The sequence below is a fragment of the Maritalea porphyrae genome (assembly GCF_027213965.1).
Classification (GTDB): Bacteria; Pseudomonadota; Alphaproteobacteria; order Rhizobiales; family Devosiaceae; genus Maritalea; species Maritalea porphyrae_A.
Map to the genome: position 1 here is coordinate 56,337 of NZ_JAPWGX010000004.1, position 55,962 is coordinate 112,298.

The window sequence follows — 55,962 nt, forward strand, 5'->3', positions numbered from 1 at the left end:
TTTGCTTCATGCAATGGAAAGGCATTTTCGATCAATGTTCGAATGGCCGGTTCGGGCGACCCTTCAACGTCGATAAATTCACCAATAGACTTTTCGGCCATGACAAGGGGCAAAACTTCAATTGGTTCTTCGCTGGGCTGGCGTTCCATTGCGGTTTGAATGTCGACGTCACTTAGAACGTTCGCAAACATGGCGAACAAGGCTTGGGTGCGGCCATCAAAGATGCCGGGTGGGATTAGGCGATCTTCAAAACGAAGGTCAGGCATTTGCCGCCTCCATGGTTAGATCAATGTCGATCAGCACTGGGAACTCTTGGCCTGCAAGTTGGCGATTGGCGGGGCCGACAATATCAAGATCAATGTCCTCAACGCCTTCAACCGCGCCGCCAACTTTGTCCAATGCCTTTTTGGCAAGGTAGGGCGCTAGGCGTTTTGCCCAACCGCTCGCGACCTTGTTCAATTCCGCTTCGATGTCGGCTTGGATAAGGGTTGGATTGCCGCGATACCGGACAGTGCCAGCAATTGTGTAAGTGACCGCTTCAGGTGGTTTACTCGTTAGAGTGTCGCCTTGTGGGCGTTTTTCTAACGGTGCCATCCATAGATCAATATCGTCCAAAATGGTTTGAGAAGGCGCGCCAGTCTCAAGCAATACGTATATCCAAATATGACCCTCTTGCGGTCGCACAACTTTTACGGCGGCAATGGCAGATGAATAGGCCAACACTTGTTCTTTGTAACTTGCCTCGCCACCTGCTTTGGAAATGCGGTCGTGGGCGTTAAGGGCACGAAGGCGAAGGCTTTGGTCTTCTTCTTCGTCTGCGCCGCCGTTTGAAATGTCGGTGTTTGAAACGCTTAGACCTTCGACCGGCTCAACCAAATAGACCAATCTGCCGATCGCAATGCCATTACCTACAAAACCAGCATGGTTCACTGTGGCCGTAACCGAACCGCTGGTTTGACCAGCAAGGATCAACACATCTTCATTCGTCTGAAAATGCAGTAACGTTGAGGTTAGTTTATCAATGGCAACCTTGGTGCCAGCGGCAATAAACAGGTCGGTGGCCAAGGCTTCAGCTAAGGTGAACTCAATGGTCGTGACCGCTGGTTGAGCTTTGAGGCGAAACGTTGAATTGTTGGCGGCGGCGATGTCTAAGAACTCGCCTTGCGCAAACAAAATCCAACGGCGTTCCCAAGCTTCTTGCGCCTCTTGGCAAATGATTGACAGGGCATAAGCGATCAGACGGATAAACACCATGTCGGATTGTGCAGGATAAAGCTTGCGCTGTGGCCCATCGGGGTGATTTTCAAACCAATCGACAAGCTTGGTGACCCAGCCTTTTGATGAGGTTGTAAAAACCTGTGGCGCGCCACGTTCGATCAGTTCTTGTGGGGTAAAAGCTTTGAGAAAATTGATCATGCGGCGAGCCTTTGCAAAGACACGTCGGTGAAATAAATCTCTTGCGCCACATCTTCGCGCAAACGCCAAGCAACATTGGCCTTATAGTGGTCGCGGCCAACTTGGCTGACATTGACCTTGTGCATGATCACGCGCGGTTCCCATTGCTCGATAGCGTCCCAGATTTCTTGGGTAATGGCGGGAATGGCGATTTCTGAAGGGCGATCGATATAGGTCAGCGCATCGCAAAACTGGTCAGGCGCTGTTGGGATCGAAAGCTTGGGCGAAAGAATGATAATGCGGATGGCTTGGTGAATGTCATCAATGCCGACGACGATTTGATCCCAAGGCAAATCATTGCCGGGCTGGACTTTTGCTTGCCAATGTAAATGATGGACTTCGCCCATGCCTATACCCATATAAGTGGTAATCAATTACAGGCATGATGGACTTATATATTAGGGAATGCGCCGGAACAGTTCCGGCAGGGGAATAGGTTGAACGTATTGTGAATTGGGATCAAGAATTCATAGACGATTTGAGGACGGCCATCGTCGAAATCGATAGTGTTGACTTAGATGGTCAAGACATACTTCTTGCTTTGGATGCATGCTTAGGCGTGTTGGAAATGGAACTCGACTATGAGCAAATGGTCTATCTCAATGGCGTGCCAATCAAACGCTTATTGAGAATATGCCTCAAGTTTCTCAAATGGAGCTCCGAAGACATTCTTTCACTGAAAAAATTCGAAAGAGAACAAATTGATGCCTTTGAGCGTTTTCTTTTCGACGAGCCAAGCTATATTGACACAGTCGATGAAACACTGACCTCCATTCATATGACAGACCAACGGTTTTCAAATGAAGTCAACAGCAACGCGAGCAGAAACCGAATTGGGCATTGGGATATTCTAGAGTTCGTACATTTGCTTAAGATCGCATTGGTTAGACGCATCAATGAAATAGGAAGCAAAGAGAACTTGACATCTATTGTTGGCAAGAAGTCCTCAGTGTCAAAATGGGTTTCCAATCCACTTCATGAGGGCAATGCTTTTGCTAAATACGAACAATTTGTAGATGGCTTTGAAAAGCTCGTTATTGAACTTGAAGACTGCAAGTCTTTTTCCAACTCGCCAAGTCTGCACGAGACTAGAAGGCAAAATTTGCTAGCGATGTCACAAACGATAATTAAACTCTTGGACGCGCCGCTCATCGACGTAGGGTTGGTGCATGATACAAAGTCAGAATTGGAGAAATTTGGTTTTGAGCTAAAGGACGAAGCAAAAACTGAGGCAAAGAAGTCGTTGGTAGAAGGTGGGAAGTTCATTATCACAGCGCTAATAAAATTACTCTCCGGGGGAGGTTAAACCGGTTCACCACTCAACCCACTGCCCGGCATCGTATCCTTATGCTTGTGATCAGACCCTATATTCACACCATTGTTGGTGATGGTGCCTATGGTCTCAATATCACCTTCAAGCTTGATGTTTGGCGCTTCAATCGAAACGTTGGTGGCCGTCACCACAACATTGTTAGCGCCAGACACTGTTACATCGCCTGACTTCTTACCAACAATAATCGACACCCCACTTTCTGGAAACGAGAAATGCATATTGTCCATGTCGTTTGTGGGTGTGGTGTCCTTCTCAGAATAGATCGTGCCAACGGTCATCCCGTCTTCGCCATCCCAATCCACAAGGCATCCGATTTGATCGCCAATGTCGGGCATGTTGAACATCTTGTTTTTTGCACTGCCAGATTGGCCGACGTTCAGCCAAAAACTTTGATCTTCATCTTCATCGTCAAATTGAACTTTGACCGCACCTGCTTTGCGATCGACAACAATGCCGCGCTTAAAAGGGCTGTTCTTTTCGTTCTCAATATATCTCGGATTAGACACCTTTAAGCTCCAATGCTGTTGTGTAATTGGCGCGCCGGATTGAGTGGGTAGCTGTGTGAACTAAGTATCGGCCCTGGTACTTTCCAAAAGTTGGTCCCAATTCAACAATCACACCTGCAATCAACATGACGTCGCCCACCAAAGTTAGGTTTGCGGTACGCTTGTCTTCATTGGCTTTTGCCAACCGGCCCTTGGCCAAACGTTCGGCTTGTGCTGGGCTTTCCACACGTTCATCAATCTTGAGGGTATTATTGCCTTTGACCGAACTGTCGCTGACTTCAGCCTTGATCAGTTCTTTTTTGTTGGGGTCAAGATATTGAACTTTTGCATTGGAAAATGTGCGGTTGGAATTGTCGCGCGCTGACCACTCGGTGCCTGTAGAAAGTTCGGCGATTTCAATGGTGCGCACGGCGGGGGCCGCTTCGAGTTTATCGCGCCGATGGAACACGATTTGGCGATCTTTAAGCCCGACAAAATGCCCATAGTCTTCGCCCAATCGGCGCACAAAACTTAAGTCATGTTCCCGCCGTTGCCGCTTATAGGCAAAATCCATATCGTCAATATCGCCGCTTAGTCCATAACCATGGCGACCGGCTATATCCGCGCTCATTTTCTTTAAGCTGGTTTCTTCATTGCCTTTGGATTTTTGCGATCGCTGATCGGTGCTTTCAAAAGCCGATGTGGCTTTAAATTGGAGCTGGTCGTTGCCGCGCGATCCAGATGCGTCGGGAATATCGATTTCAAAAATACCACATGGCATTTGGGCTTGGCCTTCATAGCCGATCGAAACGCGCACTAAATCGCCTTGTTCTGGTCGCCAAGGCCCGCGCCAAAGCCCGACCGGATCACAAAGGGTGGTTGCGATTTCATCAGCCTTGCCATGCAAGTTGTCGGTCCAAGTAAAGTCGACAATGGATTGCGATGTTTCTTGGCCAATACCAACGCCATTGATTTGCATGTCGACAATGGGAATTGCGCTTGTCATTGCAACTGATCTCGTTTCCAAGGGGGCAACATTGTTTGATCAAGTGGTGGCGTTTCAAGCACTGGAATGCGCAAGGTTAAACCCGCTGGCAGAATGGCTGGATAGGCGTCAAACAGATGCTTGTTCTTGGCCATCAGCAAGTTCATCAAATCAGGATCATTGTAATACTTGTCCGCCAATATATCCCAACGTTCGCCGGGGGTGGTGATGTGGTCCAAATATTGGCCGGTTTGTTTTGGCGCGGTCATGTTCAACCTCTTTTGAGCAATGGGTTGAAAATGGCGCGCGCAACATTGGCAATACCGGCACCGCGAATTTGGCCAGCGCCTTTTGGCACTTCAAGCAAACTGATTTGCGCTTCAAACCGAACAATGCGCCCACTTGGTGTGGTCTTTTGAATGCCGTTGGAAAGGGCCGTGATCCAAAAGTGTTTGCCATCATATCCGCCATCGCCCGTTACAAACGGTTTTGCAACGCCTGATCGGTGTTCACTTTTGAGGCGTTGGCGCTCAATTTCAGGATCGCAAAAGCTTTCATCAAAAAAGAAGGTGAAGGACAATTTGTCCAATTCTTCACCGGCGCGTTGGGGAATGGGTTTGCCGCGCAAGGTCTTGTGTTCGTGCACGCTATTGGACAGGCTTTCGCTCATTGAAGTTGGGCCGGTCATGTGGCTTTCGTAGCCCATTCGAATGTCGCCATAGGTCGCAAATTGCATGGGTTAAAACTCCAACCGTTCATCGTCTTTGAGTTCGCGCTTAATCTTTTCGATCAGGTCGGGCATGATTTCAGAAAGCTTGTCGACAATGTCTTCAGCCGATGCGTTAGAACCTTCGCCAACATGAATGACGGGGGCGAGGGTGAAACTGTAGTTTGCCCCTTTTGATGCTCCGTTGGCTTGTGCTTGACTTGAAGGACGGGCGGCAACGCTTTGGGGCGGGGAAACCAAGGTCGGTGTGCTGGCCAATGCCGGGGCAGAAATCGAAGCGGCTGCCAAGGTTGCGGCGGCGGCTTGGCGCATGGCCTTGACCATTGGGCCGGGCTTAATGGAACGTGCAATCGTTTCTGAGAATTTGAGGCGATGAATGTCAGACAGCGGCCCTGTTTTGGCCGGTGATGAAGGCAAGTGATCGCGCAATTGTTTGGTCACGTCGCGCATGGCAGATACCAACAAATGCGATTTAGCGCGCATGCCAGACGCAATGGTTTCCATCATACGTTCGCCATGATGTGCAAAGTTGATCCGACCTAGGACATTTCCAATGCGATCGACAACAATTTGCATGGTGTCGGGCAAGGCTTCACCGGCTGCTCTAACCTGATTTAGCCGATCAAGGGCAGGGCTAACATTGACCCCAGATACGCCATCCATTGCCGCCTTTAGTTTGTTGGCCGCCTGAGTGGCGCGTTCGATCGAAGCTGGATCAGTTGCCGCAATGGTCACTGCATCTTGGCCACCAAAGATGCCGGTTAGACCTTTCCATGCTTCACTGGTTTTTGCGGATAGATCAGAAATCATGCCGCCAATATCTGGCAGTTCTGGCATGGGGATTTCAGGCCATTCCCAATCGGGCAACCATTCAAGAGAAAAGAACCACTGGATGTTTGCAATCGCTTCATCAAATGACGGGATTTCTATATTGCCAATTAGTGCGGCCCAATCCACTTTCATGATTGATTTGATGCCTTCCCATGCGCTGGCAATTGCAGACTTTGCCGCATCAATTGGGCCGGACATGGCTTGGGCGATTGGTTCCCAGTTTTTGGTGATCTGACCAAGTGGGGTCCATTCAAACGCTTGTTTGAGCCAATCCCATGCCACTTGTGCGGCATGTAAAATACCGTTCCAAATGGCTTCGAAATAGGGTTTGATGGCGTCCCAGTTTGCATAGATGAGATAAACACCAAGTGCGATTGCCGCGATGGCCAACATGATTGGGTTGGCCATTAAAGCTGCACCCAAAGCAGCGAGACCGGTGGCGATTTGGATTAGGCCCGCGGCTGTGGCCACAAGGGCAGGGCCAAACACCATGCCACCCAAAACCATGGCAAGGTTTTCCCAACCACCGACAAATTCGGCGGCGCTGCCCAAATGATCTGATAGTTGAGAAATGATGTCGATCGCACGGTTGGCAAATTCCCATGCGCTTTCAAGACTGGTTTGAATGGCGCTGGCGATTTCAGTGGCCCAAACTTTAAGTGAACCATCACTTTCCATTTGAGTGATGGTATCCAAAACCAGTTTGAGCTTGCCTTTCATCCAATCGAACAAGCCAGCGTCCATGATCATTAATTGGAATTTCATCCAAAGATCGGCCAAGTTAGCCATCATGCCCGCCCAAGTAGCTGAAAGACGTTCCATTGACCCGGCATATTTCTCGTTGAATATATCCATCAAAGTCATTTGGATATTGGCACGATCACTAGCTTTTGCAGTTGCCTTCATCGCTTCGCCAGCCGCGTTGGTATAGGAGTAAGTGATGAGGTCACCGGACTTTTTTGCGGTGATGCCAAACGATTTAAGGCGTTCGTTCTCGCCTGTCACCGCATCGGCCAATGCTTCAACAGCGTCGCCTAGATTTTTCCCCATTGCGGCGGATGTATCGCCCAACGTGCGCAACGTTCCATCGGTTGGATCAATGCCGTAGTTTTTGAGTTGAACAAAAGCTTCGGTGACTTGGTCCAATTCATATGGAGTTGAAACTGCGAAGGTGGTAACCCACCCCATGGCTTTTTTTGCGCCTTCAGCCGATCCAGTTGAGCTAATCAAAACGGTTTCGAATTTTTCAAACTGAGAAGCCACATCAACCATGGACCCAGCCGCCAAGGCGGACCCAGCCCACATGGACGCCAACAGACCGCCAGCAATCATTGCGCCCTTGCCGACTTTGCCTAGACCGTTCTTGATGTTGCCAAGGCCATGCTTGGCTAAGTCTAGCGATTGTCGGTGAAGTTTTGCAATTGAGCGACCAGCGCTTTGAGCGCCTTTGACCACCGCCTGATAAGCTTGTTGTGCACTCGCTTTTACGCGCGATTGTGCCCGCGCTAGATTTTGAGTTTGTTGGGCGACTTTTGTGGTGGTTTTGTTCGATTTGGTTTGAGCAACAGATGAGGCTTTTTGTAGCTTGGCTTGCGTTTTATTGAGCCGCTCCATTTTCTCATTGAACTTGAGAAATCGACGCATGCGTTTGGTCGCACGGTCAGTAAATTCAGCTACGATGCCAAGCTTCATGCTCATCTGTTTGACCTTTTTGACGCCCGTTCCGCAGATTTGCGTTCCGCTTCTGCAACGTCTTCATCGAATTGAACTTGGCTTTGGAAAACGGCTGCGAATTCGATCTCGCTCATTTGATCAAGGCCATCGGAGTTCCAGCCCCGATTGACCATATATGTGTGCGCGTCGAGCGACGAAAGCGTTACGCCTTCGTCTTTGCTTCGTTTCCCACTTCTTCGTCCCAGCTATCGCTCTCATCATCGCCGACAAAGATTTTGGCCAGCAGTTCATTTGCTTCATTGATGGGTACATATTTACCCCAGTCAGCCACGGTGATTTTTTCACCGTCAAACGTAGCGATTTTGCAGACATAAAGAGCTTGTGCTGTGTGAATATCATTCTTGGACATTCTAAGGCTGCGTTGCCAGTCGCCGTGCTCTAGGAATTTTGGCCACTCAACTTTGACGCCCGAACTTGGCAGCGTAAAGTCGTCATTGCCAGAATTCTCTTGTTTGCTTTTTTTGAGTTTTTCGACGGCTTTGTTGCTCATGATTTTTCCTTCTATAAAAAACAAAAAACCCCCGCCGCGTTGCCGCAGACGGGGGTTTAGGGCGCGTAAGGCCTATATTGGTTTATTTACTTCCAAAGGTCGCCGGAACTGTTCCGTACAGTGTTGGTCATTACATCGACTTCGAACAGCACATCATCCGCATCGTGAACCCGTTGAACAAGGCGGCTCACTGTATATTCCAGTGGCACATTCACCAGATCACCAAGCTTGGTGCCTGACAGGCTCACGCTGTAGAATTGAACGTTTAAAACCGTCACCAATGTAAACGAGCGATCGGCATCAAAGCCATCTGGTCCAGTGACATCTGTTTTATGGTGCGCTTGAAGCACATGGGTTTTGGTCGGGTCGTAAAAGTCCAACGCCAAGTCAGGTTCAACATGGCTAAAGGTAATCGATCCTTCCATGGCTTCCATCACCCGCGAAGGCGTTTTAAAGACTGCCACTTGACCAAGGGTTTCGTGTTCGACCAAACGCCATTCGATTTTGGGCAAGTCGATTTCTTCAGCAATGCCGACAAGATTATTGTCTTTAAGATAAATCTCAGCATTGTTGATTTTAGCATTCCGGCGCAGATCGGCCATTTTGATAATCCTTTCAGATTGCAAAGTTAGGCGAACTGGTCGCTTAACAAATTGCTCAAGTTGTTAGGCGGCAAGCCCTAGCGGATCGCGTGCAAGATCAGTGTCGATTTCGCTTTCGACCGTGAGCCATTCCATCATGCCGACCGGCATATATTTCAGTTTGTAGAAATAGTGATGTTCGGCAACGGTCGCGGTCGTGGTTTTCTGGCGATCAAAACTAAACCGGAAACCAAGCAATGCTCGATCACGGCCAACCGTTTTGCCCAAACCCCATTTGTTGATGATGTCTTCAACAAGTTCGAGCTGTTCGGGCGATGAAAGTCGATCTTTCCATTCATCTAAAAAGTGCAAAATGGCTTCGTGCATCATGTCCTCGGTCAATTGCACATAAAGAGCGGTTTGCATTTTGGTTGATGTTGGATGGGCAGCGGAATGATTGCCTGATGTGTGTGGTCCTTTGCCGTGCCTCTCTTCAGCCGAAACGATCCCGTTGCTGCGCAAAGTCTGCACATCAGAGCTGGCATCGCCCGGCACATAAAGCACCTCTTGCGCCATGCCTTCGGTGCCAATGATTTCGCGGTTGGATGGGGAATGATGATAACCCCACTCCATAATCGACATCAGCCAAATGCCAGCCAAATGCGCGGAATATGGATCGGGGATTTTTGTGCCAGTTGTTGTGCTGTCTGGGTCTTCATCCAAAATCAGCATATTTGGCCAACAAAGCACCGCACGGGTGTCGCTTGTTTGAAAGTCAAAATCACCACCAGCACCGCGCGCGGTGACCACATCTTGAACAGAAACCCCATAAGGCGCGTCCAAGAAATAACGGGCGCGGGTTTTCGCGGCGATTGATGCCATTTCAGCTTTAACGCCAACCAATTGATCAAATCCGGTTGCCAAGATCATTTTGGCAAACCAGCCAAACGCCTGATAGCAGCTATAAGCCAGCTTTAAACCTGTTGGTGTGCCAGCCGCATCAAAGGTGCCGACAATATCGCTTGCAGTTACAAGACTTGGATCGGGATTGTCGCCACCATCTTTGTGCACATCAGGATCAAACACATTGACCACACAAATGGTGCCAATGCCTTTGGTCTTTGCTTTTTTGAACATAGCATTAAGTTTTTGGGGAAGCGTGTAACCCGCCCGATGCGGTCCAAAATGCTTGGCAATGTCTGACTGGCGGCGAATGATGATCTTTTTGTTGATATAGGCCGCGCGTTCTTCAGCGGTCGCATGGACCTCATGAATGGGAGCCGTGCCAATCAAAAAACAGGTTGCCGCTTTTCTCTCTTGGACAAATTCGCCGCCCTGATCGATTTCAACGATCTCTGCGCCATAAAAACGTTCTGTGCTCATGATGAGGTTCCTTTGATTGGAGTGAGCATTTTAAGATCACACCAGCCCTTTACGGTGGCATGATCATCCGGCATCAAATAGGTTTTGCCCGGTACGAGGTGATCTTGGAAAATGACGATCGGCTTGCCGTCCGGCCCCGCCGTTCTTAGCGCCGCATTTTGGTGCGCACCGTTGTAGGTGTATGAACTGAAAGAAGGCTCGTTCATGACCCTTACTCCTTTGTGAATATGTTGAGAGGAACGCGCGGCGGCGTATATGGGGTAAACGCCGCAACAGCATTTGTGGTCAGAGCGATTTCGATATGCCATTCCCATTGACCCGCGTCTTGACCCGCGAGCTGTTCTGAGACCAGTTTGATCGGTGTTGATCCTTCAAGCGGCACACTTTGCACCGCCTTGCGGATCGTTTCCAAATGCTCATAAGCCTGACTTGGCTTAACAAGGTTCTGCACATGAAGAACAAGCAAGAACCGCATGTCGCGCATTTGCTGGCTGGTGTCAGTCTCGCGAAACGCGCCATAACGTGATCCGGCATAATTGACCAAAATTGCGGCATCCATCATGGCTGGATCAAATTGGCTTGGGTTCGCTGGGAAAGCATCAATGTAGAATTTTGAGCCGACCTGATCTTTTAGGCGCGCAACGATTTGATCTTGGATTTTTTCGATTTGGCATTTGGGTGCGTTGGTCATCAATAGCCCTCTAATGCCTTGGCGGCGGCGGACGGGGGAAACGCGCCACGTATGCCTGAAGGATTGTTTGTTTCAGTGGTGGAAAACAGACCGGGCAAATCTAACTCGACCTGTCCATCGCGAATTTCTTTGAGCCATTTGATAATGTCGTGGTAGCGGGATTTGACTGTGTCATCGACACCGGCTTTGTCACCAACCCGGTCACGCAGCCAATAAATCACCAAGTCGCTTGCCGCGCCTTTTAGGCTGTGGTCCATATCGCCAACATCAATGGTTGCGATGCGCGGGTATCGGGCCTTGAGGTAACCATCAATCAAAGAGTTGGCGCGATTGATCACAGTTTGAAGGCGATCGCGATCTATCTGACGACCATCAGCGCTGTTTGGACCACCAATGCCGCAAAGGGCGAGCAAATGGGTTTGATCGTTCATGCTGATGAGTTCGTCGATTGTGATGTAGCGATCGCCTGTCATGGGTAGCTGGTCCTATTCTTCGTCGGCTGGTTTGATTGTTGCCCAAACCGCATTGATTTCGTCGGCGGAAACATCAAAGTCTAAAAGCGTGTTTACGGATGCCGCTTTGGGTGCGCCGTCTTTTTTGAAGTCTTTTTCAGCGTCCAAATCGCCGATGGCTTCTTTGATTTTTTCGATGCGCTGTACGTCGGTTAAATCTGGCTCATTAGCCTTTTGTGGTTCACCTTGTTCTTTTGGAATGCAGCCAAGAGCTTTGAGCGGCACGGCTTCTTTGTCAGTGAGGGTGATCGTGTTGAACTGTTCATCGTCTGGCGCATAACGTTGTCCATCATGACGAACGGGCGAAAGCACCGGATAGGATTGTTTTTCAGACATTGGTTGTCTCCTACATTGGGAAAAGGTGAGGTGGCAGTTTCCCGCCACCCCGGCGCGCTAGTATTTTTTAGGCGGCGTTCTGAATGAGGAACCCGGCACGTTTGGCGATGATCAATTCTTTGACGCTTTCGCCAGACCGAACCAACTTGCCACCGCGAAGGCCCATATTTGCAGGCAAGGTGCCAGCGACCTTTTCTTTGTGCTGAGCGGTGATACCAAAGGTAATGCCACCGCTTGTGTCGGCGGTTTGGTCAATGAATTGGCCGCAAACCGAATTGCCCCAAACCCGCTGCAATTGTGCCGCTTCGCCCGGACGCTTAATATTGACCCGGCTTTCGCCAACCAAGACGCGCTTGACTTCCAACAGTTCGGCAACTTGTGCCAACGTTGCGCGACCTTGATCACCGGAATTGCCCAAAATGGCTTTGATGATTTTGGGATGCTTGCGGAACGCACGCCAAGCTGGAAACCCAAACTCGATCTGGTTTGGTTTTTGCCAACAGGTCGCCATCAAGTCTTCAATGATTGATAGGGGATCAGATGCCGCGTCGGAAAACAGATCAGTGCCTGACAATGTTTCCACATGATCCGAATGATAGCTGGCTGGATTGGTGAGCAATGTCGCAACGCGAACTTCGCGGTCGAGCAAAACAATGTTTGTTGAGCGTTCCGTCGCCCGTGCTTCAGGATCAAACCCGCTGGCTTTGGCCGCTTCAATGGTTGCATTGTCCAACGGAATATCAATGCCGTAATCTTGGGTGCTTGAATTTTCTTCAGACCCTTCGATTTCGACTTGGTTTGGTGTCGAGCGACGACCAACCTTGGTGTCGGGCAGGGTGAACATTTCGGCTTCATCGTACTTTTGGTACTTGAAGTTTTCTGTTGGAACGGGAACGCGCGGCAATGCCTGATCGGCGATCAATGCATGGTCGGGGTTTGAATAAGCGATCGCGATAGCCGTAAGGGTTGGGCTTTCGGTGAACTGGTCGGTAGCATTCGACATGATCTGAGTTCTTTCCTAATTGGGTTGAATAGGTGGGGCGCTAGAAAAGGTTGCCTAGCCCTGCATCACCGATGGGTTGAGGTGAACGTGACCAATGACGCCAAGGACACCAGCACTCATGGCGCGCCCAGCGATCGGCACGTTTACACCGGCGGCGGGTTCAGCCTTAATGGCGCGACCTTGAGCATCGCTTGTGAGCGGGTCGCCAAATTCAACGGTGCCGCCAAATACAATCTCGCGGATATTGTCCATGCACACATCAACTCGTTGATCTGCGCCATCGGTGCCCATAACCGCTGTGGTGCCAAGAATTGGATCACCAATTCCGGCGCGTTTCACTTTGCCTTCGGCTGCACCAAATGTGGCGAACCGGCGTTTTTCGATCGTGCCTTCAGATGTGAAGTTTTTGATCAGCCCTACATGTTGTTGCATGGGTTTGGTTCCTTGAATTGAGTTGGGGGTGGTTGCGCGCCGTTTGAAACGCCTATTCGGTTACGCCACGTTCTTTTCGGATATGGGCCACCGCATCAGACGTTGATACCGTGAGACCTTTTTCGCCTTGCGAGAATTGATAGGACTTTGCGGCTTGAGCGATTGCTTTTGGTGAATTGTCACTTTCAACAATCTTGTCGTCCAAATTGGTTTCACCGAACTCGACGATTTTTGGCAGCTTGGACAACAAGTCTTTCGTTAAATCTGAAAGGCTGGTTTCTTCATCACCCGCGCCAAATGAAACCGGCTGATCGGCTTGATCGGCAAGACCATCAAGCAAAGCAACAACCGTTTCTTTTTCGCTCGTTGGCAGTTTGCCTTCTTTCACCAGACCATCGGCAAATGCGAGATGCTCTTTGTGGGTGGTTTCTGCCTCTTGATCCTTCAAACGCTTTTCGCGCGCGTCGAGTTCTTTTTCGCGGGCGCTTAGATCAATCGGTTTGTCATTCGGCTTGTCGCCCATGGGATCATCCTCGTTTTGGTCTGAAAAATTGTTGGGTTTGTCGTCATTGCCAGCATCGTCGATCCAATTGATCTGCCAATCGGACAGGACTTCATCGGCCTTTTCACTGCCATGCTCTTCAATGAAGAATTCGCGGATTTTGCGGAATAGACGGGCGACGTCCTTTAGAGCTGGCACACCAAATTCAATGGTGACGCTTTCATCTTCATCGCTGAACTCAACCGGCTTAAGGTTGGAAACCGCTGGGGGCGTTGCGCCAAGAAAGCCGATATGTTTGGGATAAAGCTCATCACCAGCCGGATTGGCTGTGGACCCTTTGCCAAAGAAGCTCATGGAAATGCGCTTATAGCGCCCATCGGTCACTTGTTCGGCGAATTGGGGTTCAAGCTGATCTAGTTCTGCAATCAGGCGATCATCTTCAAAAGAGAAGCTTTTGACCCATCCATATGCAGGGGTGTCGGTTTTGGGGTGGCCGATCACCACTGGTACCGGATTGTTTTCTGGATCGTACCGTTCAGCCAAATCAATTAGGTCTTGAGATGAGGCGGAAAAGCTTTGGCCACCCATGGCGGTGAAAGTGCCGGGGCGAAAAACTTCAATACGTTTTGTCTCAGATTTGTTTTTCGGCACGGGCCAATTCTCCAACATTGCAATCGTTGGATGTCACTTTGGCGGACACAAAAACAAAATGCGCCGGAACAGTTCCGTCATGAATTTGGGAAGGGATAATTTGGGGTGGATTTAGTCAAAACGGGTGCAAGGTGACATTTGCAAGCCGCATATGGATCATAAACCGCACTTAATGCAATTCTAACGCCCCTCTAACGGGGTATGGGCGAATTTTTGGTATGGATATGCCAGTTTGACTATTCAGGATGCTCAGTGGCGGATTTCCCTCAACCTTCCAAATAGCCCAATAATGCATCATGACTTGCCTGCTCATCCCCAACACCAATTCCAATATATGGCCGTGCTGGAATATTCGCCTGTTTGATAAACACCGCGCGGTTCGCACCGTTTGATCTTGGAATGACCAGCGACTTTCCGCTTTTGGGTTTAATGGTTGCCCCATATTGATGGGTCATGACTTTTGGATGATTTAAATTGGTGCCAACTTCAGCTTTGTCGCTTGTCGCTTTGAAGTGGATTGACCGCATCAATTCACCCGTATCGCGCAAGATACCGATTGGCGATCTTCTAAGCTCCAATGTCAGTGGTGAAAGCGCGGCCCACTTTTTGCCATCGGGCGAAACCTCATCCATGAAACGCTGACGATGACGGTTCAATAGTGTTTGGCCAATGATCATGTGCGCCGCTTGTTTGTCTTCAATCCGCTCGATCAGCGCAGTCATTTCGTCATTGAGTTCGTCAAATTCATATTTGAAACTGATCATTTGAACATTCCGGTTTGAATTGCTATATTAGGAGCGAGTGAAGTCAGCAGCTTTGATGCATGACCCGTGGCGATGGCGGGATCAAAACGATCAAGACCTGTGGTTATCGACACGCCTTACATAACCCTTCACTCGTTTTCCTTTTTTCGACGATAAAGCAAAGCGCCTTTGCGCAACCGTTCAAGGTATTGCCTGTTTGGTCGATCAAGCTTGTTCTTCTTTGATGGATTGAATGCTGTGGTGCCAAACCAGCCGGTCGAGGTCCAAGAGAATGACGCGAACCCTGATAGGTTTTCGAAATAGCGCACAAAACGTTTCACCAGATAGATTTTGCCTGATTTGCTTTTTGCCCAATCAACCCAAATCTCATCGGGGTCCAAAACGGTCTCGGCCAAAAACTCAACACTGGCTTCGCGGCCAAATTTCTTGATCTTAATGTCGCCGGTTGTTGTGCGGAATAGATCATCAGAAATAGGCACCACATGGCCTGACTTGTCCCGGTGAAGTTTTGCCAATCCCGCCGACGCCCCAAACCTGCTTAGGAACGCATCAAGATAGAAGCTTTCTGGTTTGTCGAGATCCAACATCGTTGCTTTTGATGGTGCTGCTAGATCACGCAATGGCGTTAGATTTTTGGGCGCTTCAACAAGGTCAATCGATTTAAGGGTCTCAGACAAAGCTTTTGGCACCAAGCCTTCAGACCACGTTCGACCGGGCGCGTACGCCCAGCCCATATCAACACCCATTGGATAGTCCATCCATTCATCGGTACCGGGATCGCGTCGCTTTTCATATTTGATCTTTGGCGAACGGTCGGGATCAGATTTGCCCATTTGTTTGAGTTCAGCGGCGTTAACAGGGATAACGCCGCATCCACATTTCCAACCATTGGGCGGATAGTAAGTGAGCCACCAATCATCGTCGGCGCGCAATATGAGACCATCCCAATGCAAATGTTCTTCGCGTGGTTGGGTTGGAACCCGTTCTAGGCCGTGAACATATTTCCAATAGGGGAATGCTTTGAGAATGGCCGGATCGTTCATTTGTTTGAACCGGCCAGCGGCATAGGCGGATTTTATGTTGGTGTCGTAAATGATCCGCGCGCGCCAATCGCGGCCACCATTATAATCCCAACCATGACGCGCAACGATTTCATCAAACTGGTCAAGGAAGCCTTTTTGGTAGTTTCCCTGTTTGTCTTTCCAGCCTTTGAACGGCATGCCTTTTGTTATGGCGTTGTCGATCGCTTGTTGGAAGTCACTCAACATGGCGTCTTTGGTGGCGCCTGCAATGACAAAGGAGCGATCATGCGCTTCGTGCAAAAGATCACTCCAAGCGTTGCTTGGCAGTTTGATCTTTTGTCTAAAGAATGATTGCGCCTCATCGAACGGACCAATGCCATCTGAAAAGCTAGGCTGATTTAGGTCTTTTTTTTTGAGCCTGTGGTTTTGCTCGAAGCGATGCCGGTTTGCTCATAAATGTCAGATCGTCCGGTTAGGTCCGCCAATGCAATCGCATCGCCGATGACATTGCCTAACGCGTCGACTTCCAATTCGCCATAGGCGTTTAGCAAGATATTGGTGGCCTCTGCATAGTTAGTTGCGCCGTTAAGTCTTGATTTGACGTGATCAACTATTGTTTGCGTATGACCGCCTGCGATTTGCGCGAGTTGTTCACTGAGATGATCAATCGAACCATTGTCAGTGGTAGTTGCAAACTCTTGTGTTGGTGCGTCATCGTTGGTGGCGATTGGTGGTGTTGCCACAACTTTGATCGGCACCATTTCGGTGTCCATCACATCGCCAAGCCAGCTTTGCACGTCTTTTGGTTCAAACCCTTGTCGACGTGCTGCATCTAAAGCTTGAATGCCGGACTGTTGCCGATCGTGCTTCTTCTTCTTGTGCTCTTCTTCAGCGCTATCATTTTTGGGGCGAGGGCGTGACAAGATGGGTGTGTTTGCGGTTGGCCAATTGGCTTCACAAATCCATTTAAGCAGTGTGTCATTCAATGTCGCGGCTAACTGGTCGCAATCATCATCGACAAGTTCTTGCGTTTCTTCCGCATGGGTTTCTGAAGCGGCGCGCGCGCCTTGTCCCTTGACGCTGGTCGATAGAGTGCTACCGTTCATAACTTCGGATGTTTGTTCATCCCAATAACGACACCATTCTTGATGACCCGCTTCGCCAGCCCGTTTGGCTTCCAAGAACTCAACTTCAGTGCCGATTGGTGCGGCCAATGCGCCGTTTTGTACAAGGTTCTGCAATAGGACCAAGAAGTTCTCTTGTTCTTTGTCTGACATGCCTTGTGGGAACCGACCGAATGGTGTTGGCGATGCGAACTTTTCTAAGTGGACCAACCAGAACTTTGCGCCTTGGCGCTTGAACAGAACGTGCCAGAATAAAACCGATCCCAAACCCATGCCATAGGCATTGTTGCCTTCAGCTTCAAAACGGTGCGTGATGAACTTGCGAGGCGGCAATTCAATGCCTTTGATGTTTTCCCCAGGTACCAACAATCTTGGTTGCCATTCATGGTCAAACTTAAACCGCGCCGGATCATGCGATTTGATCTGTTCAGGTACAATCCAACCATCAGGTCCGTGATGCCAAACAATCTCAGAAACCGCATAACCTTTGATGATCGCTTTCAAGAAAGACTTTGTGATCGTGTCGAAGGGCAAGCGTTTCAATATGGTTGTGATTGCTTCAGCGGCATCCACATCTTGTTGTTCGTCGCTGGCCGGTGTGATGAGCCATTCGCGTTTTGTGTGTTTGGAAACGCGTTTATTGTAGGTTGTGCGCACCTTGCCATCTTGCAACAAGTCATCAAACAATTTGAGACCAATGTGCCGCCCTTGGCTCTTTAGAGTTGGGTCTTGGTTTTCCAACATGCCCGTATAAAGCGGCATGGTGATGTCGTTCTTGGCTGTGGCAAACAGTTTGCCGCCATTGCGTGGCACATATGAGCTTGGGCGGTTCGAGCTGTCATTGTTCGAGGTGACCGACTTATTGCGGCGACGATTTCTCTTGCTCATTGGGTGTACCCCTTCATGATATTGTTACTGGCGTTCGGCGCTGTTTTGAAAGTGGATGCGGTGATGGTGGTGGCTGCACTATGAATGGCAGCGGTCCAAAGCATTTCCAAGCAATCGGGACCATCATCGTGATCCGAGTCCGGCCATTGCTGCAATTGATCAATGAGCATCTTTTGCCCAATACTGAACCGGATTAAACCCGCGTTGACGGGTGGCTGCAAACGCTCAATGCGCAAGTTCTTGTCCGTGATTGGAATGATTGGAATGCAGGGCATAGCAAGGCCAGCTTTTGTTGCGGCCTTCATTAAATCGGTGCGCAACAATTCTTGAAACTGCACGGCCTCAACATACCAAAGCTGACAATTATATTCGCGCTGCATGGCAATTGCGTTGTCGATGATGATGTCAGGCAACCGGCGGCGAATGGATGCTTCAACCACATCAAATATGCCTTCTTCTTTATCATAACCGCCAATAATGATGGCCGAAGGATCGCGGTTTTTATTGTGCTTGCCAAGGGATGGATCAATGCCACCAAAGTACAACCAGTTGCGTTTTTTCATCACCCAATAGGTTAGGTTCTGAAATGGGTTGTCGTCTGAGATTGGCTTATTCTGATATTCACTTTCAAACGAGTTGTGTTCGCCAGCGCGTTCTTTCATCAAGAATTCAAGCGTGTGGTTGGCTGGCCAGTTTAGAACTGCGCCATGATCCATGTCGCCTTTGTTTTCTTGATAGAAGTCATCGGCGTCTTTTTCGCCTTCGTTGAGATAAATCTCTTCCCAACCTTCCCAAAGGTCCATGCGATCGGGCCACTGAACAATGGCGCGAAATTCTGTGACCTTCCAGTTTGGTTTCTTGGCATATCGAACAATAACCGCATCAAAGTGCAAAACGGTTCCAGCATAGATAACGTCCATTGATCCATCGGGCGGTCCAAGTTTGAGCACGGCCTTGGCAATCCAATTGGCAAGCTTGTCACGCTGTTTTGGGTTGGCGACGTTTTCGTCATTCTCAATATCATCAAGAATGGCAAGGTCAGGACGGTAAGGGCCATGGCGACGACCCCGAATTCTTTTACCGGTACCAAAGCACTCGACCTTGATGTTGTTACGCGTAACGATGTCGCCTTCGCGCCAAGTTGGGCCTTGGCCAACCAAGTCGGGAAAGTCAAACTTTAGGCGCGGGTTGGCTTCGAGTTCAGCCTTGAGTGCTTCCAACATAACGGCAGCTTGTTCGAACGCATCCATGATCAAAACAATGTAATGCTTAAGACCGCGTACGATGCACCACAATGGAAAGATCAAACTCACATGGGTTGATTTTGCAGAACTGCGCGGGGCAATGACAAGGCGTTTTTGCCCGTCTTTTAGCAAAACCATATCTGGCAAATCTGCATAAAGATGTTCATGCAATAGACTTGGTTCCATGGTGAGATAGTGCGGAAAATAAGTCTCAGCAAAAAAGCGATAGCCATTGATTGGGTCATTGATCTTTTTTAGCCGTTCTGCGCGCAGTTTTGGATCGGCTGGAAAGGCATCAACTTCCAACTCGATTTGCTGGCGCAGAACCGACGCAATTTCTTCAATGCTTTTTTTGAAATCGCGCGCACTAAGCTTCTTCATTCGTAAACCTCAGTGAGGTGAACGCCGAATGGCTCCAGTGTTTCGAGCAAGGCAATTGCATGTTGCGGATAATTCTTTTGCACGTAGTCGGCAAACCTTTTCACCACGTCTGTCGCAACACTTAATTCTGAAATTTTGGGCGCGACCCGACCGGCGCTAGAAACGGTTTTGGCGAACGCATCACTTAAGCTGGTCAAAACCTTGGCACGTTCAATCGCTCCAATATTCTTGTCTGCCTCAAGGTCTGAAATTGTCGCCTGAAATTGGACGACGAAGCGTTCGATCATATCGGCGACCGTCGCTTCCATTCCTTCGCCCGAAATCATGTTGGCCGACTTGACCAAATCCCAATTGTCGCCATTTGCTTTGGCGGTTTTCTTCCAGCGACGAACTGTGCTTTCGGATACGCCAAGCGCAGAAGCGATAGTCGGGATGGCCTGACGCTCAAACACGAATTTACGTCTAGCGTCTTTGGCCGATTTTTTGGGGCCAGACATTATTTTTTACCCCATGGCCAAACGGCTTTGACTGTCGCAATTGGGTCTTTGGATGAGCGTTTTAGGAAAATGATCAAGTTGCGACCGGTAATGCCGTAAGCAGCTGCAATGGCATAGCCCCAACTTTCAGAAACACTGAGGTGTTCATATTGGCGCAACGCATCAATGGTCGGATCGGTCGCAACGATAGCGATAAAGACACCAGCCAAAATGGAGCCTGTGGCAGTGAGCAGGTCATGGGTTCGCAGTTCCAATAAAACTGAAATCACAGCACCAGCGGCGGCGGTCAAAAGGGTGGCAATCTTAATGCCGAAAAACGTTTCAGGGCCAGTCATTGGTTTTGTTCTTTCGTTGGAGCGGCATTAAGGGTTTGCAAGGTCACATAGGCTTTCACAACGCGACCATGTTTGCGCCGACAATCGGCAAGGGCCACCCGTGTGCGGCCAAGTTCGACTAATGCCTGTTCGCCGATTATGACGCCGGGTTCGTAGCACCGTTGTTGATCGCGAACGTCCAAGTCGGGCAACGCCGACGACGCAATCGTGGGAGCGTACAATCCGGGAAGGGTTTCACTGGATTTTGAGCAACCTTGCAGCATCGTCAGCGCTAACAGGGGGACACACAGTGTCACGACTTTTAACATCATCGGCGAATTCCTTTGCTTGGGTTTGGGCGCGCGTTAGGGCTTTGATGTCGGCCAACAATTGTTCGGACACGACCTTTCGAGCCTGTTCAGCGTTTTTGACCTGTTGCGCCAACCGATCGCGATCAGCTTTCACCAATTCCAATTGACGGGTGAGTTCGGTGGCTTGACATATAAGCGAACGGTCATGGTCGCCCTTGTTGTAGGCGAACAAACCAAGGGCTGAGACCAAGGCAAAAGCGATTAAATATTTGGTGCCACCACCCATCACCGATTTTAGCAAAACGCCAATCATGCTGTTCTACCTGTCTGGTGATCTTGGACACGCGCGCGGCCCGCTTTGAGTGCTTGCAAAACGATAACGATGCCACCAACAACAACGATTGCGCCAAGCCATGGGCCAAGCGTTTGGAACGCTTGATCAAACACGCCTATGCCTTGGGTCAGTTTTGAAACTGTGCCTGATGTTTCTTCAACAACGCTAGCAATTCCGCCCAACCCAATTGCGCCGCCAATGGTTGCTTGTGAGATTGACGCTTGTGCGATCCGTGAACCGCCTTTGGCCAATTCAACCAAACCTTGCTTTTGCCGTTCAAGCGCAATAGGGCGTGGCTGCGCATCTTCAAGCGCTTCATAAGTTGAGTTGCCAACTTTGCCATCTTCGAGCAAATGATTGTCCGCCTGAAAACTCAAGACAGCGGTGCGGGTCATGGTTTCAAACTTCCCGTCGATCTTGCCTACGGGATAGCCAAGCTCTTTCAGCTTTGTTTGTAGCCAAGTGACATTTGGTCCGCGTGACCCCTTCAACAATAGAATGTGGTCTGGAAACTCTTTTGCTTCTGGTGCTTCCAGATCGGCCATGTTTTGATTGGCTGGCATCTGGATACGCGTTGAGGCTTTGTCGTATCCGAGTTTGGCTTTTGAGGTCAGCTTAAGAACGTCGCCATATGCCACAACAGGGCAAGACTTGTTTGCCACCTCACAATGACCATGGAATGTGAGTAATCCGGCATAAGCTTCGTTGATCAGCACACATAAAGTGCGCAAGGTAGCCTTCTGGGCGACGGTGAATTTGTCTTTAGAAAGTCCATGCAAACAAATGGCGATCGTGCCGCGATTGTGTCCGGCTTGTGCGGCCGGTGTTTTGTCAATCGGGCGACCGATTTCTAATGTGCCATCTTTGCGAATGAAGAAGTGATAACCAACATCTGACCAGCCCCGCTCAAGGTGCCATTGGCGCATGGTTGCAACATTGTCGTGCTGGGGATAGTCGCTGGCTGAACAATGGACAAACACTCGATCAATTGGCCGCGCGGGTTTGACAAACTCAAAATCTGAAAATGCACTTGAAAGTAAAGCCGACATGTTGGAATTCCCCAGCGTTTCGCGTGGGTACATGTTTGGCTATTTAGCTGGGGGAAGTCGCCGGAACAGTTCCGCCATCAATGTGGCTATTATTGAACGTCACACGAACCTGTGCCAACCGCCACAGTTGGAGCAAAATTTGGTTTTGTGTTATGTGCTTGAATGTCGACAATGTGGACAAAGCGACCGTTGCAAAAAAGCGCGAGACACTCAGTGAAACGCGCCAAAAATTGCGATCAGGAGGTGGTCCATTTCCGAGAATTCCGTCCGCAGGGATGCTGGGTCTCCTCCTGTCTTCATTTTAGCTAGAAATCGTTTTGTGATATCATCTTTATTTTCCAATGCGCCTTGGTAGAGTTTGATCTGTTTATTCCATGCAGTCCAACGAATAGGATGAAGTCTGCCCTCGTTATCAGTTAAGGCGTCTTTACCCAAAAACAGCTCTATCGAGCTAGCAGTGCCGTTAACATCCATGCGCCGCGATCCCTCGGGTCCAATTGTTGGGTATTGTTTGGCAAGCTCAAGTTCGGGCAAAACCATAGTTTTGATATTAGGCGGCAGTGCTTGAATGCGATCTACATAACGTCGTTCCGCCAACCCCGCTGCATCATTGTCGAATAAAGCAAGAATGGATTGATCCATCCTGACCCCCGCTAGTGCCTTGACCATTTTGGCCAACATAGAGGCACCGCCTTCGATACTAAATTCCTGAAAATCTACAAACTGGAATAGATCGGAGAACTCAGGATACATGGCTTGGATGGCTGTCGATAAAATTTCAGTATCAGACTTACCTTCAGTCAGTATAAGGACAGGACCGGTAGCGCTAACTATCTCTTGATCTTCGTCTTCAAAGGTATGCAGTCGCAATAGATTTTCGTGAACAGTCAGCTTTGAATCAAATTCATTGCTATAGGACGTAAGGTCTGTCCAAACGAACTCAGGTTTGAAATACTCCAACTCAAGAGCCAAGCTAGCAAACTTGTCCCTCAAATCGAACTCAAACAAACCACGTCGCTCCCAATGATCTAATCCCAATGATTTGGCCCGTTCGATCCAATCTTCAAAGGAAAGACCCCTTAGCGCAGATGTTCTCTGTTTTTCCTCGGCGTCGGAGACTTCATAGTGTTTTTCAAGCTCCGCGATATGTTTGGGATACTCACGGTCCCAAAGGTTGCGGCAACGCTCGTTAGTATAACCTTGCACATGGAGCCTGCGTCGTACATTTTCAGCGGGTGCGAGCAGGTAGACTATTTCGATATCTTCATCATCGTCCCAGTCAAGCATCGTGCTCCGAACAATAGGGTGTGCAGTTCTAACAGCACGGCGAAACAAGTCACCATTAGCAAAGCAAAGTGTGCAGGCATGCTGCCAGTTTATACGTAGATCACGAAACAGCCTTCCATCCAGATATATGTCGTTCTCGTTGCTCAACTTGTCACCCGATTCAGGAAAAATGCTCATGCGCTTCAATAAAAGTCTAATGCTGTTGAAGCGCGAGGTCCACATTGGGCTCCAAACGGTCTTTGGGGAACACGTGTTTTTGGGCGGTTTTGTTGGATGCCTGAGTCAAATACGTGTCGCGTTCCACAGCTATTCTGTATCTGTATTGTTCAGCCAATCGATCAGGTCGATTTGGTTTTCATCGACTTGATGCGGTTTCTTGATGCCATTGTCTGCCATCACCTTGCGCACATATCGTTCAGTGACATGTACTTCTAACGCAACGTCACGCGGTGATTTACCGCTCTTGACCAGTTTTTTGATAGTGGCGACTTTGTCGGTTAAATCGATTTTGACAGGGATATAGAATTTATCGCCCGGAAACGTTGCGATGATGCGGTCTGCGATTTCTCGATCGATGTTCACCAATGGATTGTGAACGCTAAACTGCATTGGAACCTTGAATTCGATGCCGGGAAGTTTTGCAAATAGTTCTTGGGCTACGTCTTCACCAAGAATGTCCGCGACGTCGGCTAAATCTTCTTTGAAGTGGTGTTCAGGCATAGTCCGGTCCATCAAAATGCAGATTGAGATTTAGCGCGTCGCTTGAACACCGGCAGAAACGGCGGTAGGAATGTGCCAGTATTACTTTTTGTGTTTTTTGGAGCCGTTTATTATGCGATTGCCCATTGTTTGTTTTCTCATATTGTTTGCCACAGCTTCGTTCGCCGAAACTTGGAGAGAAACAGCGATCAACGATGCGCTCGCCGAACCAAAGGTTCACAGCGCGCAATGGTCCCAAGAAGAAAGCTTTTGGATTGCCGTTGATGATGATGGGACGCGACGTGATGGCTTTGCAGAATATACATGTTTGGTGCTGGCACTTGCTGGTAAGCCCCAAGGTGAAATCATCATCGTGACGGTCCTTGACCATAACAGCATGTTGCAAGGCAACTTCAAAGAGCTCGGTAAAAAGGCCTGTCGCTAGAAGGTTCATGCGCGCGCTTCCATCTCTTTGAGCGCTTCGATTAATGGCGACGCCTGTTCAAAGGTTAGGAAATCGGGATCAGCAATGCCGTTGCGGTTTTTAACAAAAGCACGAAGGGCTTGGCGTGAACCATTTTGGATCACGCCTTTGTTGTAGCAAGACCGCCAAAGTGAATGGATCATGCGAACATATGGCTTGTTAGATTTTTGAAAGTTTCCGACTTTTGGCTTCCAACCAAGGCGCTTGAACTCCGTAACGACCAGCTTGAGGTTTTTTTCGCTCAAGCCTTTTGCGGACCGTTTGCCTGTGATCCGCTCCAGAACATCGCGATAAGCGTCGTCATCTAGACGAAGCTCTTTTTTGGCAATGTGGATTTTGGCAAGGGCGGGGTTCATTGGGGAATGTCCACGAATAACTGGTTAAACATCGCAACAAACATCGCTCTTGCTTTGATGAATATCCAAGGTTCAATTTCTATTTTGAACGGGCGGGCGGTAATGCCATGTTCAAGCGGATTTCCGGGCATCAGCCAAAGCCATTCAGTTGCCAACATGCGATCGTCAATCGATTTGACTAGGCATTGCATTTGCTGATCTGGCGCATCAAGCTCCAACGCGTCATAAATCGTCTTGTCGATGCGCTGCTCTAAATTGGTGACCAAGCCTTCGCGGTTCAAAATGGATTTAATTGGCTTGCTAATGTCGCCCGTATAAGCCTCATGGAAATCATGTAGAAACACATGTTTGACTAGGACGGGGTTGATGTTTTTTTCATCAACCCACTTTTGAGCCATAAGAGCGCAGTTGAACAAATGCTGAGCGACCGAGAGTTTTACTTCGCCGCGCGTTTGACCATCAAATCTTGGTGTAGCAGCAAGACCGTTGGAAACGTCCCACCAGTCAATGTCGTCAGTTTTCGGGTTTAGATAGTACCAACGCTTGCCCGACGCCATTGTTTTGAATGGGCCGCGATCTTTGTCGATAGGAGCGGTGTTATGGTCTGAATAGAACTCTCGGATTGAATGTCGCATCTGTCGGGCCTCACACACTGGCGACATCAAGAGAAATCGGATTGTAGTGTTCCGTTTCTCCAACGCGCTCATAAAGACGGATGTAGCGTTTTGAACCAGTGATCTGAATGCTGTCGGCAATTGCCTTCATGGCCTCTTGCCAAGGCTCATCTTCAATATCGATCCGGCGAAGGCCCATGATCCGGTCAATGGAAACCTTGCCTTCTTTGTCGACCTGAAAAGCATCATTGACGATGGCTTGAATGTTTTTGTTCGCACCTTTCGCCCATTTGTGAATGCATTGGTCGATCATGCTTTTGGCAACCTGCAAGCGTTCATCAAAGGCACGGGTTTCGCCGCGCGCCACGATAATTTTGAATTGCCCATCAAAGCTGAACAAGGTCATATTGCCTTTTTTGCCGCCAAACTTGTGATCATATTGGGCGGCGGAAAGAGCGACAAAATCTGCGATTTCTTTGAAGGCGTCAGTTTTGAAATCGGAAATTGCGCCGCTCACCTTTTTGGCGCGGCTGGCTAAGTTTTTCACCAACCTGTCGCGATCCTTGTCAATCTGTTTGACTTTATCAATCGGCCATTCAGCGCCATTGGCATCAAACATGTAGCCTTTGCGCGGCACCGTTTGGTCGTGAGTGGGTTCGGAGGTTTGAATATTGGTCATTTTGGGTTCCTAGACTTGGGATTACTGTAAGAGTTTAGGCGATGTCGCCATCGTTGTTGGGTACGGGCGTTCTGCGTCTGGCCACATGAAGCGGCACAACGTTCCCGTTGAGGTCATTGGGATGTAAGGTGACCACGTTTGGTGTGATCGCCTGTTCAAGCTGTTTGGCGTCGTTGCGACATTGTTCAAGACGGATTGTCAGTTTTTCCAGTTCGCATGCGTTTAGCTCTGTGCGATCATCCAAAAAATAAAGGATTGAATGCAGGTCGTTACTCAGCATCGGCTTGCTCCTTAGCTTTTGAATGTTCGCAATTCGCGCAGGCATACCAATGACGCAAAGCTTGTGGGTCACTCATTGGCTGTGGTCGTTCTGCAAAGTTGTTGCATTGCTTTTCGCTCAATGCGGTTTGCATGAATGGACAAAAACGCCCATCGGTCAGCGCGCCAATGATGTCGGCTGCAACCCTGTCAGTCTTTGCGGTATATTTGCCGGACAAGAGCAGCGAAGCGCTTGTGCGCGATATGCCAATGTCCGCCGCCGCATTTTGGATTGATCCCATCTTGTCGACATGTTGGCGCAAAAGTTGAAGGTAAAAAGGCTCGTTCATGTCCATGGCACTTCGCCCCCTTGTCCCTCATTCAAGTTGCGATCAAATAGAACCTTCTTGCCACGTCGCATGGTTGGCGCATGCGGTCCTGTATTGTTGATCAGGCGATAGCGCTTGAAGCCGTTTGAACCAACGCGGTTTCCTTTTTGTGGAACGGGATAGGCAACAAGGTAACCAGCTTTTACAAGTGCTTTGACATAGCGTTGCAAATTGTTTTCCGGTTGCTTGTCCTTGTTGGTTGCCGCTGCCATGGTTAGGCTTGGAATGGTGAAAGCATCGCCCATACGCATGGTGCGCCAAGCACGTTGCCGGATGGTATTTGCAAATGGCTTGCGGATTGTGCAGCTATCTTTTGAGATTGGACCGCTGGTGATCACTTCACCGTTCATGGTCGCATCTTGACCAAGTTCGGTGAGCCGATAACAACCCAATTCAATCCGTTCCGCATATCCGCGAATGATCAACAAACGCGCCCCGTCCGAAATCTGACGACGGTTCAAAGCAAGTTCGCTTTCGAGTTGATCAATTGTTTTGCAAGTACCATCGCAAAGATGGCTGAGCATTGTGGTCTGGATTTCGCCGGGCGCGAGTTGGGTTTGGTTTTGACCTGTTTGATCAATCATGAGGCCACCGCAACTTGACGTGAGTTTGCGTCTTTAAGATCGTCGGCATAAAACCAGCGGTTACTCAACTCATTGCATTCAAGCCACTTTGCAAGCGCGTTACGCGCTGAATTGTGATCCTCTTCGCCGTAAACGCCCGGCACAAAATAGATGCCTGTATGGGTGTCATGTCCGGCGCGACCGTGGGTGCGGGTGCGCAAGTCATTGAGGGATTTGTGTTGATCAAAAACGATGGTGCGGGAAGGTAATTGTTCAGGGCTTTCACAAAGCCCGATTTCGCCGGTGCGGTGGCAATAAGCGTAAGCCATAATCACACCTCATTCGGAACGTGAATGGTGCGTGAGGTGTTGCGGTCCGCAACAATGGGTTGCCCTGCCATGTCGTGCATGGTCAGTCCGCCTTCTTCTGGCGGGTTTCGCAAACCAAAATTTTCGACCTTGGAAATCGCGTCCAACAATTCGCGGTTAAAGCCTTGCGTGATCTTGTGGATGAACTGCAATAAATCGTCATGGACTTGGACTTCGCAAAGTTCATCAAACATTTTGCGCGTGTCTTCGATTGTTGCCTGTTCAAATTTGACCCGCTGAGAAACACGGCTGGCAACTTGTGGGAACCGTTTCAGATTGTCATTGATGCGGCCCATGCCCACGAGGATAGTGGGGATTTCCAGCATGTCCGAAAGATCGCGAATGGTTTCTAAGATTTCGCGCTTGGCTGAGATGTGATCAGCTTCGTCAATCACAAGGCCAAACGTGCGTTTTTCGTTGCTGGCCATCATAAAACGATGGGTAAGTTCGGCTAGGGCTTTCTTGTATTTGCGTTGTGCAGACCCCGGCACTGGTACCTGTAAAACTTCCAAGAGTTCACCAAGCATCCAGTTTGGCGTCCATGAACTTTTTGCGCGCAAATAGACACAGTCATTTTGGGCAACCCAATTTTGCAATGTGGTGGTTTTGCCAAGTCCGGGCAAACCGTCGACAACGATCAAACAGGTTTCGGATGCACCGCGTTCTTCCACAGCGGTGATGGATTTTCGAAAGCGTAAGACATTTGAAGTCTCGACAAATCGATTTTTCATAAGTAGCCTTTCTAGGCGCACGGCTTTGAATGGGTCCGTGTTGCGTGATTAAATGTGTCAGGCAGCGGCGCGGACAACGTCTCGTAAACGGTCCACATCGATGCCTGACATTTTCATGATTTCGAGCCTCGCCTGAGAGTTCAGGCATTTACGCAATACTTCTATTTGGCTACTGGCCAGACCGTTCGGGTGCTCGATTGCCCAAGCGGCCAATTCTTCATCAGATGCAAAACGCAACGGGCGCACAACTTTCGCGCTTGGGCTGGTTTCGGCTGTAGGATACTTTGGTTCGTGATCAATGGTTGTTGGCTGCGCATGGCGCGGCTCAACAATGTCCATCGGTTGAATTGAAGGTGCGTCTAACAACGACGCTGGATTGAGTTCGGCTTCAACTTCATCATATTTGACATCAAGGCGTTGCTTGCGCGCATTGGCGCGAACTTCTTCGGCTTTGCGCTGCATGGTAAGCGGAACATAACGTTGGGCGTTGCCGTTAAACTCAGCAATGCAAATCAGACGTCCGGAGCGTTGTTCACCAGCCACCATTTCAATCTCACGCACCCATACCTTGGATGCATCGTGAATGTCATAACCGACCATCACTTGCTTGCCGTTATAGCGCTCAAGTTCCAGTGAGAAATAATCGTTGGTATTGAACTTGATCAGGCCTCGATTTGCCTTACGCACCTCGTATGATCGGAACAGATCGTCACCCTCATGGGCATGTAATGTGACGGGCTCAAAGCCCTTTTGCACATGCTCGTGCCAAGCGGTGTTTGGTGAACGCTTAAGCGTCGAATGAATGCGCGAATTATATTCTTCTATCGACTGGTAGCAGTCGGCCATAAACTCAGCCCATGGCTTGAGAAGCCGACTAGTGCCAAACTCTTTCATGTCGCGTCGTGAACGCTTGTGAACGGATTGGCTGGCTTCCATATCCATTTCGCGGCCAAGGTAGGTTGCATATTGGCGCGCAAGGGCATTCCATGCGGTTTGATTGAACCGCTCAATGATGCCGCGCGCTTGCGAATTTCGGGGTAGGGAATGGTGCGCCGTGATGCCCAATCTTTCGAGTAATCCGGTTAGCGGGTCTTCAAGTTTTTTGTTCTTAAACCCTGCACCACGGTCGGCATAAAAAATGGCTGGAATGCCGTGGGTTTCTATTGACCTTCGGAGCGCGTCAATTACACCCTCGGCATTCTCAGCCAAGCCAATTGAGAACCCCACACATTTACGCGTCGCAACGTCAATGATTGAAGTAATCTCAGGCTTAAATGGACCGCCATGGAACGGGTGTTGAACCTCTGCATCAAAGGTCTTTCCATCGGCGGTGTAGATCGTGGTGGGCAGCAGGTCGTCAGTGGTACGCGACACATAGGCCATACGCGCTTTAAGGGTAAGCGGTCTTTCGCGGCCTTTGTTTTTACTAATGTCATCCATCTGACGAACAAGCCGTGCCACTTGGTCATAGGACGGAACAAATCCACCTATGCCAAGTTCGCGCTCAAACTCACGTAGTGCTTCTGAAATGCATGGTTTTTGTGGCCGTGCATAATGGTGTAGGAACCCACCGAACCAATCCGGTGCAGGTTGTTTCTTTCGTGTTTTAAGTGGTGCGAGTGCAGCAACACCGATTTCGTCACGCGCTGCATACCAGCGGTAAATACTCGTTTTGCTCAGTTTTGCAGATTGGTTTGCGCGATCATTCGCAATGATAGCGATGTCGTGTGTTATCCCGCATTCAGTTGGCAAAAGTAGGAACGTTTTAATTGCTTGAAAACGCGACGATCCATCATGTATTTGTCGGGTATCAATTGCCGTTAAAATGGCCGCTCTAGCGTCCATCACTTGGCGCTGACGTGCACTCAATTCTGAGGTGGTCAAAGCGGCACGTTTTTGATCTTGGAGCGCGCGCGTTTGTGCATGGTCTTTCGCGACAATTTGCTTGCCACTTTCAGCCATGGCGCCAGCTCTTAAGATTTCTGGCAAAAGCGAAATATGATATTCAAATCCACCGCCACGACCCTTGCGCTTTCGGCACAAATCCGCATTGGAGTTCCACTCTTCGCGTCGCGCCAAATCCTGCACCCCACGTTTCGTGGTTGGGAAGCCAGAATAGTTTAGCCGTTTGGCCAAATCAGCAATTTCTTGCGCGGAAAGCCAGCTTTGCATTACTTGCCGCCCCCATGCTTTGCACGGAGTGAGCGCACTTCGTTGTCGAGCCGTTCTTGTGCTTTTTCAAGTTGCCATAGGCGAATTACGTCGGCGTACTTTTCCGGCACAACTACAGTGTTTGAGAATCCGCAAATGAAGCCAAGCAGTTCGGTGCATTTGGTTATTTCGGCCAATGCAATTGTGCGCTCTAATGTGATCTTGTGATCAGTGCGCGCGGGACTGGCGTAGGAGTTCAACATATTGGTGGTGATCTTCTGGTCGAGATAGTCACTCATGGCCAAAGCAATAGCGTCGCGGTTTAACCCATGCTGATCTTGTGCAAAGGTCATTGCAGCAGCGAGGGCGCGCGCGATTTTTACATCAAGTGTGCCGCCTTTAGTGACCTGTTCATCAAACTGATGTGCAACAGGTCCAGGCGTCCACTCGCGGAACATATCCATTGTTTTGTTATCGCGCCGCACCATGACGATTAGACCCGATTTGTCCGCTTGAGCCAGTCCATGATTTTTGCTTCATGAACGCCAAACACGTTGTCGAGTTCTTCATCTTTCAGGCTGGTCAAAGCCTTATTGATGGACTGATATTTCTTCTCGAAGTGAGTAGGGAGGCGACCCACTTCGAGAAGGGTCAAAGCGTCCGTAACATTGGTCGCTTTGGGAGGGGTTGAGAATAAGAGATTGCAGACTTGTTTTTGCTTGGCTGGTTTTTCTGACGCGAGTTGTTGCAACCCTGCTTGATGGTCAGCAAGCCATGTCCCTTGGATGTTTGCTTTCGATGCCTCGGATAGGCCCTTCCAAATCGCGATTGCATTGAAAAACGAGCGGCGTGAGAGACCAACTTGCTCAAGGATTTCAGACCGAAGTGCAAATATTGCACTTCGGTTTTCATCTGTAATGTTGGTTTGCTTATCGCCGCCTTTATTGAGTTCTGGATGCATGGCTTTATAGGCGGTATCCAACTCAAAAAGGTGCTGCGCGCGGTCTAGTGCATTGAGTTCGTTGCGACCAATATTTTCGATGACTTCTTCCAGTCGCGCCTCATTCGCATTTGTCGCTTGAGACAAACGTGCGGGGATCTCTTCGCGCTCTAGTGTGATGAACGCTGCAAGGCGGTGATGGCCCGAAACAAGTTGATAGCCTTCACCAGTCTTGATGACGCTTATGGCGTTGATCAAACCGCTTTGTTCAATCATTCCGGCTAGCGCTTCAACCCAATTGTCATTGAGTTCGCGTGCCCGATCTTGTGGTATGGAAATGTTGGCGATTTTGATGTTTTCTATTGATGGAGTATTCATGCTTTTTGTCGCTCAAGAATTGTTGTTCACAGTTTTTGTGGATGGCTTTGGCACCCTTGGTGCTAGGCGGCTTCTTGCCTGCCAACACGCTGTGTGCGTTTTTGGCTGGTGTAGCGGCGGCGGCGTCTGCTAGATTGACTACATTGACGTAGTAATCCGCCATTCGAGGTGTATCTATCTGGCCAAAGGCTGTGCAGTTCGACGCCAAGAAATTTGGCGATTGCTTTATCGGCTTTTGGAAAACGACGACACATTGAAACAGCGACATCGTTCTGAGAAAGGGACAAAGCCTTTGAAAGAGACTTCAACGTAAATCCACGGCGGTTTATTTCCGCCTTGATCGAGTGCTTGTCCCAGCGAATTCGGGTCATCGTGCTCACTTCCCAAATCGGTTGCAGCCGATTTTTTTGAAAACAATTTGTTCGTTACTATGAACACAATAAAGAGGAATACTGCGTAATGTCAATCATTTTTACGCAGAATACTGCTTAATATGGCTAAGCCCAAAAACCCCACGACTGCATTTGCCACTCGACTTGTTCAAGTTATTGAAGAAGTTGATAAAAATGTTGACTTGGCGGCAGAGCTTGGCGTTAGCTTACGAAGCATTTCAGACTATCAAAGCGGTAAAGTGGAGCCGCGATCCGACTTTTTGACACGGTTGCACAACCTAACGAACGTCAATTTGACGTGGTTGTTGACAGGCGATGGCCTGATGTTTGAAGCAATCAAACAGGAAGTACCTGAAGCCGCTAAACCTCACATGAATATGAAAGACCAATATGTTCGGGCGATAGCGATGCGCCTTGCTAAGGTGCAGGAACAGCGCAACAAGATTGCAGAACCGGAACTTGTGTGGTGGATCATTTCGGCGCTTCATCAAAACATCGTCGATGAATTTGACGGGCGTGACGTCACAGACGAAGAACTTGAGCCAATGCTTGATCTCTATATAGATCAACAAGCAAAAAAAGCGGGTTGGTAAGCGCCATTTCCTGTTGAATTCATATAGTTAACAAAGTATGAAAGGGCGGAACAGACGGTTCCCGCCGTCTGCAACCGGGTGGTTGCAACACCCAATTATGTGAACGAGTATATTTCACACCCGCCCAACCGCGCGCGGGTTAGTAATTGGTGATGCAATGAATTTGAGCAAAGGACCGAAGGTGTCGGTCGCCCGTTTTGAAAAACAATTTTCAGCTTCAAAATCCAAAACAAACTGGCGCAAGTGGATTATCCGTCTGATCTGGCGTTGGTGATTTTTGGCGAGAGTTGCATTTCGTTTAGTGAATATGATCCCTGTTGTCGATGACACCTTAGCGGTATCGTTAACTTAGAAACGCCAATTTCCAACTTCCCACTTCTTTTTGGATGGTTGGAGGTGTCGATCCATGTAACATATTGTCAAATAACAAGTATTTGTGATCTGGGAAGTCTCACCCAAACTGGGAAGAGATTTCCCACTTAAACTTATGGGGTCGCGCAGTTCCATGAACGTCAAACGCGGCAAACCACCGCTGATCGCCTTTTCCTATTCGATTGTGATGTATCTCTAACGCACGGCCACAGGGCTTTTCGTCACAATCTGTTCTTGCCAATCCCGTTGGCAGAACAATTGGCGCACAATGCGCGATTTTTCCCAAAGATTGCGCATATTTGACAGGGTTTTGACAGGGGCTTTCCCAAACTTCGAATTGAGGTGAGGCGGCTAGAACAGGCGGAAACCTTAGCTTTTTTGGAGATTTGAGCCTTCATGCCCGTTTCCCAAAGCTAGTACCCCCCCACACTTTGCCTTAATGTTTGCCCATATCGCTGGCGCTTTGCATAATCCAATCGTATGTGCGTTCAACTTTGCGGTTCCAAGTGCCTTCCTCGTAAACAGCTGGCAATCCATCCAAGGCTTCACGTATTTTCGCGCGAACAGCGGCGCGTGCCTTCTCTCGAAGTTTCCAATCTAACGCTTCTACTTCGTTTTTAATCTGCTGAAGGACGTCGCTTGCAACTTTTTTGACTAACTCCCGTTCCTCTTCGGTCAGTTCAGGGCCGGGGTTTGTGAGCAAATCAAATATCGCAAGTTCTTCTTCCGCTAATCCTTCGCGCACGTGGCGGCGCTCTTCATCGTCTAGAGTAGCCAGGAATTCGAGCAAGCGTTTTACGAACTCCTCAGCTTCCACATTGCCGGTATTATACTGTGCGACCAATGCTTCAAATTTGGCGACCAGCGTTGAGCGGATGGGGTTGCGGGATGCCATGGCTTTAACCTTTGCACCAACGGCAGTTCGCAATTTTTGCGCACGGGTCTGAACCGCCTCGTCTTGCTTGTCGGCGCGCAATTTCTCAATGTCGATCTTGCTTAAGTCAACACGGCCTGCGGTATCATCATTCTCTCGGATTGCGGCACTGATCTGAACGCCTTCTATCACATCGTCCAGCATGGTTTGAATGGCCAGTTCGATTTCTGAGATATCGACTTGTCCCCGATCTGCTTTGAGACACTTGGAAACAAAACGAAGGACGACAGCACGCGCTTGTTCGGCTTGTGCACGTGGGTCCGGTAGGGCGGATGTAAATAAGCCCCACACATGTTTTTCATGGGCAAGAAAAGTCTTCACCACATCATCGCGCAGGTTAAGCGCGTTGCGGGCTTTATCGATGGCTGTTTGCCGGTCGAAACCACGCGAAGTGCGTATTGCCGACAGATCTGCGTGGTGGCTAGCTGCGAATTTTTCTGCCTCGTCCAGCGCCTTTATTAAATCGGCGACAAGTTCACCGATATCTTCAATCGGCGGTTTTTCGTTGATGCTTGGCGTGACATAGATTTCTAGCGCTTCTTGAAGCTTTCTAAAAATGCCGACGTAATCGACAATCAGTCCGGCGGATTTGCCCTCTGCTGTGCGGTTTGCACGAGCAATGGTCTGCATTAACGTGTGATTGCGCATCGGCTTGTCGAGGTAAATGGTTGAACAAGTCGGAACGTCAAAACCTGTGATCCACATTGCGCAAACGAATATCAATCGAAGCGGGTCTGCGTCTGCCTTAAAGCGATCATCAAGATCTTCCTCGAGAATGCGCTTGCGGTAAGGTCGCATGTCTATGCCGAACTTCGCAAGGTCCGCGATTTCGTTCTGGCTTTGACTAACCATAACCGCCATGTCGGTCTCACGCATGAATTTGAGGCGGTCACGATCTCCATCAGTTGGCTCAAGAAGCAGTCCTAAGCGTTTAATCTCTGCTTGCCAGTGGAATTGCACCTTTTCGTACATGCGCACTGCTGTGGCTTTGTCTATGGCGACAAACATGCCTTTGCCGCGGTAACCTCGTGCTGGGAAGTGTTTAGCGACGTCTTCGGCGATCTTATCCAATCGGTCATCGCGCGTAAGGATGTGATATTGCCGGCCCATGCGGCGCTCAAGTGCTTTTTCCTGCTCTTCGTCCAAGCCTGCATCGTCCAGCAGTTCACCGAGCTTTTCGTCCAGATCATCGACTTTGAGTTCAAGTTCTGGAATACGATTTTCATAGTAAAGTGGCACCGTGGCACCGTCTTGAACCGACTGCGCAAAGTCGTAAACAGACACATAGTTGCCAAAGACTTCCCGGGTCTTTTCCTCGCCTGCCATCAACGGTGTGCCAGTGAACCCTATAAAACTTGCGTTAGGCAATGCAGAGCGCATATTGGCGGCGAAGGTCGCATATTGCGAGCGGTGTGCTTCGTCTACCATGACGACAATGTCGTCGCGTCCTGACAAGACGCCTAAGGTTTCCAGTTGATCATCGCTTGCAAATTTTTGGATCAGGCTGAACATAAAACGTTCGTTACCTTCCAGCAGTTCGCGTAAGTGTTTGCGCGTTTGTGCCTGTACGGCATCTGTCTGTTTTTCAAGCAGCCCACATTCGGCGAAGGTTTGCGCGATCTGATCGTCTAACTCGGTCCGGTCTGTCACAATCACAAAGGTCATGCCACCGCGCATTTTTCGCAGTGCCTTACGGGCAAAGAATACCATCGAGAGCGATTTGCCAGAACCTTGTGTGTGCCAAAAAACGCCAATTTTGCCGTCATTGTTTTCGCGGTTGTCTAGATTTGCGATTGCGCGGTTAACGCCGATCATCTGGTGGTTTTGTGCAACCTTTTTGATCAGACCGCTTTTCTCGTCCTGAAACACCGTGAAGTTTTCAACCATGTCCAGCAAAGCGACAGGCGTGCATGCGGCGCGAATGGCACGCTCTAACGAAACTTGGCCAGCTTCGTCCTCATTCAACCGCTTCCACTGGCGGAAGTGCCGCCAAGGGGCATGAGAGGCACCAATGCGCGTATCTGAGCCATTGGACAACATCACAAATCCATTGCCGTTAAAGACATGGGGAATGGTGTCTTGATAGTCTTTGAGATTGCCCGTGAATGCGTGCTGCACGTTTACATGCATGCCTTTGAGTTCGACAAACAGTAAAGGCACGCCATTCACGAAGCCAACAAGGTCGGCGCGGCGGGAATGCAGTTCGGTGCCAAACCAAACCTCTTCGGCGAGTTGAAAGTCATTTTTGTGGATGTCGCGCCAATCGATGATCCGCGCACTTTTTGTTTCGCTTTCTCCGCGTGCAGTGCGGCTAGAAACAGGCACACCATCGCGCAGTAACGCCATAACTTCTCGGTTTGCAGCATAAGCGGACAGACCGACACGCGTGCGGGTGATTTGGCGATAGGCATGATCCAGCGCATCTTGATCAAGATTGGGGTTTAACTCGGCGAGAGCTGCACGCAGCCGTTCAGGCAACCACCATTCACGCGGATACCACCCTTCGGTTTCTGATTTTTCGCGATGTAGGGTACGGCCTTGCGCGAGCGTGTCATCTACAAATTCGCGTTGTAGATCGAGCGTTTTCCATCCAAGTTCAGCAAACAGTTCCACAGCCGGTTTTTGCACCAACGCATCCTCTGAGAAGCCGCCATGATCTGGCTGGGCTTGTTCATAGAGAATTTCGGTCGGCTCGCTCATCGGTTCTATTCCGCCGCTATGGATTCGGGCGCAGGCGCGTGTGAAACATCAATCTCGCCGGAGATGAGGCGCGGGAGGAGCATATCACGGGTGGTGCGGAGGTTGGTGTTTTGGTTGGCCAAAATATTCAGCAACTCTCTGAATCCTCCAAGTGACCCTTCCAAATCTGCCAGAATAGTTTCTTTTGTTGGAAGCCGGACTTTTGTTTCAAGTAGCACTTTTGCGCTAATACTTTTCCTGGTCGACCCAGTACTCGCCCCCAACATGAATGATTGTGAGAAATCCGAGCGAAGCGCATGCAGGTAGCTAGTTGGATAGAACAGGTCTGACTTTGGTCTTAGTCTGATCAGGTATGATGCGAAAACTGCGTTTATGTTATCCGTCTCAATTAAAGCGACTTTCCCTGGATCTGCCATCCTGATAACCAGCAAGTCTCCTTTAGACAGATGATATTTTCCCAAGTCCGAAGAACTAATTTCGCACTTCGGAACACGCGCCCAATTGATGTAGCTTGTTTTATTTATATCCATTCCGCGAACATAGTTTGGACCTATCTCCACGTTTGGATTGGCGGCGGTGTAGCCATATTGAGTTGTAAATATCTCGGACAATTCAATGTCGTGCGTTTCGGCATGCTCTATTGTTTCGTCAAACACTCGGCGGGCCATTTCTTCGAGGATGGCGATGCGGCGCTCGTTCACTGCGATCAGATCATCATAGGCCGATAGGATTTCTGCAATCCGTTTTTGTATCGTGAGGTGTGGGATCAACACTTCAATGTCGTACAAAAAATTGCGATTTAGAGATGGTTGGGCGCTTCCCGAATTTCTCGAGGCTAGATCAATAGCGCTCAGAAAGTACGCAATAAAACGTTCATGGTTCCCTTTGAAGTCTTTGACATACATACATGTATTGTGGGGCCAAAAATCGCTATCAACGAAGAAAATGCGGCCAATTGATGCGCCGCTTCGTCCGACAGTTACACCTGGCGCAAATGCTTTCGCCACATCATGCCAACCATTTTGTCCCGCCGAACCTTGAACCGGAATTGATCCCGGTTTCTGCTTTTGTGCCGGCAAATCATATCCACGCTGAAGCTCAATGACTTCACCAAGTGTGGTGTTCGACCAACTGCTCACCCCAACACCTCACGCACATTCTTTGCGATCACTGCCTGCAAACCGGCAGCGTCGGTGTTCAATTCTTCCAGTTCTGCCTGCAACTCGGCTAGACGTTCGTGGAAATCAACACCATCATCTGCCTTTTCTGCCACGCCCACATAACGACCAGGATTGAGGGACCAACCTTGGCTTTCAATGTCTGCACGTTTGACTGCCGCACAAAGACCTGCCACATCGCGATAGGCGAGGCCGTCGCCGTTGTCGGTGCCAAATTGTTCTTTGAGCCACTCGTCCGCGCCCCAGTTGAATTCAGGTTCGCTTTGTCGCCACAAGCGAACCACGTTCGCCAGCGCTTCGAGTTGCCAATCTTCAAAATCGCGAAAGGCACGAGTGACCTGACGGAACATATTGCGTGCATCAATAAACAGCACTTCGTCTTCGCGTGGCGTGCCGATTTTACCCTTATCGAAAAACCACAAAGTGCAGGGCAAAGTAACCGTGGTGAACATGTTGGGGCCAACTGCAACGATCACATCCACTGCGCCAGATTCAATCAGTTTTTTGCGGATTTCCATTTCGGAACTGCGGGCATCTGAAGCGGAATTTGCAATAACAAACCCGGCACGACCAGTCTCATTCAGGGCAGCGTAAATCATGCTGATCCACAAATAGTTGCCATTATCCGAACTTGGCAATCTAAACGGAAAGCGCGCGTCGATCACTTCTTTGCCGCCAACATCTTTTTTCAGTTTGGACTTGTCCACCTCAGAAACGTTGAACGGAGGGTTTGCCATGACAAAGTCAAATTTGCCGACACTGTCATAGGGGTCTTCGTAATAAGAGTTTGCTTCGCTTACCTGACCGCTTAAGCCGTGCATGGCGAGGTTCATCTTCATCAGCCGCATGGTTTCGCGCGTCTTCTCAATCCCGTAGATTGAAAGCGTTTTGCCCGGCTCGCGCTGATGGCGAGATACGAAATCGGCAGAGTGCGCAAACATGCCACCCGAACCACACGCGGGGTCATAAACCCGGCCTTCATATGGTTCGATGATTTCAACAATCAGGCGCACGATGGAAGCAGGGGTATAAAACTCGCCACCTTTCTCCATGGTCGCACGTGCAAACTCGCCCATAAAATATTCATAGATTTGGCCAAATGAGTCACCGCTCAGATCGAGTGGCTCCAGCAAGCGCAACAGCTCTAACAGCGTGTCCTTTGGGATTTCGGCGAAGGACTTCGGCAGCGCATCTGCGAGATCGGGATTGTCGCGCTCAATTTGCTCCATGGCATTGTTCAACTCTTTGCCAAGGTCAGCATCCTCAGGCAACTGATTTAGCCATGCAAACCGAGATTGTGGCGTGAGATAGATTGCGCCCCTCGCAACATATTCGTCGCGTCCGGGATTGATGCGTGAACCGGGCTTTGGTTTTAGCATCTCCTCCACTTTGGCAAAACGCGTGTCAGCAAATTTCAGAAACAAAAGACCAAGAACTGGGCGCGAATATTCAGAAGGTCGCAACCCCGAATTTGCGCGCAATTGATCAGCGGTTTTCCAGAGCCTTTTTTCAGTCTCGATCATACTCATCATGTGCAGCAGTCCTTCTTGAATGAATTAGTCTTCATTTTCTATTTGTTGTCGGAGTTCAACCAGAGTTTGCCCGTTATGTGTCCAGTATTGCGCACCTTGTGCGGATTTCCAATGGAAACCGCGCTGTTTTAGAGCCGCTAAAGCTGCCGCAGACAGGCTCATCTCGTCGTTCAAAAACCTTACCCGGTGATTGTCGATTACACTGCAAGTGATCTGATCATCATGTTTAAAATGTAGAACGGTTTCTTTTTCAATGCCGACCATCTTGAAATCGAACCGCTCGGCTCGCTTTTCTAGCTTTTTGATTGCATCAGTATCGTCGGGCGTTTCAACAAAGTCTTCTTGAGGTGTGGCGTCTTCTATTTCCACCAACCGAATGATATCGGCAGCGGCTTCTGGATCGATTTCAAAGAATTCCCGGTTTTTGTTAATTCTGAGTTTTTCGAATGCACGGTGAATGCGGCGTTCTACATTTTTGCTTTCGTCGACAATCGCAGCGTAGTGGCACTCAAAGGGAACAGGGACGCCAGTCGAGTACAATTCTTTCATGCGTTTTAGAATTGGTTTTTTGGTTGTGCCAACCTTGATAAAGCCCGGCATCGCCTCATTGGTTAGGACATAAACTATGCAGTGAAATGGTTTCATAATACGGATAAGTAATCTTTTGCGGTTGTATTCTGAGTAACTGCTTTAGGAATTTGTGGCTATGCGGTTCAGTGTTTTAGAAACCTAGCTAAACGTTTGATGCGATGCAACTTCTGAATGTTGGTCGAATGCAGGGACATGTGGGGGGAATCGTTAAAGCGAAGCTTTGTTCTTAAGCTCACAATACAATCTTTGCCTCCTTCTCCTCATCTTATCCCTTCACCTATTGCCCAGTTGACCTTTGGTTATGCTTGTGAGCGCCATTACTCCAAGAGTACGAAGCAAAATTGTGCTATGCAGGAACGATGCGGTCTGAAAGACTTTAGGTGAATACTTAGAGAATTGACTCCGGAAGGGGAGTACATCGTGTCACTTTCGAAGACAGATTTTATTCATTATTTGAATTGCCCGAAGGCGCTTTGGCTGATGCATAACAAGCCAGATGTCTATCCCCTTGGTAAGTTTTCGGAATATGCCAAAAAACTCGCTAAGGAGGGATATGTCGTCGAAGACTATGTTCGTCAGTTGGTTGAGACTTGGGACAACGCCATTGAGTTTTCCTTTCAAAGGATCTTTAAAACGGATGATGGCCTGTACGCCAAGGCCGATATGATACGCACGCGGAGCGATGGTTTGATTGATCTCTACGAGGTCAAGTCGTCGACGAGCGTCAAAGAAAGTAATCCACACAACCAGTTGAAAGATGCGGCATTCCAAGCGATCGTTGCCAAACGGGCTGGAGAGCAGGTCGGAAACGTATTCATTGTCCATTTGAATAAGGACTATGTTCGGACAGGTGATATCAATCCGTCGGAGCTGTCAATTTTTTCTGACGAAACCGTTCGTGTAAATGCGCTGCTTTCCGAAACAGAGGCTGAAATTGAGGCTGCGCTAATCCTGCTCAAACAGAACGAAATCGATGAAACCTACTGTACGTGCCTAACGTTAGGTCGAGCGCGACACTGCGATAGTTTTGATTATTTCAATCCGACAGTTACCAAACCCTCCATTTACTCGCTACCGCGAATGGGCGGAGTCAAACTTGGGAAATTTGTCAGTGAAAACCGCTTTGGCTTGGATGAAATAGGCTTAAACGAGGTCACGCGATTGCAGCAACCCGTTCTTAAGTCATATAAGGACGGTCAACCCTATGTTGATATTGCCGACATCGAGAGCTTCTTCAATGTCTTGCACTATCCACTCTATTTTTTGGACTATGAAACCTACGCTTCGGCTGTGCCTATTGTTGATGGGCTTGGCCCTCAAGAGCAGTTGCCTTTCCAGTATTCGTTACATGTCCTCGATCAGGACGGTGGCCTTTCCCATCATGAGTACATCGCTGATCAGGCCGAACAGCCTGTGGGGCTGATCGAGGAGCTTCAACGTTCCATCGGTGCCACCGGCTCAATTGTGGTCTGGAACAAAACGTTTGAAAATACCCAGAACAAAAAGATGGGCACGCGATTTCCGGACAAATCCGATTTCATGTCGGACGTTGTAGATCGCACTGTCGATCTGATGGACGTTTTCAAAACTGGCTATGTGGATATTGCATTTGACGGTTCAACCTCGATCAAGAAGGTATTGCCGGTCGTCGTGCCGGATCTGACATACGAGGGTATGGAGATCGCCGATGGCACGGCCGCCATGGACGGTTGGGCCAAGATGCTTGCTGAACCTGACGCGGAGAAGCGAAACGCTCTACGTAAGTCTCTTCTGGCGTATTGTGAACTGGACACGCTCGCAATGGTTCGGCTGTTGGATTTTGCCCGAAAATTGATTGTCTCTTCTTAACGTACGGTTTTTGGTGGGGTCAAATTTCCCCGACCGAGTCCGGTCAAGGGGAAACCCCGAGAACGCACCTATGTGTCTGGCATGCAGCTTGGCGCGCGTAATCCAGCTATTGCGGTTTTGGCCCGTTTCGCCGAAGCACTTAAGATCACGAGTGCTCAGCTTTTGACTGACGGCACATGCAATTAGCCAGCACTTTACGCAGACATAAGTGCATGTGTTAGCATTACATTGAGCCAATGCCGATGCTCAGTGCATCAAATGGAGTGTTGTCGCACGAATGTAAGCTATCGCGCTGTTGGCTCAGAGTTATCGTGCAACTTTGGTTGTTGAAGCACATATGAGATGGGGTTTGCTGCGCCACGTTGTTTGTAGATCTTTCGGTTGAAGTATTTCTCTCTTATGTTGTTGGGCGCCACATGACCATCGAACGCCCACCGTGCATTTGGGCTATTGTCGACCTGATACCATCTATCGACTTCAAATACCTCCACGATGAAGCCTTGGTACTCTGAGAGAACGAGTTTTAGATTGCGCTTATCTGGGTCAGCCATTTTCCAAGACGCGCGCGTGACTTCGTAAAACGATTTGGTTTGTTTGGCTTGTTTGTATTGTCTGTTGATATTGATAATCACACAGCCATTGCCCAATTCGTCGAGTGGTGGAGCTAAGTATTTTCGTTGGACCTCGTCACACGACATCACGCCATAAGTAGATGAATGATGGCCAGAAACCAGATTGGTTAGTTCCAATTGGAAATGGGACGCAAAGTCCAAAACGGCAGACTCAACAATCAAGGAAGTCTTTTCATCAAGGCCGTGTCGAAGAATGACATGTTTTACCACTTTTTCGGCAGCGATGATCTCGCAAACTTTGTCCAATTTGTCGGTTGAAAGCGGAGTCTCAATCGCAGCTTGTGCATGATTAAAGACGCGATTGGCTGTGCCCTTGCCGACATAGAATGGCTTGTTGTCGCGTGGATCAATTAGTGCGTAGACGTAGCAACTAATCTTGTCGATGACGCTGCTATCAAATTCTTTCATTTTATTATCCTAAAAGTAAAACTGACGTAATCAGACCAACGAACGTTGTTGAAGACAACAGCAAAAAGCGTTTATTCACCCAAAACCTACACATAGAACACCCAGCAAGGGCATCCACAGGTGCTGATGTGAATGGAAGCATTGTGTTTTGGTTAGTCAAATTGAAGCGATGGGATCTTTGATGCTTTGACTAATTGTCAGCGTGTCGATCTCGCGATCCAAACAGGCAACCACAGTATGGCAGTCGCATTCGATTTTGTTGTGCCGTTTACGGGATTGATTTCCCTACATTTGGCACTTTTTGCGGCGTTAGAATTGCCGGTTTTGCTGCCGAACTGCCTATTGGGCGGGAAAGTCCGGCGATCGCGGCATGCAAACGCTTCTAATAACTGGTATTAGTTATATACTTACTTATAAAGAACATTAGAAGTATACCTTCTTGTCATCAAATCTAATCGAGAATGTATAACCGCTCGCAATTCCTTGTAACTAACGGTCTTTGACCCCAAATGCCGTTCAGGTGCAGATTTCTTAAACTGTTTTTCAAACCTCATAGCTCGTTCCAGAGGACGCTGCTTCATACGATAGGCACCTTGCTTATAAAAACGATCTTTGTCTAAATACGCTGCAATCATGCGACGGAGTTGGTTGCCGCTCTCTGATGGTGCACTATCCAACCTTGGAACTACGAAATTGAAGAATTTGGAGAAGGTGGTTCTGAAGTTCAACCCCTCGAGGTTCCTGAGTGAGTGCAGGCCTACCTCTTCAAGTGCGTGTCTGCCCAATGTAACTTCAATTCTGCTTCTCTGCTTATTGATAGGTAGATGGTCTCTCGTTCCTTTGTGAGAAATTTGTTTATCTAACTCCTTATGCATAATGCGCCAACTTACATAGGGCGTGTTTTGAGCCCCATAATAGATAGTCGAACCAATCGTGGGTTCCAGCTCCGGTTCGTCGATCACCTTACTCGAACAAATGGCACCTTTTGTGCGCATGAAGTGTTGGGTTGTGGTTTCCCTCGTGCTTAAGCCGCTAGGTGAGACCATTCGCATGCGATCGCTACTTGTCGTGAACTCATTATCAATTGGTTGGAAATGGCGTACAAGCACGGCAAACATGTTTGCAAATGCTTCAAATGAAATTTCTTTCGGCCTAAAATCCAGTGATAGTTCTAGCAAGACGATCTTTGGATCTGCATGCAGTGGAAGATCTGATTGAAACAACTGCTTTAATTTTAGAAAGTGATCCGGTTCAAACTCTTGGATGCGAAATGTGAAGCGGTTTTCTTTTTCGGCAATTTTCGACTGGTCTTCAACCCAAATACTCTCTTGTAAGTGGTTTTTCAGATGACGTCGAATGTCACTAAACTTCAAGCCAAGTTGTTTGGGTTGAATTTCAAATTCGATGAAGTCGAAACAAAAACTAGTGCGGTATTGGCTAAGGTCTATTTGCGGAATGGCAATCTGGTCGTTTGCATACCTATTGTGACTAAGCTTGTAATTTGGTGCCGACACTAGTTTGTAGTGCAAAAAGGAGGGGATAGCGCTATTCAGCAACGGAACAGCATGGGGTGAGCGCATAACTTCAACCGGACCAATTCTCATGGCGATTTCCTTTACATGGCGGATAGTGTCACATTGGGATTGGATCGTTGGAAATCAAGAGCCAGAGATGAGGATGTTTTAGGTTTGTTTGATACCTGCGTTTTGATAGAGGAGCCTAAGGCAAACGAATGTCGCGGCAACTGGCTGCATCCCCATGAGACAGTGCTTGTTTTTCTAGGACTTCGACTAATCGGGCGTGAATGTTCAGGTTTAGCTAATTGGCTTTCTAGCCATTTGTACAATTTGCATTTCCTGTCTTTTGACGCTTGGCAGGGCGCTGAATGTGTGGAGTTTATCTATATAACGCTGTTCGGCTGTGGGGCAATATGACCCGGCTGATCCCGCTGGGTCAGTTGCTAGCCTTTCCTAAATTTCGAAACAAGCTAACTAATCAGAATCCTGATTGAAAATTGTGGAATTATCGAGTTGCGTTGTTGATTGGCTGGAAAACGGAATAGTCATGCAAATCAGTTTTCTATGTGCTTTGGTGTCCGTGCGGTAGCAACTCAGCGGTTTCATGCTGAGTGTCTATCAATAGCTGTTTGGATATCTAGTTGTTAAGCTATTTAGGCATTTGGCTAGTTAGCTATGCCGTCTAGTTCTCCCGGCAGTAGTGATCGTGGGTGGGGGAGGGAAGAGTTTTGTCTAAACAGCTCTTCCCTCAGTTTAAGTCTAGCTCAAAAGTGCAACAAGCACGCGCTTGGCTCGTTCATCAAACACTGGGTGAGGTACGGACGAGCGGATCGCGTGAATGATCTGACGTTCTGGCTCAGATAGTTGTGTGTCTAACTCTTCTTGGATTGCAGCAAAGAGTTCTTCTCCAAAGTGCTCCATAATCATTAAGCGGAGAAGTTTGCCTTTCGGAATTTCCAAGGCTTTTTCCAAATCCATTGCCCGTTCAAATGACACTTTGGTCGATCCTTGTTTGATCATTGTAAGCATATTGGGGTTTTGGTAGTTGGCCTCTGCGGCAATGACCTTTTGCGATTTGCCTTCTAGGCGTAATTCTTCAATCCGGTTAGCAATGAATTGCTGCACAGTTTTAGGTTTTTTATTCATTTGTTTTGGGACTTTTATAGTGAGTTGAACTTACTTCACTAATATTGCAACAGAACATTGGGAATGCTCATAAAACTGAAATTGCCTGATCTTTTTTTTAAAAGTGCCATAATGCATCTTACGCGAATCCGGAGTGTAGCAGCTATTTAGTAATGTCTCATATTAGCAAGTTAGAAATGTCTCATCAAGTTGAGCTACCAGTTTATGATGAGGCATGCAGATATGGGATTGTTTATAATGAGTGAGAAAGAACTTCTGCGGATCAAAGTCATCGAGGACGTTCAAAAACAGCGCATAAGTGTGGTTCAGGCGGCCAATACGATTGGTGTGAGCCGACGCCACATGACACGATTGGTGGCTGAATTTCGTCAGAATGGTGCATTGGGCATGACTTCAAAGAAACGCGGCAAACCAAGTAATCGGACTTATTCAATAGGTTTTCGTGACTATGTGTGCGAACTGGTCAGGCAGAACTATCACGATTTTGGTCCAACCTTGGCGCTCGAGAAGCTTAGTGAGCTACATGAAGTGTCAGTATCCAAAGAGACCCTGCGCAAGTGGATGATACACGCTGGAATTTGGACTTCCCGAAAAGAACAACGCAAACAGCACATTCATCAGCCCAGAAACCGCCGCGACTGTTTTGGTGAAATGATCCAGATTGATGGATCTCATCATAGATGGTTTGAGGAAAGAGGGCCAAGGTGCGCCCTGCTCGTCTTTATTGATGATGCAACGAGTAAGATTTTGCATCTTCGTTTCTGTAAAACAGAGAACGCATTTGATTACTTTCACGCGGCAAAGTCATATCTGCACGAATATGGTAAGCCGATGATGTTTTATAGCGACAAACACGCGGTTTTTAGAACGACACATGCATCAAATAAGGATGCAACTTCGGGTATGACCCAATTCGGTCGTGCACTTCATGAACTGAATATTGACATCATTTGCGCCAATTCTCCACAAGCCAAAGGTCGTGTCGAACGCGCAAACAAAACTCTACAAGATCGATTGGTCAAAGAGCTACGCCTACGGGGTATCAGCACCATTGAAGATGCCAATGCGTTTATCCCTGCGTTCACAGCCGACTTCAATCAACGGTTTAGCAAAGTGCCGCATAATCCCAAAGACATGCATCGCCCCTTATCCAAGCATGACAGTTTGGATGGCGCCATGTGCAACAAGGTCGAACGCACGCTTTCGAACAACCTCACCATTCTTTACGACAAAGTGCTGTTCATATTGGATAAATCAGATTTTGCTCTAGGGCTTACACGAAAGAAGGTAATGGTTTGCGATTATCCGGATGGGCGGGTTGAGGTTCAATATGATGGCATATCCCTGCCCTACAAAACCTATGACAAACTCCAATCGGTGAACCGTGCTGAGATTGTTGAGAGCAAGCGCCTGGATGCTGTTCTTGAGTTTGTTGCGGTGGAACAGGCAAAACGCGAACTCAAGCGTAGTGGAAATGCACCCCGCAGGACTGGCCAAGGACCGTCCATCTTTGGTATTCCAAAGAAGAAGGGTCGATCGAACTAGAGGGAATTTCCAACCTATCCTAAGGTCGGCAACGCGGAGAGGTTGTGTGTAAACGAGAGGTTTGAAACTTTCTGGCAAGCAATTCTTCCGGCCGGTCGAGCCCAGTTGGTTAGTCGTCGCTCGTCGCGTAATAACACGTGTTCCAAGCTTCTAAGCCCTATCTTGGCTTCTGCTTTCAATTCAGCGATGTCACCGAACATATTGACCGGTGTCACGCACCCATTGTCATTTTTCCCCTCTTCTACAGAAATTTTCCAGTTGCAACTAATTCTCAATTGCGTTTACTGTGCGTCAGAATGCGAATAATTCGCAAAAACATGGGCGTCTAATAAATGTTACAACTAATCAGTTTGAAGACACTCGGCAGCAATTCTGGGTGGCTAACATGAAATCAGCAAATAAGAATGAGTTAGTAAGTCGACGTGGTGTCTTACTTGCTGGTCTTGCTGCAGCTGGAGGTGCTGTCGCAGTAAGTGGACGCGCAAATGCACAAGAGTTGCCTTATGGATCTGAAGCTTCGACATCGACAATGGTGACGCATGAAAACATGGCGGCGCATGGTGGTATGATGACTGTCGGCGAAGTGGACAACGTGGCCAACGGTTTTGACCCAATGGCGTTGTTGACGGATTGGGATGTTGGTACAACCGAAATCCTGCCAGACGGGAGAACACTGAGAACGTTCGAGGTGCAAGCCGAGGATAAAGAAATTGAAATTGCGCCCGGCGTCTTTTACCCAGCTTGGACGTTCAACGGTCGTGTCCCCGGTCCAGCACTCCGCGCGACGGAGGGTGACCGTATCCGCATCATATTCAAGAATTACGGATCGCACCCGCATTCAATGCACTTTCACGGCATTCACTCCGCGCGGATGGATGGTGTGAACGGCACTCCTGGACTGATTGGTCCAGGTGAAGAATTTACCTATGAGTTTGACGCCAAGCCGTTTGGTTGCCATTTGTATCATTGTCACGCATTGCCACTAAAACGACACATGGCAAAAGGTATGTATGGCGCTTTTATCGTTGATCCTGACCCGAAAAAACACGTTGACCACAACGACGTAGCCCGTTCTCGGTTGAAGGGTACTGCCGAAAATGCTGAGTGGCAGGAGCTGGTCATGGTGATGAACGCCTTCGACACAAACTTTGACGAAGAGAACGAATTCTACGCCGCAAATACAATTCCATTCGCCTACATGAAAAAGCCCATTCGGATCGAAAAAAGCCGCCCAGTACGTATCTATCTGATCAATACCGTCGAGTTTGATCCTATTAACTCGTTCCACCTACATGGCAATTTCTTCGATTACTACAATCAAGGCACTACTTTAACGCCAACGCTGCGCACCGTCGACATCATTACACAATGTCAAGCAGAACGTGGGATTTTGGAGTTCAGCTTCGCCGAACATGAGCCAGGGCTCTATATGTTTCACGCTCATCAGGCCGAGTTTACAGAACTGGGTTGGATGGCGAACTTTGATGTAGTGGAGGCATAAAAATGGAAGATAGACAAACATTAGGTCGACCAAAACTGATTTGGTTGATGATGCCGCTGGCGCTATTAGTTGCGGCCATAGGCTGGATTATTTTGACCGATCCATTTCAAAGTTTAAAAAGCAACGCACCACCTGTTGAAGCCGTAACATTTGAACGCACTATCCTGAACGACCAAGGCCTGAGAATGTTGGTCCGAGCGGGTGGATCAGACCCAATGCGGATTGCCCAAGTTCAGATTGATGCCGCCTATTGGTCGTTTGTCCAAACACCGCCGGGAAATATCTCACGCGGTGCCACCGTGTGGCTGGATATCCCATATCCATGGGTTTTGGGCGAAGCGCATGTCGTGACCGTTGTCACAACAACAGGTGCAACATTCACCCATGACATTGAAGTCGCGGTCCCCACTCCAAAAATCTCGCTGGCACAGCTGCAGTTTCAGGCTCTGATTGGTGTTTTTGTAGGTATAGTTCCGATAGTTTTTGGTCTGATGTTCTATCCGGTGCTGCGAGGTATCGGTCAAAGCGGCATGAATTTTTTGATGGCGCTGACTATAGGCTTGCTATCCTTCTTGCTTGTCGATTCAATAGAGGAGGCACTTGATATAGCTGGAAGTTCGGCCGCAATTTTTCAAGGTCCTGTCATGGTGATCTTGGTTGCTGCGTCCACTTTTTTGCTGCTCATGGCCGTCGGACAACGTGGTGGCCCCCCAACCGGCGTTGCTTTATCGACATTCATTGCTCTTGGCATTGGATTGCACAATCTGGGTGAAGGGTTAGCAATCGGTGCTGCGTTCGCAGCTGGATCAGCCGGACTTGGGACTTATTTGGTGCTGGGATTTACATTACACAATATCACTGAAGGCATCGGCATAGCCGCCCCCATCCTTAAAAAACGTCCGCCTTTGTGGGTATTTGCAAGTCTTGCTCTGCTCGCCGGAGGGCCAGCTGTAATTGGCATTTGGCTAGGCAGTCTAGCTTTCTCGGCACAGTGGGGGGCTTTTGCTTTGGCCATCGGTGCAGGTGCAATTCTCCAAGTTGTGGTTCAGGTTGGCGCATACGTAATGCGCAGCAACAAACTGGGGATGGAGACGTTCCTGAAACCATCTATACTAAGTGGCTTAGCGACAGGCATTGCATTCATGTACGTCACGGCCGCATTCGTGAAAATATGAGTTTCAATGCAAAAACAGGGACCAAAAACGATGCCGTCACTATCTAGGGAATTGGCCCTCAGCATGGCTTGGATTGTTGCTCTAATTGCATCACTGACGGTTCTATTCATTGGTGAAGTGCTGGGGCAGACACCCTGTGTGTTGTGCTGGTTTCAACGGACATTTATGTTTCCATTGGCAATAATACTCGGGTTTGGTCTTTGGTGGAAGGATAGGCATGTGGGGAGATACGGGTTGGTATTAGCGATAGGTGGCGCGGGGGTCGCACTATGGCATCTAGGCCTTTATTTTGGATTTATACCTGAGCGCATCCAGCCCTGTACAGCAACTGGCCCGTCCTGCACTGATGACAACCAATTGGTCTTTAGCATACCTATCCCATTAATGGCCTTCGTGGCTTTTACACTTATAGGCGCGTTATCCGCGTTTTCTTTAACGGAGCCGAAAAAATGAACAGGCGAAGTCTAATATTATCAGCACTCGCCCTTGGCGCAACGGGTTTTGGGGGAGCTACCTGGTATGCAACTCGTCCCACCCCGGTCGCTGAAACTGAAGCTGTAACACTTGAGTTAGCAGAGGCTCTGATGAGGCCCTACTCTCCAGTCCTTGGTCCCAAGACCGCGCCAGTCACAATAGTAGAGTTTTTCGACCCAGCTTGTGAGGCCTGCCGCGCTTTCCATCCGATTGTTAAAGACATAATGGCCAAACACGGGGACGCAGTTCGTGTGGTGATGCGGTATACGCCTTTTCATGGTGAGGGATCCGAAACGGCTATCCGTGTATTGGAGGCCGCACGGATGCAGAACATGTTTGAACCGATACTTGAGGCCTTGTATAACGAGCAACCAAATTGGGCTTCCCACGACGGAATAAGGTCTGATTTGATTCTTAACGTAGCTGTCCGCGCAGGCCTGGACGAAGATGCGGCTCTCATGCAAATGAAAGCTCCACAGACCCAGGGAGTTCTCAATCAAGACCGTAACGACGTTGAAGCCATGGGCGTTCGCCAGACTCCGACCTTTTTCGTAAACGGAAAACCTCTGGAGCCGTTCGGTGAAACCGAACTAAGACGACTTGTTGCAGCTGAAGTTGCTGCATCTAAGAGCTAAACAGGAAAGTCAATAATTAGATGAATGTAATGGTGAAAAGCCTATTAGCAATCTCTGTGACACTCCTGAGTTTTGTAGGGACCGCTTTGGCGGAAGTGGTGGCCGAAGACGCATGGTCACGCGCATCTATTGGTATGACCCGTCCTGGTGCCGCTTACATGAATATCCGTAACGCGGGCGTCGAAACAGAGGTACTAATTGGTCTTCGAACGGATCTTGCACTGAAACCGGAGATACATTTGTCGTCGATAAACGACAAAGGGGTAAGTTCCATGCTGCCTGCAGGGGAGATTGAGATCGCGCCTGGCGAGACCATAGAGCTAAAACCGGGTGGCCTGCACGTGATGCTGATGGGACTTCAACTGCCTTTGATGGAGGGAGATACTTTTCTTCTGACACTCCTTTTCGCTGACGACGATGAGGTAACCGTCGAGATTCCCATCTTTGGTATAGCCGCGAGGGGACCAGGGAACTAATGCCACGTCGGAAATTCCTCGTTTATGGCGGCGCGGGCGCTCTCGCGCTCGGCGGCGCGCTCTTTGCTGGCTGGTGGCAAGTAGATGGGCCGGGAGCACCGGGACTAACTCGTCAACGCCCCCTGCCGCTTTCATCAATGAGCTTTGCCTTGATCGACCACGAAGGAAATAAGGTAGGTCCAGGAATGCTGATTGGACAGGCTACAATGGTGTTTTTTGGCTTTTCTAATTGCCCGGATATTTGCCCCACAACCCTTAGTGATATTTCTAAGTGGCTCGACGCCCTAGGAGATGATTCTGATAAGATTAACGTCGTGTTCATTACAGTAGACCCGGATCGAGACAATGCTGAAGCAATGGCAGAATATGTGAGATATTTTCACCCAGCTATTCGTGGGTGGACAGGCTCGCGTAAAGAAACTGAAAAAGTAGCAGACGAGTTTGGTATCACATTTGAGAAGATGAACTTCGACAATGGTGGTTACTCTATGAATCACACCGCCAGCGTCTTTCTTTTTGACAAAAAGGGCCGTTTTACCGGTGTAATCGACTATCATGAGTCAAAAGAATTTGCTGTTCCTAAAATCCAACGTGCAATGCGGGATTAGACTTAAACGCTTGATCGGCGCAATTTCATTGACTCGATGCGGATGTTGAGCCAGCGCAAACAGTGGCTCGAATTGAGGCATTCTAACGATTAGTTGATCCAACTGAAGCGGAAGCAGTGCCGCGAAGTCCGTTCGATGCATCGTCAAACAACTCGACCCAAATACCAGCATGTGCCTGAGACTGACGCTTGATATAAGTGTAAGGCGTTTCCGACCAGCGTAGAATCAAACCGTCTTGGTTATCCAAAACCAAATCACCCCTGTCAGTACGTACCATGAGTACAGCATGCCCCGCACCGTTGGCTTGCCGAACAACAGTAATTAGTAAAGTACTTTTTGGCCATCCAGCGTCGATCAGCGCGCGTCGTTTTGCAAGAACATAGTCTTCACAGTCGCCTGCACCGTTTGGATATGTCCAAAACTCGGCAACTCGATACAAGTCCTGGTCAGTTATTGGTCTGATTTCCGCGTTGTACTTTTTGTTAATCTCCAGAAGCTGGCTCCAGTTGTCTTGGTTCAATGTCACTGCTTGCACTTCGATGCTGTTTTTTACACATTCAGCAGGACGTGTTTGACAAAACTCAACATGACCGATCGGAATGCTGGTAGCAGTGCCTGCTGGTGCAAACGCGGGATTGTCAAAGTTCATCGCCAAAGCTGTGGTCGATGGTAACCATGAACATACAGTCAGTAGAATTATGACAAGTGCCGAACGTAACATAATTTAGCCCCTCTTTTCCTTGAGAAACTAAATGTTGGAAGTTTTTGCACTGACAAACTGGGCGCCAGCATTTTATTAAAATTGTATGGGTTTTGGGAGAACAATAGTAACAGGTAACGCGATCATAAAATTCCGACTGTCGTATCGCGGTTGGTCGGAGCAATTTTCGCCCAAAACCCACGTCTAAAATTGGATTTTTAAATATGAATTTGTCCGACTTAATTCGAAAACCGACATTAGTGGTGTTGGCTGCAACAGCATTGAACGCGAGTGCCATTGCTGAAGACAGTGTAGCAATCATGATTGATGAAGGAATTTGGATCGAGTCGCCAAAGCTAAAACATAATTCAGAGGGCGTGCTTGAGGCGTTTGTGGTCGTTAACAATAGAACCGACAGGGTAATTGCTGTAAACTCGATAAGTGCAAATAGGCTCGGCGACATTCAAATTGTGAATAGATCAGGAGCAACCGTTGCTTTACCTTTGTATATTCCCATTCACTCTGAACTTTACATCCAACCTGAAAGTGTGCGGATCCAAATAAGCCCGTACCAAGGGCCGATTGAGGTTGATAGTGCTATATTTTCAATTGCTCTCGGAGAGCTAGACCCAGTAGACGTTAGTTTCAGATATGTTGAGGCAAACAAACCACTGCCTGACCACCATGACTATAAACACTGCGAAATCTGCTAATTCTGTCCTTTTCCGAGGTTTTGAGCTGAATCTTGGCACCGATGTAACCTAGTTTGTTAATGGGACTGTTAATCCAACAATGTTGCCGCATCCATTCCACATTCACGATGTGAAATTTCGCATTCTAGATCGCAATGGCCAACGTCCGAACATAGGTGAACGTGGTCATAAAGATGTTGTTGACGTAAACGCCAACAAATGATCACCTTTATTACTGGGATTTTCGGACTACGCAGAATCGGACGCACGCTACACGCAACATTGTCACAAACTAGGAAACGAAGATGCAGCAATGATGAGGCTGCTTGTTGCCACTAAATAGTTTTCAGGAAAAATTGGGCCATCGCAATAATGCCCATTTTTCGATCGACGATCATCGTTGTTTTCTATCAATCGGAACCTTGAGAAAGTCGACAACTGATTGTTTTGTGGCAGTGTCGTTCAGAGGTCAGATCTATACCGGCTTTTGCTAAACTCCTTTAGACCCGTAGCAAACTTAAAACGCCAGCTAAGCGCGGGTTTTTCGACTATGTAGTATGAAGCAGCAGCCAACAATATTGTAATTGGTGCGGCAATCAAGAACAGTGTATAGGTTTCTATTTCCGGCAATGTGGAAAACACCATTTGTTTTACAGTGAAGCCGTAAATGTAAATGCCGTAGGAAAAATCACCCCAATTATTGAATGCGCGATTACCTCGTGAAGGCACATATGCAGCCCATATAGTGCCATAACCAAGCGTCAATATAAGCGTGAATTGGTAAACTTCAGTAGTGCTGACAAAGAATGTTATGAGGCAAAGAAGGGCGAATACAGGTAAATTAAGCGGCAGACTTTCACGGTATAAAAATCCAGCAGCACCAACAAGATAACACAATCCGAACCGCAACATATGATCGACGGGGGCAAGACTAGTTCGCAAATCGGTTGCCAACGAAATCACAAAGTACAAAACGACGAATATGCATAAGACAGCCCCAAATTTTTTCTTGTTGGCCAGTATCCCAAATATTCCAAGCAAACCAACACCAACATATGCAGCAGCTTCCCACCTTAAAGTCCAAAGCGGTGTGTTTATTTCTCCTGCAGCCGGGAGGATCTCAAATACACCGGGCAAGTTTTGATAGTCATCGATAAGCGAGCTTGTGATTGGAACGTACAGCCAAGTTTGCAGAGTTGAAAAGTACTCTGCAAACTCCAATTGAGTGAATAGTGGGCCAAAAAGGAAAGCGGAAAGCAGGGCTGCTACAAACAGCCCCGGGATTAAGCGTAACACCCGTGCAGCAGCGTATTTCCAAATGTCATTCGATCGAAGATAACTTTGCGCCATCAGAAATCCGCTGATCACGAAAAACACGTTCACAGCAAGGCTGCCAAGCGTGTATCCAAGCTCTACTGAAAGCGGTTCAACTGCATCATTGCCACCAACAACAATAGCAGCGTGGCTCCATACGACACTGAATGCCGCAAGGAAGCGCAGCAGATTGTAGTTATTGTTGCGTCCGTCCATATAGTCTTCAATGGTCTTGGCCAATAGATCTACCTTTTGATGTTGAGACGAGCGATTTGCAGATGTTTATGTTTCCATTGAAAATCGATCCAAGCAGGCTTACTGGTCGGTTTTGTTGCTTTCCTTTCTTTCGAGCGCCACCATGTTTTGCATTTCAGACAGCGGGATTGCACCTGGTGCAATTTGGTTGCCGATAACGAATGATGGGGTGCCGGAGAAGCCGATGGCATTTGCTAGTTGCATCGATAAAGAAATGTGCTGGCTTACCGCTTCGCTATTCATGTCCTGTTGCAGTTTTTGAAGGTCCAAGCCTAGTTCTGTCGCTGCGGTCAAAACAGTTTCTTGGTTTGCTTGGCGCAGGTTCATAAGAGCCCAATGCATTTCTTCGTATTTACCTTGCTCTCTGGCAGCCAAAGCAGCGCGCGCAGCAAAAACCGAATTGTCGCCCAATACCGGCCATTCGCGGTAGACTAGTTTAATGTCACTATCGCCGGTGATGAGTTTTAGCACATCTGGTGCGACGCGCTTGCAGTACGGACAATTGTAATCAAAGAATTCGACAACAACTATTGTACCGTTTGGGTTGCCCAAAACCGGCGCATTTGGATCGTTGTCCAGTTCCTCACGGTACAGCTCAAGTGTTGATTTCATACTCTCCAACTTGCGCTGTTCATCTTGGGCGCGAAGGAGCGTAATTGCTTGCGCGATGATTTCAGGATTTTCCAAAATGGCGTCGAGTGCGAGCTGTTTGATGCGATCATCGTCGTGGCTGTCAGCTATGGCATAGGTTGAAAACGTCGCAATTGCGATTGCAAGGAAAATTGATA

Annotated in this window: 64 protein-coding genes (2 of these 64 running past the window's edge); 13 read left to right on the plus strand and 51 right to left on the minus strand. The window is 48.6% G+C overall.

Annotation, left to right across the window (positions count from 1 at the left end):
• The 3 genes in view from O4H47_RS13125 to O4H47_RS13135 are tightly spaced (each overlapping or abutting the next) and all read right to left on the minus strand, a layout consistent with a single transcriptional unit that may run on beyond the window.
• Positions 1–266, minus strand: the 5' end (the start) of a protein-coding gene (locus tag O4H47_RS13125; RefSeq protein WP_269394451.1) for a phage tail protein I. 316 nt of this gene lie to the left of the window's left edge; only the first 266 of its 582 coding nucleotides appear in the window; it begins with the start codon at positions 264–266; its stop codon lies beyond the left edge, outside the window.
• The gene (locus O4H47_RS13130) at positions 259–1,416 is read right to left on the minus strand and encodes a baseplate J/gp47 family protein (protein ID WP_269394452.1); all 1,158 of its coding nucleotides are present in this window, start codon (positions 1,414–1,416) and stop codon (positions 259–261) included. Before O4H47_RS13130 ends, O4H47_RS13125 begins: the two co-directional genes overlap by 8 nt.
• Positions 1,413–1,802 carry a GPW/gp25 family protein gene (locus tag O4H47_RS13135; RefSeq protein ID WP_269394453.1) on the minus strand — a complete coding sequence of 130 codons (390 nt, stop codon included), beginning with the start codon at positions 1,800–1,802 and terminating at the stop codon, positions 1,413–1,415. The genes O4H47_RS13130 and O4H47_RS13135 overlap by 4 nt, the downstream gene beginning before the upstream one ends.
• A gap of 101 nt (positions 1,803–1,903) precedes the next feature.
• On the opposite strand from O4H47_RS13135, the gene O4H47_RS13140 reads away from it, so the two are divergent.
• The gene (locus O4H47_RS13140; protein ID WP_269394454.1) at positions 1,904–2,761 is read left to right on the plus strand and encodes a hypothetical protein; all 858 of its coding nucleotides are present in this window, start codon (positions 1,904–1,906) and stop codon (positions 2,759–2,761) included.
• Here the strand turns inward: O4H47_RS13140 and O4H47_RS13145 are convergent.
• The 26 genes from O4H47_RS13145 to O4H47_RS13270 form a co-directional block, all read right to left on the minus strand.
• Positions 2,758–3,294 carry a hypothetical protein gene (locus O4H47_RS13145; RefSeq protein WP_269394455.1) on the minus strand — a complete coding sequence of 179 codons (537 nt, stop codon included), beginning with the start codon at positions 3,292–3,294 and terminating at the stop codon, positions 2,758–2,760. The genes O4H47_RS13140 and O4H47_RS13145 overlap by 4 nt on opposite strands.
• Positions 3,287–4,279, minus strand: a complete 993-nt coding sequence (locus tag O4H47_RS13150) for a phage late control D family protein (protein WP_269394456.1) — start codon at positions 4,277–4,279, stop codon at positions 3,287–3,289. Before O4H47_RS13150 ends, O4H47_RS13145 begins: the two co-directional genes overlap by 8 nt.
• Positions 4,276–4,527: a tail protein X gene (locus tag O4H47_RS13155; protein ID WP_269394457.1), complete on the minus strand. Its 252-nt coding sequence runs from the start codon at positions 4,525–4,527 to the stop codon at positions 4,276–4,278. Before O4H47_RS13155 ends, O4H47_RS13150 begins: the two co-directional genes overlap by 4 nt.
• Before the next feature lie 2 nt (positions 4,528–4,529).
• Positions 4,530–4,994: a phage tail protein gene (locus O4H47_RS13160; protein WP_269394458.1), complete on the minus strand. Its 465-nt coding sequence runs from the start codon at positions 4,992–4,994 to the stop codon at positions 4,530–4,532.
• A gap of 3 nt (positions 4,995–4,997) precedes the next feature.
• The gene (locus O4H47_RS13165; RefSeq protein WP_269394459.1) at positions 4,998–7,514 is read right to left on the minus strand and encodes a tape measure protein; all 2,517 of its coding nucleotides are present in this window, start codon (positions 7,512–7,514) and stop codon (positions 4,998–5,000) included.
• Between the two features lie 178 nt (positions 7,515–7,692).
• Positions 7,693–8,040, minus strand: coding sequence for a hypothetical protein (locus O4H47_RS13170; RefSeq protein ID WP_269394460.1), 348 nt, complete (start codon positions 8,038–8,040; stop codon positions 7,693–7,695).
• 86 nt (positions 8,041–8,126) lie between these two features.
• Entirely contained in the window at positions 8,127–8,642 is a 516-nt protein-coding gene (locus O4H47_RS13175) for a phage major tail tube protein (RefSeq protein ID WP_269394461.1), read from the minus strand.
• 63 nt (positions 8,643–8,705) lie between these two features.
• A complete protein-coding gene (locus O4H47_RS13180; RefSeq protein WP_269394462.1) occupies positions 8,706–10,004 on the minus strand; it encodes a phage tail protein in 1,299 nt (432 codons plus the stop codon).
• Positions 10,001–10,210 carry a hypothetical protein gene (locus O4H47_RS13185; RefSeq protein WP_269394463.1) on the minus strand — a complete coding sequence of 70 codons (210 nt, stop codon included), beginning with the start codon at positions 10,208–10,210 and terminating at the stop codon, positions 10,001–10,003. Before O4H47_RS13185 ends, O4H47_RS13180 begins: the two co-directional genes overlap by 4 nt.
• A gap of 5 nt (positions 10,211–10,215) precedes the next feature.
• The gene (locus O4H47_RS13190; RefSeq protein ID WP_269394464.1) at positions 10,216–10,695 is read right to left on the minus strand and encodes a Gp37 family protein; all 480 of its coding nucleotides are present in this window, start codon (positions 10,693–10,695) and stop codon (positions 10,216–10,218) included.
• The gene (locus O4H47_RS13195) at positions 10,695–11,168 is read right to left on the minus strand and encodes a DUF1320 domain-containing protein (RefSeq protein ID WP_269394465.1); all 474 of its coding nucleotides are present in this window, start codon (positions 11,166–11,168) and stop codon (positions 10,695–10,697) included. Before O4H47_RS13195 ends, O4H47_RS13190 begins: the two co-directional genes overlap by 1 nt.
• A 12-nt stretch (positions 11,169–11,180) precedes the next feature.
• On the minus strand, positions 11,181–11,543 hold the full coding sequence (locus tag O4H47_RS13200; RefSeq protein WP_269394466.1) for a hypothetical protein: 363 nt from the start codon (positions 11,541–11,543) through the stop codon (positions 11,181–11,183).
• Between the two features lie 67 nt (positions 11,544–11,610).
• Complete coding sequence (locus tag O4H47_RS13205) at positions 11,611–12,546, minus strand: capsid protein (protein ID WP_269394467.1); 936 nt, start codon at positions 12,544–12,546, stop codon at positions 11,611–11,613.
• 54 nt (positions 12,547–12,600) lie between these two features.
• Complete coding sequence (locus O4H47_RS13210) at positions 12,601–12,978, minus strand: hypothetical protein (protein WP_269394468.1); 378 nt, start codon at positions 12,976–12,978, stop codon at positions 12,601–12,603.
• A gap of 52 nt (positions 12,979–13,030) precedes the next feature.
• Positions 13,031–14,131: a hypothetical protein gene (locus tag O4H47_RS13215; protein WP_269394469.1), complete on the minus strand. Its 1,101-nt coding sequence runs from the start codon at positions 14,129–14,131 to the stop codon at positions 13,031–13,033.
• Between the two features lie 266 nt (positions 14,132–14,397).
• Positions 14,398–14,895: a phage virion morphogenesis protein gene (locus O4H47_RS13220; RefSeq protein WP_269394470.1), complete on the minus strand. Its 498-nt coding sequence runs from the start codon at positions 14,893–14,895 to the stop codon at positions 14,398–14,400.
• 128 nt (positions 14,896–15,023) lie between these two features.
• Positions 15,024–16,217 (minus strand): PBECR2 nuclease fold domain-containing protein, encoded by a 1,194-nt coding sequence (locus tag O4H47_RS13225; RefSeq protein WP_269394471.1) that lies wholly within the window; start codon positions 16,215–16,217, stop codon positions 15,024–15,026.
• Between the two features lie 98 nt (positions 16,218–16,315).
• A complete protein-coding gene (locus O4H47_RS13230; protein ID WP_269394472.1) occupies positions 16,316–17,929 on the minus strand; it encodes a phage portal protein family protein in 1,614 nt (537 codons plus the stop codon).
• The gene (gene terL, locus O4H47_RS13235) at positions 17,926–19,554 is read right to left on the minus strand and encodes a phage terminase large subunit (RefSeq protein ID WP_269394473.1); all 1,629 of its coding nucleotides are present in this window, start codon (positions 19,552–19,554) and stop codon (positions 17,926–17,928) included. The genes O4H47_RS13230 and terL overlap by 4 nt, the downstream gene beginning before the upstream one ends.
• Entirely contained in the window at positions 19,551–20,051 is a 501-nt protein-coding gene (locus tag O4H47_RS13240) for a DUF1804 family protein (protein ID WP_269394474.1), read from the minus strand. Before O4H47_RS13240 ends, terL begins: the two co-directional genes overlap by 4 nt.
• Complete coding sequence (locus O4H47_RS13245; RefSeq protein ID WP_269394475.1) at positions 20,051–20,386, minus strand: hypothetical protein; 336 nt, start codon at positions 20,384–20,386, stop codon at positions 20,051–20,053. Before O4H47_RS13245 ends, O4H47_RS13240 begins: the two co-directional genes overlap by 1 nt.
• Positions 20,383–20,607 (minus strand): hypothetical protein, encoded by a 225-nt coding sequence (locus tag O4H47_RS13250; protein ID WP_269394476.1) that lies wholly within the window; start codon positions 20,605–20,607, stop codon positions 20,383–20,385. Before O4H47_RS13250 ends, O4H47_RS13245 begins: the two co-directional genes overlap by 4 nt.
• A 13-nt stretch (positions 20,608–20,620) precedes the next feature.
• A complete protein-coding gene (locus O4H47_RS13255; protein WP_269394477.1) occupies positions 20,621–20,989 on the minus strand; it encodes a hypothetical protein in 369 nt (122 codons plus the stop codon).
• Entirely contained in the window at positions 20,986–22,059 is a 1,074-nt protein-coding gene (locus O4H47_RS13260) for an N-acetylmuramoyl-L-alanine amidase (RefSeq protein WP_269394478.1), read from the minus strand. Before O4H47_RS13260 ends, O4H47_RS13255 begins: the two co-directional genes overlap by 4 nt.
• 210 nt (positions 22,060–22,269) lie before the next feature.
• Entirely contained in the window at positions 22,270–23,568 is a 1,299-nt protein-coding gene (locus tag O4H47_RS13265) for a hypothetical protein (RefSeq protein ID WP_269394479.1), read from the minus strand.
• 84 nt (positions 23,569–23,652) lie between these two features.
• Entirely contained in the window at positions 23,653–24,066 is a 414-nt protein-coding gene (locus tag O4H47_RS13270; RefSeq protein ID WP_269394480.1) for a hypothetical protein, read from the minus strand.
• A gap of 112 nt (positions 24,067–24,178) precedes the next feature.
• Between O4H47_RS13270 and O4H47_RS13275 the strand changes: the two genes are divergently transcribed.
• A complete protein-coding gene (locus tag O4H47_RS13275; RefSeq protein WP_269394481.1) occupies positions 24,179–24,490 on the plus strand; it encodes a hypothetical protein in 312 nt (103 codons plus the stop codon).
• Positions 24,491–24,495: 5 nt separating this feature from the next.
• Here the strand turns inward: O4H47_RS13275 and O4H47_RS13280 are convergent, their stop codons facing one another.
• The 12 genes from O4H47_RS13280 to O4H47_RS13335 form a co-directional block, all read right to left on the minus strand.
• Positions 24,496–24,885 (minus strand): gp16 family protein, encoded by a 390-nt coding sequence (locus O4H47_RS13280; RefSeq protein WP_269394482.1) that lies wholly within the window; start codon positions 24,883–24,885, stop codon positions 24,496–24,498.
• Positions 24,882–25,520: an HD domain-containing protein gene (locus tag O4H47_RS13285; RefSeq protein ID WP_269394483.1), complete on the minus strand. Its 639-nt coding sequence runs from the start codon at positions 25,518–25,520 to the stop codon at positions 24,882–24,884. The genes O4H47_RS13280 and O4H47_RS13285 overlap by 4 nt, the downstream gene beginning before the upstream one ends.
• 10 nt (positions 25,521–25,530) lie before the next feature.
• Positions 25,531–26,178 carry a DUF3164 family protein gene (locus tag O4H47_RS13290; RefSeq protein ID WP_269394484.1) on the minus strand — a complete coding sequence of 216 codons (648 nt, stop codon included), beginning with the start codon at positions 26,176–26,178 and terminating at the stop codon, positions 25,531–25,533.
• A gap of 34 nt (positions 26,179–26,212) precedes the next feature.
• On the minus strand, positions 26,213–26,458 hold the full coding sequence (locus O4H47_RS13295; RefSeq protein WP_269394485.1) for a hypothetical protein: 246 nt from the start codon (positions 26,456–26,458) through the stop codon (positions 26,213–26,215).
• Positions 26,448–26,792 (minus strand): hypothetical protein, encoded by a 345-nt coding sequence (locus O4H47_RS13300; protein WP_269394486.1) that lies wholly within the window; start codon positions 26,790–26,792, stop codon positions 26,448–26,450. Before O4H47_RS13300 ends, O4H47_RS13295 begins: the two co-directional genes overlap by 11 nt.
• Entirely contained in the window at positions 26,783–27,409 is a 627-nt protein-coding gene (locus O4H47_RS13305) for a hypothetical protein (RefSeq protein WP_269394487.1), read from the minus strand. Before O4H47_RS13305 ends, O4H47_RS13300 begins: the two co-directional genes overlap by 10 nt.
• Complete coding sequence (locus tag O4H47_RS13310) at positions 27,406–27,717, minus strand: hypothetical protein (protein ID WP_269394488.1); 312 nt, start codon at positions 27,715–27,717, stop codon at positions 27,406–27,408. Before O4H47_RS13310 ends, O4H47_RS13305 begins: the two co-directional genes overlap by 4 nt.
• Before the next feature lie 2 nt (positions 27,718–27,719).
• Entirely contained in the window at positions 27,720–28,487 is a 768-nt protein-coding gene (locus tag O4H47_RS13315) for an AAA family ATPase (protein WP_269394489.1), read from the minus strand.
• Positions 28,488–28,544: 57 nt separating this feature from the next.
• Complete coding sequence (locus tag O4H47_RS13320; RefSeq protein ID WP_269394490.1) at positions 28,545–30,659, minus strand: Mu transposase C-terminal domain-containing protein; 2,115 nt, start codon at positions 30,657–30,659, stop codon at positions 28,545–28,547.
• The gene (locus tag O4H47_RS13325; RefSeq protein ID WP_269394491.1) at positions 30,659–31,102 is read right to left on the minus strand and encodes a hypothetical protein; all 444 of its coding nucleotides are present in this window, start codon (positions 31,100–31,102) and stop codon (positions 30,659–30,661) included. The genes O4H47_RS13320 and O4H47_RS13325 overlap by 1 nt, the downstream gene beginning before the upstream one ends.
• A 29-nt stretch (positions 31,103–31,131) precedes the next feature.
• Positions 31,132–31,956 carry a ParB/RepB/Spo0J family partition protein gene (locus O4H47_RS13330; RefSeq protein ID WP_269394492.1) on the minus strand — a complete coding sequence of 275 codons (825 nt, stop codon included), beginning with the start codon at positions 31,954–31,956 and terminating at the stop codon, positions 31,132–31,134.
• Positions 31,957–32,018: 62 nt separating this feature from the next.
• Positions 32,019–32,327, minus strand: a complete 309-nt coding sequence (locus O4H47_RS13335) for a helix-turn-helix domain-containing protein (protein ID WP_269394493.1) — start codon at positions 32,325–32,327, stop codon at positions 32,019–32,021.
• A 122-nt stretch (positions 32,328–32,449) separates the two neighbouring features.
• Between O4H47_RS13335 and O4H47_RS13340 the strand changes: the two genes are divergently transcribed.
• Complete coding sequence (locus O4H47_RS13340) at positions 32,450–32,941, plus strand: helix-turn-helix domain-containing protein (RefSeq protein WP_269394494.1); 492 nt, start codon at positions 32,450–32,452, stop codon at positions 32,939–32,941.
• Positions 32,942–33,749: 808 nt separating this feature from the next.
• On the opposite strand, the gene O4H47_RS13345 is transcribed toward O4H47_RS13340, so the two are convergent.
• From O4H47_RS13345 to O4H47_RS13360, 4 genes are read right to left on the minus strand one after another with little or no spacing between them, the layout of a single operon-like run.
• Positions 33,750–36,947 (minus strand): type I restriction endonuclease subunit R, encoded by a 3,198-nt coding sequence (locus tag O4H47_RS13345; protein ID WP_269394495.1) that lies wholly within the window; start codon positions 36,945–36,947, stop codon positions 33,750–33,752.
• A 5-nt stretch (positions 36,948–36,952) separates the two neighbouring features.
• Positions 36,953–38,086, minus strand: coding sequence for a restriction endonuclease subunit S (locus tag O4H47_RS13350; protein WP_269394496.1), 1,134 nt, complete (start codon positions 38,084–38,086; stop codon positions 36,953–36,955).
• Positions 38,083–39,657 (minus strand): type I restriction-modification system subunit M, encoded by a 1,575-nt coding sequence (locus O4H47_RS13355; RefSeq protein WP_269394497.1) that lies wholly within the window; start codon positions 39,655–39,657, stop codon positions 38,083–38,085. Before O4H47_RS13355 ends, O4H47_RS13350 begins: the two co-directional genes overlap by 4 nt.
• Positions 39,658–39,681: 24 nt before the next feature.
• Positions 39,682–40,302 carry a GIY-YIG nuclease family protein gene (locus tag O4H47_RS13360; protein ID WP_269394498.1) on the minus strand — a complete coding sequence of 207 codons (621 nt, stop codon included), beginning with the start codon at positions 40,300–40,302 and terminating at the stop codon, positions 39,682–39,684.
• Positions 40,303–40,668: 366 nt separating this feature from the next.
• Between O4H47_RS13360 and O4H47_RS13365 the strand changes: the two genes are divergently transcribed.
• Positions 40,669–42,096: a DUF2779 domain-containing protein gene (locus tag O4H47_RS13365; RefSeq protein WP_269394499.1), complete on the plus strand. Its 1,428-nt coding sequence runs from the start codon at positions 40,669–40,671 to the stop codon at positions 42,094–42,096.
• Positions 42,097–42,380: 284 nt separating this feature from the next.
• Here O4H47_RS13365 and O4H47_RS13370 read toward each other — a convergent pair whose 3' ends face one another.
• The 3 genes from O4H47_RS13370 to O4H47_RS13380 form a co-directional block, all read right to left on the minus strand.
• Positions 42,381–43,136: an LEM-3-like GIY-YIG domain-containing protein gene (locus tag O4H47_RS13370; RefSeq protein WP_269394500.1), complete on the minus strand. Its 756-nt coding sequence runs from the start codon at positions 43,134–43,136 to the stop codon at positions 42,381–42,383.
• Positions 43,137–43,543: 407 nt separating this feature from the next.
• Positions 43,544–44,740 carry a hypothetical protein gene (locus O4H47_RS13375; protein WP_269394501.1) on the minus strand — a complete coding sequence of 399 codons (1,197 nt, stop codon included), beginning with the start codon at positions 44,738–44,740 and terminating at the stop codon, positions 43,544–43,546.
• A gap of 672 nt (positions 44,741–45,412) precedes the next feature.
• Positions 45,413–45,799 carry a hypothetical protein gene (locus O4H47_RS13380; protein ID WP_269394502.1) on the minus strand — a complete coding sequence of 129 codons (387 nt, stop codon included), beginning with the start codon at positions 45,797–45,799 and terminating at the stop codon, positions 45,413–45,415.
• A gap of 222 nt (positions 45,800–46,021) precedes the next feature.
• Here O4H47_RS13380 and O4H47_RS13385 point away from each other — a divergent pair, with 222 nt between their 5' ends.
• From O4H47_RS13385 to O4H47_RS13415, 7 genes are all read left to right on the plus strand, one after another.
• On the plus strand, positions 46,022–47,344 hold the full coding sequence (locus O4H47_RS13385; protein WP_269394503.1) for an ISNCY family transposase: 1,323 nt from the start codon (positions 46,022–46,024) through the stop codon (positions 47,342–47,344).
• A gap of 385 nt (positions 47,345–47,729) precedes the next feature.
• Positions 47,730–48,845, plus strand: coding sequence for a multicopper oxidase domain-containing protein (locus tag O4H47_RS13390; protein WP_269394504.1), 1,116 nt, complete (start codon positions 47,730–47,732; stop codon positions 48,843–48,845).
• Positions 48,846–48,847: 2 nt separating this feature from the next.
• Entirely contained in the window at positions 48,848–50,020 is a 1,173-nt protein-coding gene (locus O4H47_RS13395) for a ZIP family metal transporter (protein WP_269394505.1), read from the plus strand.
• A 30-nt stretch (positions 50,021–50,050) separates the two neighbouring features.
• Positions 50,051–50,473, plus strand: a complete 423-nt coding sequence (locus tag O4H47_RS13400; RefSeq protein ID WP_269394765.1) for a disulfide bond formation protein B — start codon at positions 50,051–50,053, stop codon at positions 50,471–50,473.
• On the plus strand, positions 50,470–51,129 hold the full coding sequence (locus O4H47_RS13405; protein ID WP_269394506.1) for a DsbA family protein: 660 nt from the start codon (positions 50,470–50,472) through the stop codon (positions 51,127–51,129). Before O4H47_RS13400 ends, O4H47_RS13405 begins: the two co-directional genes overlap by 4 nt.
• Positions 51,130–51,149: 20 nt before the next feature.
• Positions 51,150–51,605, plus strand: a complete 456-nt coding sequence (locus tag O4H47_RS13410; protein WP_269394507.1) for a copper chaperone PCu(A)C — start codon at positions 51,150–51,152, stop codon at positions 51,603–51,605.
• The gene (locus O4H47_RS13415; RefSeq protein WP_269394508.1) at positions 51,605–52,213 is read left to right on the plus strand and encodes an SCO family protein; all 609 of its coding nucleotides are present in this window, start codon (positions 51,605–51,607) and stop codon (positions 52,211–52,213) included. Before O4H47_RS13410 ends, O4H47_RS13415 begins: the two co-directional genes overlap by 1 nt.
• Positions 52,214–52,295: 82 nt before the next feature.
• On the opposite strand, the gene O4H47_RS13420 is transcribed toward O4H47_RS13415, so the two are convergent.
• The gene (locus tag O4H47_RS13420) at positions 52,296–52,934 is read right to left on the minus strand and encodes a transglutaminase-like cysteine peptidase (protein WP_269394509.1); all 639 of its coding nucleotides are present in this window, start codon (positions 52,932–52,934) and stop codon (positions 52,296–52,298) included.
• A 203-nt stretch (positions 52,935–53,137) separates the two neighbouring features.
• On the opposite strand from O4H47_RS13420, the gene O4H47_RS13425 reads away from it, so the two are divergent.
• Both O4H47_RS13425 and O4H47_RS18175 read left to right on the plus strand, forming a co-directional pair.
• Positions 53,138–53,626 carry a hypothetical protein gene (locus O4H47_RS13425; protein ID WP_269394510.1) on the plus strand — a complete coding sequence of 163 codons (489 nt, stop codon included), beginning with the start codon at positions 53,138–53,140 and terminating at the stop codon, positions 53,624–53,626.
• Positions 53,627–53,705: 79 nt separating this feature from the next.
• A complete protein-coding gene (locus O4H47_RS18175; protein ID WP_419719633.1) occupies positions 53,706–53,828 on the plus strand; it encodes a multicopper oxidase domain-containing protein in 123 nt (40 codons plus the stop codon).
• 239 nt (positions 53,829–54,067) lie between these two features.
• Here the strand turns inward: O4H47_RS18175 and O4H47_RS13430 are convergent, their stop codons facing one another.
• Together O4H47_RS13430 and O4H47_RS13435 are read right to left on the minus strand one after the other, a co-directional pair.
• The gene (locus O4H47_RS13430) at positions 54,068–55,159 is read right to left on the minus strand and encodes an acyltransferase family protein (protein WP_269394511.1); all 1,092 of its coding nucleotides are present in this window, start codon (positions 55,157–55,159) and stop codon (positions 54,068–54,070) included.
• Positions 55,160–55,234: 75 nt separating this feature from the next.
• Positions 55,235–55,962: the 3' portion of a DsbA family protein gene (locus O4H47_RS13435; RefSeq protein ID WP_269394512.1), read on the minus strand. Its footprint extends 16 nt past the window's final position; 728 of the gene's 744 nt are visible here — the last part of the coding sequence; its start codon lies off the right edge, out of view; the stop codon is at positions 55,235–55,237.

Excerpts from the sequence above, each read along its gene's own strand:
- O4H47_RS13395 (WP_269394505.1), top strand. The coding sequence starts at position 48,848 with ATGGAAGATAGACAAACATTAGGTCGACCAAAACTGATTTGGTTGATG.
- O4H47_RS13420 (WP_269394509.1), bottom strand. The coding sequence starts at position 52,934 with ATGTTACGTTCGGCACTTGTCATAATTCTACTGACTGTATGTTCATGG.
- O4H47_RS13265 (WP_269394479.1), bottom strand. The coding sequence starts at position 23,568 with ATGTGGACCTCGCGCTTCAACAGCATTAGACTTTTATTGAAGCGCATG.
- O4H47_RS13135 (WP_269394453.1), bottom strand. The coding sequence starts at position 1,802 with ATGGGCGAAGTCCATCATTTACATTGGCAAGCAAAAGTCCAGCCCGGC.
- O4H47_RS13210 (WP_269394468.1), bottom strand. The coding sequence starts at position 12,978 with ATGCAACAACATGTAGGGCTGATCAAAAACTTCACATCTGAAGGCACG.
- O4H47_RS13300 (WP_269394486.1), bottom strand. The coding sequence starts at position 26,792 with ATGGACATGAACGAGCCTTTTTACCTTCAACTTTTGCGCCAACATGTC.
- O4H47_RS13195 (WP_269394465.1), bottom strand. The coding sequence starts at position 11,168 with ATGACAGGCGATCGCTACATCACAATCGACGAACTCATCAGCATGAAC.
- O4H47_RS13175 (WP_269394461.1), bottom strand. The coding sequence starts at position 8,642 with ATGGCCGATCTGCGCCGGAATGCTAAAATCAACAATGCTGAGATTTAT.
- O4H47_RS13260 (WP_269394478.1), bottom strand. The coding sequence starts at position 22,059 with ATGTCGGCTTTACTTTCAAGTGCATTTTCAGATTTTGAGTTTGTCAAA.
- O4H47_RS13410 (WP_269394507.1), top strand. The coding sequence starts at position 51,150 with ATGAATGTAATGGTGAAAAGCCTATTAGCAATCTCTGTGACACTCCTG.
- O4H47_RS18175 (WP_419719633.1), top strand. The coding sequence starts at position 53,706 with ATGTTGCCGCATCCATTCCACATTCACGATGTGAAATTTCGCATTCTA.
- O4H47_RS13355 (WP_269394497.1), bottom strand. The coding sequence starts at position 39,657 with ATGATGAGTATGATCGAGACTGAAAAAAGGCTCTGGAAAACCGCTGAT.
- O4H47_RS13190 (WP_269394464.1), bottom strand. The coding sequence starts at position 10,695 with ATGACCAACGCACCCAAATGCCAAATCGAAAAAATCCAAGATCAAATC.
- O4H47_RS13285 (WP_269394483.1), bottom strand. The coding sequence starts at position 25,520 with ATGCGACATTCAATCCGAGAGTTCTATTCAGACCATAACACCGCTCCT.
- O4H47_RS13290 (WP_269394484.1), bottom strand. The coding sequence starts at position 26,178 with ATGACCAATATTCAAACCTCCGAACCCACTCACGACCAAACGGTGCCG.
- O4H47_RS13380 (WP_269394502.1), bottom strand. The coding sequence starts at position 45,799 with ATGAATAAAAAACCTAAAACTGTGCAGCAATTCATTGCTAACCGGATT.
- O4H47_RS13425 (WP_269394510.1), top strand. The coding sequence starts at position 53,138 with ATGAATTTGTCCGACTTAATTCGAAAACCGACATTAGTGGTGTTGGCT.
- O4H47_RS13295 (WP_269394485.1), bottom strand. The coding sequence starts at position 26,458 with ATGCTGAGTAACGACCTGCATTCAATCCTTTATTTTTTGGATGATCGC.
- O4H47_RS13245 (WP_269394475.1), bottom strand. The coding sequence starts at position 20,386 with ATGACTGGCCCTGAAACGTTTTTCGGCATTAAGATTGCCACCCTTTTG.
- O4H47_RS13150 (WP_269394456.1), bottom strand. The coding sequence starts at position 4,279 with ATGACAAGCGCAATTCCCATTGTCGACATGCAAATCAATGGCGTTGGT.
- O4H47_RS13310 (WP_269394488.1), bottom strand. The coding sequence starts at position 27,717 with ATGGCTTACGCTTATTGCCACCGCACCGGCGAAATCGGGCTTTGTGAA.
- O4H47_RS13255 (WP_269394477.1), bottom strand. The coding sequence starts at position 20,989 with ATGATTGGCGTTTTGCTAAAATCGGTGATGGGTGGTGGCACCAAATAT.
- O4H47_RS13360 (WP_269394498.1), bottom strand. The coding sequence starts at position 40,302 with ATGAAACCATTTCACTGCATAGTTTATGTCCTAACCAATGAGGCGATG.
- O4H47_RS13275 (WP_269394481.1), top strand. The coding sequence starts at position 24,179 with ATGCGATTGCCCATTGTTTGTTTTCTCATATTGTTTGCCACAGCTTCG.
- O4H47_RS13155 (WP_269394457.1), bottom strand. The coding sequence starts at position 4,527 with ATGACCGCGCCAAAACAAACCGGCCAATATTTGGACCACATCACCACC.
- O4H47_RS13325 (WP_269394491.1), bottom strand. The coding sequence starts at position 31,102 with ATGGATATGTTCCGCGAGTGGACGCCTGGACCTGTTGCACATCAGTTT.
- O4H47_RS13200 (WP_269394466.1), bottom strand. The coding sequence starts at position 11,543 with ATGTCTGAAAAACAATCCTATCCGGTGCTTTCGCCCGTTCGTCATGAT.
- O4H47_RS13240 (WP_269394474.1), bottom strand. The coding sequence starts at position 20,051 with ATGTCTGGCCCCAAAAAATCGGCCAAAGACGCTAGACGTAAATTCGTG.
- O4H47_RS13170 (WP_269394460.1), bottom strand. The coding sequence starts at position 8,040 with ATGAGCAACAAAGCCGTCGAAAAACTCAAAAAAAGCAAACAAGAGAAT.
- O4H47_RS13370 (WP_269394500.1), bottom strand. The coding sequence starts at position 43,136 with ATGAAAGAATTTGATAGCAGCGTCATCGACAAGATTAGTTGCTACGTC.
- O4H47_RS13220 (WP_269394470.1), bottom strand. The coding sequence starts at position 14,895 with ATGATCAGTTTCAAATATGAATTTGACGAACTCAATGACGAAATGACT.
- O4H47_RS13160 (WP_269394458.1), bottom strand. The coding sequence starts at position 4,994 with ATGCAATTTGCGACCTATGGCGACATTCGAATGGGCTACGAAAGCCAC.
- O4H47_RS13415 (WP_269394508.1), top strand. The coding sequence starts at position 51,605 with ATGCCACGTCGGAAATTCCTCGTTTATGGCGGCGCGGGCGCTCTCGCG.
- O4H47_RS13400 (WP_269394765.1), top strand. The coding sequence starts at position 50,051 with ATGCCGTCACTATCTAGGGAATTGGCCCTCAGCATGGCTTGGATTGTT.
- O4H47_RS13405 (WP_269394506.1), top strand. The coding sequence starts at position 50,470 with ATGAACAGGCGAAGTCTAATATTATCAGCACTCGCCCTTGGCGCAACG.
- O4H47_RS13390 (WP_269394504.1), top strand. The coding sequence starts at position 47,730 with ATGAAATCAGCAAATAAGAATGAGTTAGTAAGTCGACGTGGTGTCTTA.
- O4H47_RS13375 (WP_269394501.1), bottom strand. The coding sequence starts at position 44,740 with ATGAGAATTGGTCCGGTTGAAGTTATGCGCTCACCCCATGCTGTTCCG.
- O4H47_RS13280 (WP_269394482.1), bottom strand. The coding sequence starts at position 24,885 with ATGAACCCCGCCCTTGCCAAAATCCACATTGCCAAAAAAGAGCTTCGT.
- O4H47_RS13340 (WP_269394494.1), top strand. The coding sequence starts at position 32,450 with ATGGCTAAGCCCAAAAACCCCACGACTGCATTTGCCACTCGACTTGTT.
- O4H47_RS13335 (WP_269394493.1), bottom strand. The coding sequence starts at position 32,327 with ATGACCCGAATTCGCTGGGACAAGCACTCGATCAAGGCGGAAATAAAC.
- O4H47_RS13185 (WP_269394463.1), bottom strand. The coding sequence starts at position 10,210 with ATGAACGAGCCTTCTTTCAGTTCATACACCTACAACGGTGCGCACCAA.
- O4H47_RS13130 (WP_269394452.1), bottom strand. The coding sequence starts at position 1,416 with ATGATCAATTTTCTCAAAGCTTTTACCCCACAAGAACTGATCGAACGT.
- terL (WP_269394473.1), bottom strand. The coding sequence starts at position 19,554 with ATGAAGAAGCTTAGTGCGCGCGATTTCAAAAAAAGCATTGAAGAAATT.
- O4H47_RS13345 (WP_269394495.1), bottom strand. The coding sequence starts at position 36,947 with ATGAGCGAGCCGACCGAAATTCTCTATGAACAAGCCCAGCCAGATCAT.
- O4H47_RS13305 (WP_269394487.1), bottom strand. The coding sequence starts at position 27,409 with ATGATTGATCAAACAGGTCAAAACCAAACCCAACTCGCGCCCGGCGAA.
- O4H47_RS13320 (WP_269394490.1), bottom strand. The coding sequence starts at position 30,659 with ATGCAAAGCTGGCTTTCCGCGCAAGAAATTGCTGATTTGGCCAAACGG.
- O4H47_RS13270 (WP_269394480.1), bottom strand. The coding sequence starts at position 24,066 with ATGCCTGAACACCACTTCAAAGAAGATTTAGCCGACGTCGCGGACATT.
- O4H47_RS13205 (WP_269394467.1), bottom strand. The coding sequence starts at position 12,546 with ATGTCGAATGCTACCGACCAGTTCACCGAAAGCCCAACCCTTACGGCT.
- O4H47_RS13230 (WP_269394472.1), bottom strand. The coding sequence starts at position 17,929 with ATGAGCAAGAGAAATCGTCGCCGCAATAAGTCGGTCACCTCGAACAAT.
- O4H47_RS13165 (WP_269394459.1), bottom strand. The coding sequence starts at position 7,514 with ATGAGCATGAAGCTTGGCATCGTAGCTGAATTTACTGACCGTGCGACC.
- O4H47_RS13385 (WP_269394503.1), top strand. The coding sequence starts at position 46,022 with ATGGGATTGTTTATAATGAGTGAGAAAGAACTTCTGCGGATCAAAGTC.
- O4H47_RS13315 (WP_269394489.1), bottom strand. The coding sequence starts at position 28,487 with ATGAAAAATCGATTTGTCGAGACTTCAAATGTCTTACGCTTTCGAAAA.
- O4H47_RS13180 (WP_269394462.1), bottom strand. The coding sequence starts at position 10,004 with ATGAGCACAGAACGTTTTTATGGCGCAGAGATCGTTGAAATCGATCAG.
- O4H47_RS13330 (WP_269394492.1), bottom strand. The coding sequence starts at position 31,956 with ATGAATACTCCATCAATAGAAAACATCAAAATCGCCAACATTTCCATA.